This is a genomic window from Flavobacterium sp. AJR (assembly GCF_002156885.1).
Lineage (GTDB): Bacteria > Bacteroidota > Bacteroidia > Flavobacteriales > Flavobacteriaceae > Flavobacterium.
The window spans coordinates 1-46102 of record NZ_NCWQ01000020.1; the positions used below are offsets into that span (position 1 = coordinate 1).

At 33.0% G+C, this 46102-nt stretch carries 49 protein-coding genes; 10 read left to right on the forward strand and 39 right to left on the reverse strand.

Features of this window, described 5'->3' with window-relative positions; genetic code table 11:
* Positions 1-465: 465 nt before the first annotated feature.
* The 3 genes from B8T70_RS06675 to B8T70_RS06685 all read left to right on the forward strand — a co-directional run bounded on the left by B8T70_RS06675 (position 466) and on the right by B8T70_RS06685 (position 2559).
* On the forward strand, positions 466-900 hold the full coding sequence (locus tag B8T70_RS06675) for a GNAT family N-acetyltransferase (protein WP_086894341.1): 435 nt from the start codon (positions 466-468) through the stop codon (positions 898-900).
* A gap of 41 nt (positions 901-941) precedes the next feature.
* On the forward strand, positions 942-2015 hold the full coding sequence (locus B8T70_RS06680) for an alanine/ornithine racemase family PLP-dependent enzyme (RefSeq protein ID WP_086894342.1): 1074 nt from the start codon (positions 942-944) through the stop codon (positions 2013-2015).
* Positions 2016-2184: 169 nt separating this feature from the next.
* On the forward strand, positions 2185-2559 hold the full coding sequence (locus B8T70_RS06685) for a DUF2255 family protein (protein ID WP_086894343.1): 375 nt from the start codon (positions 2185-2187) through the stop codon (positions 2557-2559).
* Positions 2560-2659: 100 nt separating this feature from the next.
* Here B8T70_RS06685 and B8T70_RS06690 read toward each other — a convergent pair whose 3' ends face one another.
* A complete protein-coding gene (locus tag B8T70_RS06690) occupies positions 2660-3067 on the reverse strand; it encodes a RidA family protein (RefSeq protein ID WP_086894344.1) in 408 nt (135 codons plus the stop codon).
* Positions 3068-3393: 326 nt separating this feature from the next.
* On the opposite strand from B8T70_RS06690, the gene B8T70_RS06695 reads away from it, so the two are divergent.
* Together B8T70_RS06695 and B8T70_RS06700 are read left to right on the forward strand one after the other, a co-directional pair.
* On the forward strand, positions 3394-4830 hold the full coding sequence (locus B8T70_RS06695) for a S41 family peptidase (protein WP_086894345.1): 1437 nt from the start codon (positions 3394-3396) through the stop codon (positions 4828-4830).
* Positions 4831-5166: 336 nt separating this feature from the next.
* Complete coding sequence (locus B8T70_RS06700) at positions 5167-6483, forward strand: ammonium transporter (protein ID WP_039118927.1); 1317 nt, start codon at positions 5167-5169, stop codon at positions 6481-6483.
* A 92-nt stretch (positions 6484-6575) separates the two neighbouring features.
* Here the strand turns inward: B8T70_RS06700 and B8T70_RS06705 are convergent, their stop codons facing one another.
* The 3 genes from B8T70_RS06705 to B8T70_RS06715 all read right to left on the reverse strand — a co-directional run bounded on the left by B8T70_RS06705 (position 6576) and on the right by B8T70_RS06715 (position 11351).
* Positions 6576-8681 (reverse strand): thioredoxin family protein, encoded by a 2106-nt coding sequence (locus B8T70_RS06705; protein ID WP_086894346.1) that lies wholly within the window; start codon positions 8679-8681, stop codon positions 6576-6578.
* Complete coding sequence (gene tilS / locus B8T70_RS06710) at positions 8681-9988, reverse strand: tRNA lysidine(34) synthetase TilS (RefSeq protein ID WP_086894347.1); 1308 nt, start codon at positions 9986-9988, stop codon at positions 8681-8683. Before tilS ends, B8T70_RS06705 begins: the two co-directional genes overlap by 1 nt.
* Positions 9989-10064: 76 nt before the next feature.
* Complete coding sequence (locus tag B8T70_RS06715) at positions 10065-11351, reverse strand: anthranilate synthase component I family protein (RefSeq protein WP_086894386.1); 1287 nt, start codon at positions 11349-11351, stop codon at positions 10065-10067.
* A gap of 210 nt (positions 11352-11561) precedes the next feature.
* Between B8T70_RS06715 and B8T70_RS06720 the strand changes: the two genes are divergently transcribed.
* Positions 11562-12467 (forward strand): DUF4349 domain-containing protein, encoded by a 906-nt coding sequence (locus B8T70_RS06720; protein WP_086894348.1) that lies wholly within the window; start codon positions 11562-11564, stop codon positions 12465-12467.
* 189 nt (positions 12468-12656) lie between these two features.
* The gene (locus tag B8T70_RS06725) at positions 12657-13034 is read left to right on the forward strand and encodes a hypothetical protein (RefSeq protein WP_039113901.1); all 378 of its coding nucleotides are present in this window, start codon (positions 12657-12659) and stop codon (positions 13032-13034) included.
* A 176-nt stretch (positions 13035-13210) separates the two neighbouring features.
* On the opposite strand, the gene lpdA is transcribed toward B8T70_RS06725, so the two are convergent.
* The 4 genes from lpdA to B8T70_RS06745 form a co-directional block, all read right to left on the reverse strand.
* Positions 13211-14614 (reverse strand): dihydrolipoyl dehydrogenase, encoded by a 1404-nt coding sequence (gene lpdA, locus B8T70_RS06730; RefSeq protein WP_086894349.1) that lies wholly within the window; start codon positions 14612-14614, stop codon positions 13211-13213.
* A 61-nt stretch (positions 14615-14675) separates the two neighbouring features.
* The gene (locus B8T70_RS06735) at positions 14676-14972 is read right to left on the reverse strand and encodes a type II toxin-antitoxin system RelE/ParE family toxin (RefSeq protein ID WP_086894350.1); all 297 of its coding nucleotides are present in this window, start codon (positions 14970-14972) and stop codon (positions 14676-14678) included.
* A complete protein-coding gene (locus tag B8T70_RS06740; RefSeq protein ID WP_086894351.1) occupies positions 14962-15207 on the reverse strand; it encodes a hypothetical protein in 246 nt (81 codons plus the stop codon). The genes B8T70_RS06735 and B8T70_RS06740 overlap by 11 nt, the downstream gene beginning before the upstream one ends.
* A gap of 370 nt (positions 15208-15577) precedes the next feature.
* Complete coding sequence (locus B8T70_RS06745; RefSeq protein WP_086894352.1) at positions 15578-16036, reverse strand: Lrp/AsnC family transcriptional regulator; 459 nt, start codon at positions 16034-16036, stop codon at positions 15578-15580.
* A 482-nt stretch (positions 16037-16518) separates the two neighbouring features.
* Between B8T70_RS06745 and B8T70_RS06750 the strand changes: the two genes are divergently transcribed.
* Positions 16519-17742 (forward strand): aminotransferase class I/II-fold pyridoxal phosphate-dependent enzyme, encoded by a 1224-nt coding sequence (locus B8T70_RS06750; protein WP_086894353.1) that lies wholly within the window; start codon positions 16519-16521, stop codon positions 17740-17742.
* Positions 17743-18096: 354 nt separating this feature from the next.
* On the opposite strand, the gene B8T70_RS06755 is transcribed toward B8T70_RS06750, so the two are convergent.
* From B8T70_RS06755 to B8T70_RS06865, 23 genes are all read right to left on the reverse strand, one after another.
* Complete coding sequence (locus B8T70_RS06755; protein ID WP_086894354.1) at positions 18097-20031, reverse strand: amino acid permease; 1935 nt, start codon at positions 20029-20031, stop codon at positions 18097-18099.
* 208 nt (positions 20032-20239) lie between these two features.
* The gene (locus tag B8T70_RS06760) at positions 20240-21193 is read right to left on the reverse strand and encodes a YARHG domain-containing protein (protein ID WP_086894355.1); all 954 of its coding nucleotides are present in this window, start codon (positions 21191-21193) and stop codon (positions 20240-20242) included.
* Positions 21194-21614: 421 nt separating this feature from the next.
* Positions 21615-22046 carry a phage holin family protein gene (locus B8T70_RS06765; RefSeq protein ID WP_086894356.1) on the reverse strand — a complete coding sequence of 144 codons (432 nt, stop codon included), beginning with the start codon at positions 22044-22046 and terminating at the stop codon, positions 21615-21617.
* Between the two features lie 7 nt (positions 22047-22053).
* Entirely contained in the window at positions 22054-23421 is a 1368-nt protein-coding gene (locus B8T70_RS24090) for a hypothetical protein (protein ID WP_086894357.1), read from the reverse strand.
* Between the two features lie 73 nt (positions 23422-23494).
* On the reverse strand, positions 23495-25033 hold the full coding sequence (locus B8T70_RS06775; protein WP_086894358.1) for a hypothetical protein: 1539 nt from the start codon (positions 25031-25033) through the stop codon (positions 23495-23497).
* Positions 25034-25249: 216 nt separating this feature from the next.
* Complete coding sequence (locus tag B8T70_RS06780) at positions 25250-27145, reverse strand: hypothetical protein (RefSeq protein ID WP_086894359.1); 1896 nt, start codon at positions 27143-27145, stop codon at positions 25250-25252.
* Between the two features lie 53 nt (positions 27146-27198).
* Positions 27199-28485: a hypothetical protein gene (locus tag B8T70_RS06785; protein ID WP_086894360.1), complete on the reverse strand. Its 1287-nt coding sequence runs from the start codon at positions 28483-28485 to the stop codon at positions 27199-27201.
* 8 nt (positions 28486-28493) lie between these two features.
* A complete protein-coding gene (locus B8T70_RS06790) occupies positions 28494-28973 on the reverse strand; it encodes a hypothetical protein (protein WP_086894361.1) in 480 nt (159 codons plus the stop codon).
* 203 nt (positions 28974-29176) lie between these two features.
* Positions 29177-29986 carry a hypothetical protein gene (locus B8T70_RS06795; protein ID WP_086894362.1) on the reverse strand — a complete coding sequence of 270 codons (810 nt, stop codon included), beginning with the start codon at positions 29984-29986 and terminating at the stop codon, positions 29177-29179.
* Positions 29986-30468, reverse strand: coding sequence for a hypothetical protein (locus B8T70_RS06800; RefSeq protein WP_086894363.1), 483 nt, complete (start codon positions 30466-30468; stop codon positions 29986-29988). Before B8T70_RS06800 ends, B8T70_RS06795 begins: the two co-directional genes overlap by 1 nt.
* A complete protein-coding gene (locus B8T70_RS06805; RefSeq protein WP_086894364.1) occupies positions 30458-31327 on the reverse strand; it encodes a hypothetical protein in 870 nt (289 codons plus the stop codon). Before B8T70_RS06805 ends, B8T70_RS06800 begins: the two co-directional genes overlap by 11 nt.
* A gap of 4 nt (positions 31328-31331) precedes the next feature.
* Entirely contained in the window at positions 31332-31622 is a 291-nt protein-coding gene (locus B8T70_RS06810) for a hypothetical protein (RefSeq protein ID WP_086894365.1), read from the reverse strand.
* Positions 31600-31986, reverse strand: a complete 387-nt coding sequence (locus tag B8T70_RS06815) for a hypothetical protein (protein ID WP_086894366.1) — start codon at positions 31984-31986, stop codon at positions 31600-31602. Before B8T70_RS06815 ends, B8T70_RS06810 begins: the two co-directional genes overlap by 23 nt.
* Positions 31987-31989: 3 nt before the next feature.
* Entirely contained in the window at positions 31990-32205 is a 216-nt protein-coding gene (locus B8T70_RS06820; RefSeq protein WP_086894367.1) for a hypothetical protein, read from the reverse strand.
* On the reverse strand, positions 32205-32696 hold the full coding sequence (locus tag B8T70_RS06825) for a hypothetical protein (RefSeq protein ID WP_086894368.1): 492 nt from the start codon (positions 32694-32696) through the stop codon (positions 32205-32207). Before B8T70_RS06825 ends, B8T70_RS06820 begins: the two co-directional genes overlap by 1 nt.
* The gene (locus B8T70_RS06830) at positions 32696-33691 is read right to left on the reverse strand and encodes a late control protein (RefSeq protein ID WP_242667434.1); all 996 of its coding nucleotides are present in this window, start codon (positions 33689-33691) and stop codon (positions 32696-32698) included. Before B8T70_RS06830 ends, B8T70_RS06825 begins: the two co-directional genes overlap by 1 nt.
* Positions 33678-34325: a DUF6046 domain-containing protein gene (locus tag B8T70_RS06835; protein ID WP_086894369.1), complete on the reverse strand. Its 648-nt coding sequence runs from the start codon at positions 34323-34325 to the stop codon at positions 33678-33680. The genes B8T70_RS06830 and B8T70_RS06835 overlap by 14 nt, the downstream gene beginning before the upstream one ends.
* Positions 34325-35824 (reverse strand): hypothetical protein, encoded by a 1500-nt coding sequence (locus B8T70_RS06840; protein ID WP_086894370.1) that lies wholly within the window; start codon positions 35822-35824, stop codon positions 34325-34327. The genes B8T70_RS06835 and B8T70_RS06840 overlap by 1 nt, the downstream gene beginning before the upstream one ends.
* A 199-nt stretch (positions 35825-36023) precedes the next feature.
* Positions 36024-36575, reverse strand: coding sequence for a hypothetical protein (locus B8T70_RS06845; protein ID WP_086894371.1), 552 nt, complete (start codon positions 36573-36575; stop codon positions 36024-36026).
* A 61-nt stretch (positions 36576-36636) separates the two neighbouring features.
* Entirely contained in the window at positions 36637-37053 is a 417-nt protein-coding gene (locus B8T70_RS06850) for a hypothetical protein (RefSeq protein ID WP_086894372.1), read from the reverse strand.
* Positions 37054-37055: 2 nt separating this feature from the next.
* Positions 37056-38231, reverse strand: a complete 1176-nt coding sequence (locus B8T70_RS06855) for a DUF2586 family protein (RefSeq protein ID WP_086894373.1) — start codon at positions 38229-38231, stop codon at positions 37056-37058.
* Positions 38228-38719, reverse strand: coding sequence for a hypothetical protein (locus B8T70_RS06860; RefSeq protein WP_086894374.1), 492 nt, complete (start codon positions 38717-38719; stop codon positions 38228-38230). Before B8T70_RS06860 ends, B8T70_RS06855 begins: the two co-directional genes overlap by 4 nt.
* Positions 38712-39122 (reverse strand): N-acetylmuramoyl-L-alanine amidase, encoded by a 411-nt coding sequence (locus B8T70_RS06865; RefSeq protein WP_086894375.1) that lies wholly within the window; start codon positions 39120-39122, stop codon positions 38712-38714. The genes B8T70_RS06860 and B8T70_RS06865 overlap by 8 nt, the downstream gene beginning before the upstream one ends.
* A 232-nt stretch (positions 39123-39354) precedes the next feature.
* Between B8T70_RS06865 and B8T70_RS06870 the strand changes: the two genes are divergently transcribed.
* Positions 39355-39642, forward strand: a complete 288-nt coding sequence (locus B8T70_RS06870) for an oxidase (protein WP_086894376.1) — start codon at positions 39355-39357, stop codon at positions 39640-39642.
* 121 nt (positions 39643-39763) lie between these two features.
* Positions 39764-40240 (forward strand): hypothetical protein, encoded by a 477-nt coding sequence (locus tag B8T70_RS06875; RefSeq protein ID WP_086894377.1) that lies wholly within the window; start codon positions 39764-39766, stop codon positions 40238-40240.
* 188 nt (positions 40241-40428) lie between these two features.
* Here B8T70_RS06875 and B8T70_RS06880 read toward each other — a convergent pair whose 3' ends face one another.
* The 8 genes from B8T70_RS06880 to B8T70_RS06915 form a co-directional block, all read right to left on the reverse strand.
* On the reverse strand, positions 40429-40653 hold the full coding sequence (locus tag B8T70_RS06880; RefSeq protein ID WP_086894378.1) for a hypothetical protein: 225 nt from the start codon (positions 40651-40653) through the stop codon (positions 40429-40431).
* Between the two features lie 142 nt (positions 40654-40795).
* The gene (locus B8T70_RS06885) at positions 40796-40999 is read right to left on the reverse strand and encodes a hypothetical protein (protein WP_086894379.1); all 204 of its coding nucleotides are present in this window, start codon (positions 40997-40999) and stop codon (positions 40796-40798) included.
* Positions 41000-41010: 11 nt separating this feature from the next.
* Complete coding sequence (locus B8T70_RS06890) at positions 41011-41211, reverse strand: hypothetical protein (protein WP_086894380.1); 201 nt, start codon at positions 41209-41211, stop codon at positions 41011-41013.
* A gap of 168 nt (positions 41212-41379) precedes the next feature.
* Positions 41380-41658: a hypothetical protein gene (locus B8T70_RS06895; protein WP_086894381.1), complete on the reverse strand. Its 279-nt coding sequence runs from the start codon at positions 41656-41658 to the stop codon at positions 41380-41382.
* A gap of 44 nt (positions 41659-41702) precedes the next feature.
* A complete protein-coding gene (locus tag B8T70_RS06900) occupies positions 41703-42329 on the reverse strand; it encodes a bifunctional adenosylcobinamide kinase/adenosylcobinamide-phosphate guanylyltransferase (protein ID WP_086894382.1) in 627 nt (208 codons plus the stop codon).
* Positions 42330-43208 (reverse strand): ATP-binding protein, encoded by an 879-nt coding sequence (locus tag B8T70_RS06905; protein ID WP_086894383.1) that lies wholly within the window; start codon positions 43206-43208, stop codon positions 42330-42332.
* A gap of 17 nt (positions 43209-43225) precedes the next feature.
* On the reverse strand, positions 43226-45259 hold the full coding sequence (locus tag B8T70_RS06910; protein ID WP_086894384.1) for a hypothetical protein: 2034 nt from the start codon (positions 45257-45259) through the stop codon (positions 43226-43228).
* A gap of 72 nt (positions 45260-45331) precedes the next feature.
* Positions 45332-45541: a hypothetical protein gene (locus tag B8T70_RS06915; RefSeq protein ID WP_086894385.1), complete on the reverse strand. Its 210-nt coding sequence runs from the start codon at positions 45539-45541 to the stop codon at positions 45332-45334.
* Positions 45542-46102: the final 561 nt, after the last annotated feature.

Below are 46102 nucleotides of genomic sequence, written 5' to 3' on the forward strand. Positions count from 1 at the left end.
TGCCACAGATTAAAAGGATTAAAAGATTTCAAAAAAAACAACCACAAATTTCACTAATTTCCACAAATTCATTTCTTACTTAAAAAGCGTTTTTACCACGAACTTAAAAATTTAAGAGGATTCTTAAACTTTGCGGTCTTTGCGTAATCCTTTGCGAACTCTGCTGTTAATTTCCTCTCTCAGATTACATTTTTTTCTCTTATAAATCAACAAAATCGACCCGCTTACTATTTGTCCAAAACAAAATAAGCGGGTTCTTTTTGCCCATTTTCGGTTATTTTTCCTTAAATTGCGAAAATATCTATCACGTTTTTAGTCAAAAAACGTATTTGCACATTTTATCAAATGCGATTTTACCAATCAGGAATCTGACTAAAAAACATACCAATTTGCAATTCATATTGCATCTTTTGCCTATCGAAAAAATTTCATAATCGGGCACAATAATCTAAAAAGAATAACAAAATGGAATTCAAAATAATTACTCCTGAACAAGGAGAGGATAAAACATTTACTAATGAAATAATTGCTAAATTTCTTCATACTCATCTGGAACAATATGGCGATACAATCGAAGATATATTAAAAGCTATCGCATATGTAATGAACCCTGCAAAAGGCGGAAAAATTGTTCTTGCAATAGAAGAAGAAAACATTGTGGGAGCTTGTGTCCTAAACCATACAGGAATGAAAGATTATATTCCCGAAAATATATTGGTATATATAGCAGTCGACAAAAGCCAAAGAGGAAAAGGTTACGGAAAAAAACTAATGCAAAAAGTAATTGATACTGCCAAAGGAAATATTGCATTGCATGTTGAGCCAGATAATCCAGCTAAAATTCTATACGAGAAACTAGGCTTTACAAATAAATACCTAGAAATGCGTTTAATTAAATAAACCTCAACTAGTATTTCAATTTAAAAAAAGAAAAGAACGCAATGGCATTCATCAAATTATACCGCAAAAAACTAGAGGAGAATTATACTTTTCTGAACAACATTTTTATTTCCAAAAATATTAAGTGGGGTGTTGTATCTAAGCTTTTATGCGGTAATAAAATATATCTTAAAGAAATAATTGCTTTGGGTGTTACCGAAATTCATGATTCGAGGGTTAGTAATCTAAGAAAAATTAAATCATTAGACCCAAATATTCAAACCGTATATATTAAACCTCCTGCAAAGCGAAGTATCGCAAGCATTGTAAAATATGCCGATGTTAGTTTTAACACTGAGATTTATACGATACAAATGCTTTCTAGCGAAGCGCAGAAACAAAATAAAATCCATAAAATCATTATTATGATTGAAATGGGTGATTTACGCGAGGGCGTAATGGGCGAAGATTTAGTTGAATTTTACGGGCAGGTTTTTAGTCTGCCTAATATTGAAGTTCTTGGTATTGGTACAAACCTTAATTGCTTGAGTGGCGTAATGCCTACTCAGGACAAACTGATTCAGTTAAGTTTATACAAACAACTTATCGAGGCAAAATTTAATATTAGCATCCCGTGGGTTTCTGGCGGAACTTCAGTCGCATTGCCTTTGATCATAAAGAATGCAAGACCTATGGAGGTTAACCATTTTAGAATTGGTGAAGCATTATTCTTTGGGAAAGATTTGTTTACTGGAGAAACTATCGAGGGAATGCACAACGATGTTTTCAAGCTTTATACGGAGATTATCGAAATAACCGAAAAACCAGATATCCCAACAGGTGAATTAGGCGAAAATGTAGCAGGAAATACTTTTTCTATGAATGATACCGAAGATTTTGGCGGCACTTCTTTACGTGCAATTCTGGATATTGGTTTACTCGATATGCAACCTCAATATTTAGAATCTGATGATGCCGAAATAAGCATTGTCGATGCCAGCTCGGATATGTTAGTAATTGATATTTCTAAGTCTAAAAAGAAATACAAAATTGGTGACTTAGTATCGTTTAACATTAGATACATGGGCGCACTGTATCTTTTAAACTCCGATTATATCGAAAAAACTATAGAATAGATAATTCTTTGTAAAATAATTATCTATAAAATTATATAATAGCAATCGCAATTTAATAATATTATAATGCTATCCCTAAATAACTCGATTCTATCAAATGGTGCAAAATATTCGTTAGTAAATACTTTTATTTACAATCTTATATAAAATATAATTTTAGCACAACAATATGAAAAACTTTGATACTGAAACAATCGATTTTATTGAGAACAACAATCTTATTGGAATAAAAGCGGGAAATGAAAGACTAAACTTCCTTAATATTTGGATGGTTACCGTTGATAATAGAATATTTGCAAGATCATGGGGTTTTGCTGAAAGAAGTTGGTACAATACATTCCTAAAAGATGCTGATGGAGAAATAAAATGCAGAGAAAGAGTTATCAAAATATCTGCTGTTATACCAAAAGATATCGCCTTGCTCAACAAAAAAATAAACGAAGCCTACTTAAAAAAGTACGATTCAGGTAATAATTCTTTTTACGCTCACGGAATAATTAAAGAGGAACATATTGCAAAAACTATGGAATTTATAGTTTTGTAAATATCAATTATGAGTATAATAATGAATACTATCTAATTAAAACAAATAAAAAACGAGATGATTACCATCTCGTTTTTTATTTATTTCTGCCCCAGTATCTCTATTTTGCAGCCCAGATTTCGATTTCTAATTTAATCTCTGGTAATCCCAAAGCTGTAATATATCCAATAGTCATTGACGGATATACTTCTCCAAAAAAAGCATTCCATACAGCATAAAAAGCATCCCAATCTATTTCTTGAGTTGCCCAGATATTTACCTTGATAACATCATTGGCTACCAATTCCTGACTTTCCAAAACAGCTTTTATATTCTGAAAAGTATTAACTACTTGTTCGTTAAAATTATCTGGCAAATTTCCTTCTTTACTTGTACCTATCTGACCAGAAAAAGTATAAATATCTGCATTACCTGATATTTTCGTAACATGAGAATAATTACCAACTGGAGCTGATAATGTACTTGGATTTGACCTTGTTACTGCTTTTATCTTATTGTTTTCACTCATTTTTGTTTCTAATAATGATTAAATTTTGACAACTTTTGTTTCTCAAATAATTTCGAGCTTAACAAATTTAAAAGATGCAATTATAAATCTACTTCCCATTTTGAAATATTTAACTTGTTACATTGCCATAAAAATCAATACTTCGCATTGATTCATCACTAATAAAAAAGTCCTATTCTTTATTATAACTTCAATTATATTAAAAAAACAGAGTAACTTATTATTTATAAATGATTTACAATAAAATTATATATTAGCATGTATATTTCCGTAACCATTTATTATTTAAGCATCAAAGCATTTCAATCAATCAAACCTAACTAATCATGAAAAACAAATTCCCCCCTTCAAAAAGCAAGATTTCCTATTTTAATCACAGACATATTTCTCTTCTAATACTGTTCTTTGTTTTCACATTAAATGCAAGCGCTCAACAAAAAATAATTACGGAGAAATTCAAGAAAGAAACTGTTTTAAAAATCGATTCTTTATTACAAGTAAATTATATATTTCCCGATAAAGCCAAATTAATTGGGAATCATTTAAAAGCCGCATATAAAGAAGGTAAATTTAAAAAATATGACTTATTAGACTCTTTTGCAGTAGCATTAACAAAAGAAGTACGATTTATTAATAATGATAAGCATCTTGGAATTTGGCCTAAATTTATTCCTCCTGTTGAGGAGAAAAAAGATTTAAATAAAGATTCTTATGAAATTTACCTGCACAATTATACCGACAATCGCAAACTAGCAAATGGCTTTAGAGAAGCCAAACTAATTGATAGCAATGTAGGATATATTAAATATAATAATTTCATACACGAAACCGATCAAACAATCGATTCTTATATGCGCTTACTAGAAAATGCCGATGCTATTATTATTGATTTAAGAAATAATGGAGGCGGTAGCCCAAAAACTGTTCAGTATTTATGTAGTTATTTTTTCAAAGATCCTATATTACTAAACACTTTATATTTTAGAAAAGATAATTTTACTGAGGAATTTTGGGTAAAAGAAGTAAACGGAAAAAAATTGATTGATGTTCCTTTGTTCATTATTACTAGTCCAAAAACTTTTTCGGGAGCCGAAGAATTCAGCTATAATATGCAAACCCAAAAAAGAGCAACACTAGTTGGAGAAACAACTGGTGGAGGAGCTAATCCTGGCGAACCCTATGAAATTAACAGTCGATTAGAAATATTCGTTCCTACCGGAACTGGAATAAACCCAATTACAAAAACAAACTGGGAAGGTATTGGTGTAATTCCAGAATATAAAACTACTCCAGATATGGCTTATGATAAAGCTGTAGAACTGGCACAAAAAACTGCTTTTGATTACAGAAATAAAAAGGCTGCTGAATCTAAAAATCTTTATTTGGAACTACAAAAAACTGTTGATCAACAAACGAAACCTCTTAACGAAAGTGATTATGCTAAAATGGATCAGCAAATATTTAATGCTGTAAAAAAATTAACTGAATCGAACTTATACAAAGAAGATGATATTGATGCATTAGCTTCACAATACACAAAGACAAAGCCTTTTATTACCGAATCCATCTTAAAAAGCAATACCGAGTTGTATCCAAAATCGCCTATTGCCTTTTTAAAATACGGTGATCTTCTGGAACAAAACGGAAAGAAAAGTAACGCCATAATAGCTTTAAAAAAATCTGTAGAAATTGCTACAGAAATTAAAGCTCCTTATCTGGAAGGATTAACAAAACGCTATGAAAGTGTTTTAAAAGGGAAATAGTTTTTATACCGTAATACAAAGGGACTAAATGTACACTGCATTTAGTCCCTTTTTTATTTAGAATACCTTACATAAAATAATAAACTCTTAGAATCAGATAATGTTTTTTGATGTCATAAAACAAAACTGACAATTTTAATTAAAACTTAATCTTCAAACTCAGCATTCATAAATTTCGCCATTCATAAAATTCAATTTTAGCATAGTTTTTAATTACTACCATCAAAATTAAGGGGGTCAAAATGAAAATTTAACAAAAATCAAACATCAAATACTATTTTTTAATGGGGTATTAAATCATTTTATACTTTTATCGAAATTTAAAACTAACCAACTATGCGAAAAATTATTTTAACTGTGATTCTAATCACGATTTTGGTATTAACCTTTCTCTCTAATTTTATCCTGTCCGATAGCCCTACCCCAACCGAAGCTGTAAAGTTTGATACTGGCGATACTGCCTGGATGATTGTTGCAACGGCATTTGTATTACTAATGACTCCAGGATTAGGTTTCTTTTACGGAGGTATGGTTGGCAAGAAAAACGTAATTAGCACCATGCTACAAAGTTTTATGGCAATGGTAATTGTAACCATTTTATGGGTAGTCGTTGCCTTCGGGTTAGCCTTTGGTCCAACAATAGGAGGAATTATAGGCGATCCAACTTCTAATTTATTTTTTCAAGGTGTAGGCACCAATACCGCATGGAGTCTTGCCCCTACTATTCCGTTTATGCTATTTGCATTATTTCAGGCAAAATTTGCCATTATAACTCCTGCATTAATTACAGGTGCATTTGCAGAACGTGTTCGTTTTTGGGCATATTTATTATTCATGGTTTTATTTATACTAGTTATATACTCTCCTTTGGCACATATGACATGGCATCCAGAAGGTATTTTCTTTAAGATGGGAGTACTTGACTTTGCTGGAGGAACAGTTGTACATATGAGCGCAGGTTGGGCCGCATTAGCCGGAGCTATATTTTTAGGAAAAAGAAAAGTACAAAAAGTAAATCCAGCTCGTATTACATATGTGTTACTAGGAACTGCATTATTATGGTTTGGATGGTTTGGCTTTAATGCAGGTTCAGCCTTAGGAGCAAATGGTTTAGCTGTTCAGGCATTAGGTACAACTACAGTTGCAGCCGCAGCCGCAGCAATGGCTTGGGTATTTCTTGATAAAATTTTAGGACATAAACTATCAGCACTTGGAGCTTGTATCGGGGCAGTTGTAGGTCTTGTAGCTATTACGCCTGCTGCTGGTTTCGTAAGTATTCCTCACGCAATCTTTATCGGAGCATTTGCTGCCATTGTAAGTAATCTTGTAGTAGCTAAATTTCCTAAAGGAGAAATTGATGATGCGCTAGATGTTTTTGCTTGTCACGGTGTTGGTGGTATGGTAGGAATGTTATTAACTGGTGTTTTTGCTTCTAAAGCCATAAACCCACTTGTTGGAGATAATCAAGGTCTTATTTTTGGAACCTCAACATTATTCACAAACCAATTAATAGCAATGGTAATTGTATCCATTTTTGCTTTTGTAGGTTCTTATATCCTTTTCTTTATTGTAAATAAAATTACGCCTCTAAGAGTTACTGAAGAAAAAGAAGAACTAGGATTAGACATTTCTCAACACGGAGAATTTTTATAAAAAAAATGCCTTAAAAATTATTTTAAAGCATCTTTATATACCGAGTAACATAAAAACAAAAAGACCAATCTTAGATTGGTCTTTTTTATTATTTACTTAAATTTTGAAATTCCTTCTTTTAGCCATTTCAAATATTCATCTGCTCCAACATAACTAATTGTTGGTTTAGAAGTATTTAAATTCTTACCCTCTAAATCGGTTATGATATATAAAGGTTGTGTATTGGTTTTATATTTAGAAATCATAAAATCAGTCCATTTATCACCTACAGTAATAATCTTATCTCCTGTAGCTGCTACGTATTGTTCTTCCGCAGGCAATTCGCGTTTATCATCAACATATAAAGAAATAAGTACCACATCATTTTTTAAAATTGGTAATATTCTTTCGTCAGACCAAACATTGTTTTCCATTTTTCTACAATTCACACAAGCATAACCTGTAAAATCTAGCATAATTGGTTTATTGATTGATTTAGCAAAAGCTACTCCATCTTCATAATCATGAAAAACCATGATTCCGTGTGGGCCTAATTCTGCTCCATCAGGTAATCCTTTATCCGAACCAAGACCTGAATTACTTGACCCTCCTACTCCAAACGGACTTTCGCTATATTGTGGTGGTGGTGGAAAAGCACTAATTAATTTTAATGGCGCTCCCCAAAGTCCAGGAATTAAGTACACAGTAAACACAAGTGTAAGTAATCCTAAATATAAACGTCCAACTGATATATGTGCCAAAGGGCTATCGTGTGGCAATGTAATTTTGCCGAATAAGTATAATGTTAAAGCTCCAAAAATCGCAATCCATATTGCTATAAAAACCTCTCTTTCAAGAAAATGTAATTGTAAAACTAAATCGGCATTTGATAAAAATTTGAATGCTAAAGCTAATTCCAGGAATCCTAAAACAACTTTTACAGTGTTTAACCATCCACCCGATTTTGGCAATGAATTTAACCATCCCGGGAACATTGCAAATAACATAAATGGTAAGGCTAAAGCCAATGAGAAACCAAACATTCCAATAACCGGAGCAATTCCACCGTTTGAAGCAGCTTCAACTAATAAAGTTCCAACGATTGGTCCTGTACAAGAAAATGATACAATTGCCAAAGCCAAAGCCATGAATAATATTCCGATTAATCCTCCTCTATCTGCTTGTTGATCTGCTTTATTTGCCCATGAATTTGGCAACATAATTTCAAAAGCTCCCAAAAATGAAGTTGCAAAAACAACTAATATAACAAAGAAGATTAAATTAAACCAAACATCTGTAGACAAAGCATTTAGCGCATCTGCACCAAAAATCCAAGTTACTAACCAACCTAGTGCAACATAAATTACAATAATAGAAATTCCATAAATAATAGCATTTCTAATTCCTTTTGCTCTACTCTTGCTTTGTTTTGTAAAGAAACTAACCGTCATAGGAATCATTGGGAATACACATGGCGTAAGCAATGCTGCAAAACCAGATAAAAATGCAATAAAGAATATAGACCACAAACTTCTTTGCGGAGCTGGTGCAGATGTGTCTGAAGTAGATGAATCTACATCAATATTATCTTTTGTTGTTTCTAAAGCCTTAGTACCTACACTATTTTTTGTAGTATCAACCGCCAAAGCATCTACAGGATCTACTACAACCTCATCTGCTTTTACAATAGCAGTTGCTGCAGCATCAGCATTCATTTTAAAACTAGCTGGAATTGCAATAGAAAACTTCTTATTTAAATTGATACAAACTTCTTTACAAACCTGAAAATCAAATTCAATATCGATTGCTTTTACGCTAGGATTTGTAATTGTTATCTCTTGTTCGATATGCGCTTTTCCTTCAAAGAAAGTTTCATTAACACCAAAAACATCATTAAATGCTGTTCTGGTTTTTCCTTCTTTGGCTTTGCCAACTAAGTTATAGTTTCCTTTTTGATTTTTAAATGAAATCTCTAATGGAAGCGGACCTCCATCTGGTGTAAATTGCGAATACAAATGCCAGTCTTTTTCAATAACTCCATCAAAAATCAATACAAAATTGTTTCCAGATTTCTTTTCAATTTTAGATGTCCACTTTACTGGTTCTAAGATTTGTGCATTTCCTTTTGCAAAAGCAAAAAAGAAAAGCAACAAAAACACAATCGAATTATTCCAGATTTTTTTTGATAGTAAAGCTTGCGGGTAATAGTTTGATTTCATTATTGTAATTCTATTTTAAGTATCTTATTTGTAGTATTTTCTATTTTAAAACGCTCATCTTGTCTGATTCCTACCACCCAAACAATTTGATTATCCGAACACAAAATCCATGTGTTTTCTTTTTCAATCAGGGATAATTTTTCATCTTTAAAAAGTTTACTCACTTTTTTAGATTTTCCATTCATTCCAAATGGATGAAAAACATCACCTTCATTCCACTTTCGTAAAAGCAAAGGAAACTTTATTTTATCGGCGTCCACAAATATAGCTTTATTTGAATCTATAGTTATGTGACCTACGTTACAAAGCCTCAATTTTAAGGGAAAATTAACTTCTTTATCGTTGATTTCTATGTAAAATTCCTCTTGTTGAATTTCAGGAATTGGGCTTAAAATTAATGTTGTTCTGTCTTTCAGTAATCGATATTCTGAAGAAAAAATTTGCTTTCCCGACTGGCTTTCAACTAATTCATAAATATCTTCCCAAGCCGAAAATTCATATTCTTTAAGCCATTGGTATAAATACGATTTATAATTTGCTAATCGTTTTAACTGTTCTAAATCGAAATGAATTTCATCACCAATTTCTTTTGCAACTTGCTGATAAATCATAATCGAAGCATCTTCGACCATAATTTGTGCTTCTTGCAAGAACTCTTGTGTTTTCTGGAAAGCAGCTAAGAAATTAGGATTTATTTCTTTTAAAACTGGAACTAAATCGTGACGAATTTTATTTCGTAAATATTTATTAGATGCATTACTACTATCCTCTCGCCATTCGATAGCATTATCCTCGGCATATTGTTTTATTTCTTCTCTCGAAAATGGTAAAAGCGGACGAATAAGGGGTTCATTTTGCTCTGGAATTCCAATTAATCCATCTAATCCTGTTCCTCTACTTAAATTAATTATAAAGGTTTCCAGATTATCATCGGCATGATGTGCCGTTAAAATATAATCATAACCTTCGGTATCTAAAAGTTCATAAAACCAATTATATCGTAGTTCCCGCGCTGCAACCTGAGTCGAAAGTTTGTAATCTTTGGCAAAAGCTTCGGTATCAAACTGCGTGATAAAAAATTGGCGTTTTAAATTATCAGCAGCATTGCTCACAAATTCCTGATCGCCAAAACTTTCTAATCCTCGTAACTGAAAGTTACAATGCGCAATTGCAAAATCATAATCTAGCTGAGCAAATAAATGTGCCATAACCATACTATCCAAACCTCCGCTTGTAGCTAGTAGTAATTTCTTTTTCTCCAGAAAAGGAAATGTTTGTGTAATATGATTTTTAAATTTTTGAAGCATATTTTAATTTACGTCTTTTATTATGATTTGGTTTTGCAAATCAACTGGTTAAAAATACAAAAAATAGATTTGTTTATTATTGTAATACTTGTTGCATGGCTTTTGCCTTGAGCAAACATTCTTCGTATTCTTTTTCGGGAACTGATTGTGATGTAATTGCACTACCTACTGAAAAGGAAACATATTCTTTTTCCTGATTGTATAAAATGCTTCGGATAACGACATTAAAATCAAAATCTCCCTCTGGCGTAAAATAACCTACTGCCCCACTATACAATCCTCGTTTGGTTTCTTCTAGTTTATCGATGATATTCATTACCGAAATCTTTGGTGCTCCAGTCATACTCCCCATTGGGAAAGTTGTTTTTAAAACATCGATTGGTGAATATTGAGCATCTAGTTTTGAAGTAATCGTCGAAATCATTTGATGCACTTGCAAAAAAGAATAAATCTTGCACAACTCTACCACTTCTACCGAGCCTTTTTGAGCGGTATGCGATAAATCATTTCGAACTAAATCGGTAATCATGATATTTTCGGTACGTTCTTTTGGATCTGCTTCTAACTGCTTTTTAGAATTTTCGTCTTCTATCTTATCTTCAAAACGTTTTGAAGTTCCTTTTATAGGTTGCGAAATTATCGTATCTCCTATTTTACGAATATATCTTTCTGGCGAAGCCGATAGTAAAAACTGTTTATTATTTTTAAAAAAAACAGTTAATGGTGCTTGTGATATTTCATTAAGTTTTTCGAACTTTTCTAATGGATTTATCGTTGCATTTTCTGCGTAAAACTCCATGCAAAAATTAGCTTCATAAATATCTCCACGATGAATATGCTCTAGAACCGAATTGACTTTGGCAATATAATCCTGTTTAGAAATTCGTTGATTGATCAGAAGATTCATTTGGCTTTTTATATCCAACCTTTCACTTTTTACAATTTCATCATAATCTTCTTCGACCTCATCATCACACATTGATAAATATTGAATTTCGAGTTGATCTCCTTTCAATAAAAATATTTTTTTAGGTTGAAAGAAAAATAAATCAGGAAATTCTAATCCATCAAAATTTGTCGATTGTAATTCTTCAATATCGTTTTTTAGGTCGTAGGTAAGATAACCAAAAAGCCAATCTCTGGTCGTTTGTTGGTATTGTTTTAAATCTTCGAATGCGTTATGAAAATCGGTTTTTATAGATGTAAAAGCATCGACAGCCAGCAAACAATCGAAACTTGAATATTCTTGTGGATACAAATTACTATCCATAAAAACAACTTCTCGGTGTTGTTGTGCCCAAACTAAAAGTTGCTGTTTAAAGGCCGCAGGATTCGAAATATGCTTGTGAATTGAAACTCTCAAAAAATTATTTTTTTTATCCGTCAAAATTACGACAAAAAAATTCCTTCGATAAAGTAATCTCAAAAAATATTGGCACGCTTTTTATTACACCACTTTATATTCATTTTATAAAATTGATACGAATATTGAGACAAAACTATTTTTATCCTTTTATAAAAAACACTCTATTAAGTAACCTAATTTATTAATCTATAATTATATCATTTACCCATGAAAACAATTGCAAAATTTGGCATGACTACAGTAGTAATCATCGCACTATTATTTTCCTGCAAAAAAGCAGATACATCTCTCGAAGACTCTGCTGCAGAATCAGCTGCTAGTACAGCTGATACAATTTCGTCATCCGCAGCTGTCGAAAAAAAAGATAGCGATCGTAAATTTATTCGAACCGCCGACATAAAATTTAAGGTCAAAAATGTAGCAAAATCAACTTATGCAATTGAAAACGCAACAACAAAATTTGGAGGTTTTGTTACTTATACTAATTTACAAAGTACAGTACAAGACGAAATACAAACCAAAATAAGTCAAGATAGTACTTTGCAAACCACTAAATATTCGGTAGTAAACGATATTACTATTCGTGTTCCCAACACTCAACTCGATACGGTAATAAAAACCATTGCCAAGCAAATAGATTTTCTGGATTACCGTGTTATCAAAGCCGATGACGTTTCTTTAAAACTGCTTTCGAACCAACTTACTCAAAACAGAAGTGCTGAAAACAGCAAAAGAATCGAGAATGCTATTAATACTAAAGGCAAGAAAATAAATGATGTTATGGAAGCAGAGAATACGCTTGCTGCACAAAAGGAACAAAATGATTCTAGCAAAATCGAAAAACTATCTTTAAAAGATCAGATAAATTTTAGCACCATTACTTTGCAATTGTACCAAAATCAATCTTTAAAACAAGAAGTAGTTGCTAGCATCAAAGACAATAACTCTTATAAACCAAATATTGGTATCGAAATTATTGATGCTTTAAAAAGTGGTTGGTACTTACTACAAGGTATAATTGTCTTTTTTATAAATATTTGGCCATTTATTTTAATTGGTACTGGTGGATTTTTCGTTTATAGAAAATATGTTAAAAAACAGTCTAAAATATAAGAATTCATGTGTTTATTTATAGCGTAAAAATCATTATATTTGACATAACATTAAACAAATCCCAAAGCATCATTAAATAGTTTATACAATTCATAATAATTTAATAATTAAACCCGTTTTTTAATTATTAAAATGAGATTATTTTATATCAAAAATTTTATTTTTTAACCTATAAAAATCATCTATATCATGAAAATCGCCACTATTATTATCCGAACTTTAATTGGTCTTTTATTGCTTTTTGCATCAATCAGCTTTTTCTTCCACCTTATGCCGGCAGAACCTGCAGCAAACGATAATTTTAAAGCTTTTAATTCGGGACTGGTTGCATCAACGTATTTAATGCCATTAGCAAAATCAATAGAATTAATTTGTGGGATTGCTTTTGTAACTGGTCGTTTTGTAACGCTTGCTAACATTTTAATCCTGCCTATTACCATAAACATCTTATTTATTAATTATTTTATGTCTCCAGAAAACTTACCTATTGCAGCTTTGTTATTTCTAGGTAATATATTTTTGATTTATAGATATTGGGATAATTATAAAACTGTTTTTACAGCGTAATAAAGACGCACTTTATTAGACGCATGCGGTGCGTCTCTACAGAACGGTGCATCTCTACAGAACGACCGTGCGTTACCGAAAATTCATAAAAAAACCCGACAATTAATTGTCGGGTTTTTATTTTTGGTATAATTTGTTATGCTAAAAACGCATTGTAGTGCATCTCTACAACGTTTTTATACGTGTAATGCTCTATTATCTGTTGCTGCTAATGCTGCTTCTTTTATTGCTTCTGCAAATGTTGGATGTGCATGACTCATTCTTGAAATATCTTCAGCAGATGCTTTAAATTCCATTGCTGTTACAGCTTCTGCGATTAAATCGGCAGTACGTGCTCCAATCATGTGTACTCCAAGAACCTCATCAGTTTTAGCATCGGCAAGAATTTTAACGAATCCGTCTAAATCTCCACTTGCTCTTGCACGTCCTAATGCTTTAAAAGGAAAACTTCCTACTTTGTACTCTACTCCCGAAGCTTTTAATTGCTCTTCTGTTTGTCCAACAGCTGCAACTTCTGGCCAAGTATAAACTACTCCTGGGATTAGGTTATAATCGATATGTGGTTTTTGTCCTGCTAAGATTTCAGCAACCATTGTTCCTTCTTCTTCCGCTTTGTGAGCTAACATTGCTCCACGAACTACATCTCCAATTGCATAGATATTTGGAACGTTTGTTTGTAAATGATCATTTACTTCAACTTGTCCTCTGTCTGAAATTTTTACTCCAGCTTTATCAGCATTCAATCCGTCTGTGTATGGACGACGCCCTACAGAAACTAATGAATAATCTCCTTCTAGAGTGATTGTTTCTCCTTTTGCATTTTCAGCCTGAACTACAACAACATCGCCGTTTCTTTCTACTGATTTTACTTTATGAGAAACGTAGAATTTCATTCCTTGTTTTTTCAATACTTTAGTTAATTCTTTAGACAATGAACCATCCATTCCTGGAATAATTCTGTCCATGAATTCTACTACTGAAACTTGTGCTCCTAAACGTAAGTAAACTTGCCCAAGCTCGATTCCGATAACTCCACCACCAATAATAACAAGGTGTTTAGGAACTTCTTTTAATGCTAATGCTTCTGTAGAAGTAATAATTCTTTCTTTATCGATCTTGATAAATGGTAAAGATGAAGGTTTAGAACCTGTTGCGATAACAGTATATTTAGCTTCGATTGTTTCTGATGTTCCATCTTCTTTTGCAACTGCAATATGTGTAGCATCTACAAATGAACCTAAACCATTAAAAACGGTAATTTTATTTTTATCCATTAAATAATTAATCCCACCAACAGTTTGGTCTACAACCGCTTGTTTGCGAGCAATCATTTTCTCTAAATTGATTTTTACATCCCCAGAAACTTCAATTCCGTGATCTGCAAAATGTTTAATTTCAGCATAATGATGTGAAGATGACAATAATGCTTTTGAAGGGATACATCCTACATTTAAGCATGTTCCTCCAAGCGAATTGTACTTTTCGATTATAGCTGTTTTGAAACCTAATTGTGCGCAACGAATTGCCGAAACATATCCGCCGGGACCTGAACCTATAATGACTACGTCAAATGAACTCATAGTATTTTGATTTTTTATTTTTTAGCGATACAAAATTAAGGAATTAAGTTTTGTTTGAAGTTTAAAGTTTGAGTTTTTTCTCAGGATTTCTAGAAGTATGGAAAACCGAGTATATTATAACTTCTTTTCCTATGATTTCATAAATGATAACAAATGGAAACTTCGACAATGTCAATTCACGAAAACTAGGTTCTTTCTTAATTTCAAATAATTGCGGGTTTATTTTAAGGATTTTCAAATATCCTTTTAAGTAAATCAAAAAATGCTTTCCTAAGCCTTTACTTTTACTTTCGTAAAATTTAATAGACTCATCAATTTCATTTTCTGCTAATGGTAGAATTATAAGATTAAAAGCCATACTTAGTATTTAATCTCTTTTCTACTTCTTCCCAACTACTACCTAGGCTTTTTTCAGAAAGATATTTTTCACGTTCTTCCGATACTCTGTTGTAATGTTCATTGGGTATTATTGAATTTATCTCTTCTTGATTAATAGCGTCAAAAACTCCTTCCAAAACTTCTAATTTTGAATCGTCTTCTATAAATTTCCCAAAATCAAGTATAAGCTTGTGTCTTAATTCTTTAATTTCCATTTTTATTTATTTAATTCAAATTTAAGCTTTTATACCTGATTACTATATGATGTTTTTCTATTTAACATTTTTAATAACCATTACTTATTTGTGATTTGTCGCTTTGTCTCAACGTATTGAGTAAATGCTCTAAATCATGTTTTTGTTGTTTTTTGTCTCCTTGAGCGTCCCGATCCCGAAACTTCCGGACGGGAGAAAGGCGATGTGGGCTTCGACTCCGCTCAACCTGACAGTTTTTTGGTGTTTCTCGCGAAGACGCTAAGTCGCAAAGCTAAACCTTTGATTCTTTGTACCTCTGAATCTATGTAACTTCAAAAAACCTTTGAACCTTTATTGCTCTGAACCTTTGAACCTAAAAAAACTTAGAGCCTCAAAAAGAAATCACTGTTGTGTTTTTTACTTCGCTAATCATAAAGGTGCTTTGTGTACTGCCTATATGTTGTAGGTTTGTGAGTTTGGTTACTAGAAATTCCCGGTAGGCTTCCATGTCTTTTACGAGTACTTTTAGAATGTAATCATAATCTCCACTTACGTGATGGCATTCGAGTACTTCTTTTAGCTGTACTACTTCGTTTTCAAATTTGGTTAGGAATTCTTTGGTATGCTGAATGAGTTTGAGGTGACAGAAGACTACAAATCCTTTTTCTATTTTGGATTTATCGACTAGCGCTACATATTTATGAATGATTCCTTCTCGTTCTAGTTTCTTGATTCGCTCATAAACTGCTGTTACAGATAGATCTAGTTTTAAGGATAACTCTTTGGTTGTTTTTTTACTATCGGTTTGGAGTAATAGTAGTAGTTTTTTATCGGTGGAATCTAATATCATAGTTGGTTGTTTTTTTAGTCTGAAAAATAATCTGTTTTGATCTTATTTCAAAAGTAAATTTAGACAATAAATCTAACTAAATATCTATTTATAGTTTAATAATCTAAATATAACAACTATGATTGATTATTATTCTGATATACTTTTATTTTGAATAAGATTTATGGTGTACTCGGGTTTCATAGCCCCGATAGTAGCGACATCCTTTTTCTTGATATCCTGACGGAGGAAGGGTTTCAAGAAAAAGATATAGCGGATAGCGGGAATAGCTTCTTAAATACAGGTAAAAACTAAAGCTCTTGTTTTTTTTTAATTTATTGATTTTTAATTAATTATATGTTTTTAAACAGATTAAATGTATCTTTATATATGTTTAAACCTACACAAAACATACTAATTATCAATTACAAAGAAAAACTGCTCACAAGTTTTTATTATTTCAATTCCCTAAATCTATTATTTAAAACTTAAAACAAAAACCTATGGAAAATTTCAGCCCAGCAAACTGTATTCAGGATTTACAATATTTCGGAGAATTCGGAGGTGTAAACCCGTCTATTTCAGATTCTTCTACCTATACTTTTCTTTCGGCAAAAACAATGTCTGATACTTTTGAAGGAAATATAGAAGGATGTTATTTATATTCCCGCCATTCATCGCCTAGTAATTTATACTTAGACCAAGCTCTTGCTGCTATGGAGGGGACTGAAACTGCAAATGTTTCGGCTTCGGGAATGGGTGCAATTACACCTACATTAATGCAATTGTGCAGTGCGGGAGATCATATTCTTTCGAGTCGTACTATATACGGTGGAACGTATGCTTTCTTAAAAAATTTAATTCCGAGATTTGGAGTAAAAACGACTTTTGTAGATATAACAAAGTTAGACGTTGTAGAAGCTGCAATTACTCCTGCAACTAAGGTTATTTACTGTGAAACGGTAAGTAATCCTTTATTAGAAGTTGCGGATATTAGAGGTTTGTCTCGCCTTGCAAAAAAATACAACCTGAAATTAGTTGTCGATAATACGTTTTCGCCTTTGTCGGTTTCGCCTGCCAAACTAGGTGCCGATATTGTGATTCATAGTTTGACAAAATATATAAATGGTAGCAGTGATACTGTTGGTGGGGTAACTTGTGCCTCTAAAGAATTCATTAACAGTTTAAAAAATGTAAATAGTGGTGCAAGCATGCTTTTAGGCCCTACAATGGACAGTTTACGTTCGGCTAGTGTGATGAAAAACCTGAGAACTTTGCACATTCGAATCAAACAACACAGTCATAACGCGCATGTTCTGGCGGATAAATTTGAACAAGACGGTCTTAAAACGGTTTACCCTGGTTTAAGAAGTCACCCTAGTCATGAATTATACAAAACGATGATTAATCCTGAATATGGTTACGGTGGTATGCTTACAATAGATGTTGGTTCTCTGGCTAAAGCCAATGAATTAATGGAGTTGATGCAGCAACGTAATCTGGGATATTTGGCGGTAAGTTTAGGTTTTTACAAAACTTTATTTAGCGCTCCAGGAACCTCAACTTCTAGTGAAATTCCGCTAGATGAACAAGCTACGATGGGTTTAACAGATGGCTTAATTCGTTTCTCGATTGGATTGGATAACGACATCGAGAGAACTTACCAAATGATGAAAGCCTGTATGATAGAGCTTGAGGTTTTAGAAACACAAAACATTTCTTTATAAATAAATTTGCTTAATTTTTAAATTTTGTTTGGATCCGCTGGAGAAATTCTCTTAGCGGATTTTTTTATTTTATAATTAGACTTGCTTAGATTGTTAGACTGCTTAGATTATTGGACTTACTTAGACATCTTGGATTATTGGATTGTTGTTACTTTTTACTGGTACTGAAAATAAAAATCCGTTCTGAATTATACTCAGAACGGATTTTTATTTTAGACTTCTTAGATTGTTAGACTGACTTAGATTTTTTAGATTGTATTGACTTTATTTGAATAGAACAAAATGCAAAAGCCGTTTTGAAAGTATCAGAACGGCTTTTACATTTAACTTTTAACTTTTTACTAAAAGTAAAACTTACTGTTTCTCAACAAAATTCAGTTTACTATTTTTTCGGCTAAAGCCAAAGTATATACAAAGTCCTATTAGCAACCAAACTGTAAAATAAATCCAGTTCCAAACGCTTAATTCGGCCATCATGTATAAGCAGCAAATTAATCCTAATAAAGGAATTAAAGATAAATTTTGTTTAAAAGCCCAAACGGTTAATCCAACCAAAACAATTAAGAAAATCCACATTGGAATTTTATGTTTGAATAAACTTAAACCACTTTCATATTTTATAGAATCTGCAACTGGTAATCCTGCAATTACACTTGCATACTTAGTTTCATCTTTTTGATATTGATTTAATATTTGCTCTAAATCTGGTTTTTCAGTCGTAGCATTTTTAGCATCAATTGTTACTAAATAATCATATACTTTTTTAGTATGGCTTTTATCTAGTGAGGTAATAATATCTGCCGATTCATTAATCTGAGTTTCATTATTAATAAAACTCATTGTTGCTTTTTTGTTGTATCCAAAAGAAAATACCAATCCGATTATTAATAAAAGAGGCATTATAAATTTGGAATTTATATATGGTGTTTTAAATTTCCCTCTTGGAATATTTGGCTTGTTTTGTAATACCAAAACTCCTGCGCAAACTAATACAAAGGCAAACAATGTTCCGATACTACACAAATCTGTAACCATTGTAAGGTTTAAAAATAAAGCTGGAACTGCTACTACAAATCCTGTTACGATGGTAGCGTAAGATGGTGTTTTAAATTTTGGGTGCACTTTAGAGAAACGTTTTGGCAATAATCCGTCACGGCTCATACTCATCCAGATACGTGGTTGCCCCATTTGGAAAACCAATAAAACGCTCGCCATTGCTACTACTGCACTTACTGCAATAATTCCCGACATCCATTTTAGGTCTAATTTTTCGAATACAAAAGCAAGTGGATCTCCTACATTAAGTTGGTTATAACTCACCATTCCGGTAAGTACTAATGCTATTGCGATATATAAAATGGTACAAATTATAATTGCCCACATCATACCTCGTGGTAAATCTCGCTGTGGATCTTTACATTCTTCGGCAGTTGTAGAGATGGCATCAAAACCTATATAAGCAAAGAATACTGCTGAAACTCCTTTAAGAACTCCTGTTACTCCATTTGGTGCAAACGGATCCCAATTGGCAGTATCTACGTAAAAAACTCCTACTGCGATTACTAAAAGTACAACACATAATTTTACTACTACCATGATATTACTCGCATTACGAGATTCTTTCATTCCTCGGTATATTAATGCTGTAATTAGGATAATAATTAATAAAGCTGGAAGATCTGCTACAAAATGGAATGAACCCAATACTGGCGAAGTTGTCCATGCTGTATATGCTGATTGTAAGGCTGGTTCTAAATTCTCGAATGCTTTACCGCTGTGCATTAATGCTGTGGCATCATTAAAGCCATTAGAAGCCGTTAAATAATCCATCTGAACCCATTGGGGTAAATGTATTCCTCCGCTGGCGAGTAATCCTGTAAAATAATCACTCCACGATATGGCGACGGTTATGTTCCCGACTGAGTATTCCATTATCAATGCCCAACCGATAACCCATGCTATAATTTCGCCAAAGGCAACGTATGAATAGGTATATGCACTTCCTGAAACTGGAACCATCGAAGCAAATTCGGCATAAGCAAAAGCAGCAAAACTACAAGCAATGGCTGTAAAAAGAAACAAGAAAATAACGGCAGGACCTCCATCGGCACTGGCTTTACCTATTGTACTAAAAATACCTGCTCCTACAATTGCAGCGATTCCAAAAGCGGTTAAGTCACGGGCTGTTAAATGTTTCCCCAATGTATTATGTCCATCGGCATTATTTTTCTCAACTTGACTTAAAATATCTTGTACTGTTTTTTTTCGAAATAGACTTGAAAACGACATAGGTGTATTTGCTATTAATAATTAATTTCTTTCTGACTTTTTGCTTTTATTTTACAAATAATGCAAAAATTATCGTGATTTCAAATATATAAAACGATTTTGTTTTGCAACACTTTTGATTGACTTTTATTATTAACTATTATAGTTAAAAAAATGCGTTGTAGTAAAAATCTACTAATCCATTTTTATAGTTTAAGATTTACTTTTCTTATTCCTGAATAAAAGTCATTTTTTTTGCCATCTTTTTTTGCCATCCGTAAGGTAAAATCGAATGCCCGTTTTCGACCATTGAATTCATCTGTTCTATAATTTTATCTTGTATTTTCTTAGGAATCCTATAAAATTCGGCATCTAAACTAAAGTTCCTTTCATCATCCAAAATTCCGTTTTGAATTCTAATCGCAATCTTTTTGCCTTTATAATATAATAAGATTTTTATTCTCCCGTCATCATATCCATTATATCCGTTTGTACCATAAATTACCATTGGCTCTATAATTCCATCATTATCAAAATCTTCTACATAAATATACTTTGTCCAGAACCAAATGCTTTCTTCTTCTTTCTGTTTGAAATCATTTGTCTCGAAAGTTTTTATCCAACGGTTATTTTCAATTTTAAAATTGAATGCTTTAACGGTATTATTAAAATTATCTCCATCAGCCGGTTCTTTATATTTATCTTCTGTCAGGACTAGATAATACTCGCCAGTTTTGTCTTTATAATTATAAACCTTCCAGATATTAAAGTTTATCCCTAATTCTTTTCTTTTCTCTTTTGTGAAGATTTCATTTATTTTTTCTTTTGAAAGTGTTTTATATTTGCTGTTTTGCTCATTCATAAGAAACTCTGAAATCTCCCCGATTCGTTGTGTCAAGATTGCTATATTTTTTATTTCGATATCCGAATAAACGATGCTCTTATTATCGCTCACTGGTTTATACCAACTATACCTCTTGAAAATATTAGCATATTCTGGATTTGAAAATACATATCCTTTTCTTGCATAAATTTCGTTCTTTAATAGCTTCAAAGAATAAATATCTTCATTTTTTAGTTTGCTTTCATCAATAAGTTCTGATGAGCATTTGGAACAATCTATCTTATTTTGTGCTTTTACCGAAAGGGTAATTAGTAAAATTATAAAGAGGTAAAACTTCATTTATATCCTGTTTGATTAGTTATTGTTTTTTGCAAGCAATTACACAAACTTACATGAATTATTGTAAGGTTACAAATTACACTAATTTCTACTAATTTTTGTTTCATGCAGATTCTACAGATTTACATTATCATAGATTGTACAAATTATTTCACGCAGATTCTGCAGATTAAGGTAGATTTAATTTAAAACTTTTAATATGTGCAGATTTGCTTAAATCTGCCGAATCTGCGTGAAACATTTTTTTAAAAATATTATAAACGCAAAATCAAAATTTCCATGTTCTTAAATCAAAATTTCCATTTTAAAATAAAAATGAGCATTATTATAACAAAAAAACACCCAAGACTATCGAGAGCAATAAAGCCTCCGATGGTCTTGGGTAATTTTTGCAAATAGATAATACTTTTCTACAAATTCTTTAGGCTTCATCTTTATACTTTTTTGCAAGTTTGAAAATCAAAATATTATGTAATGGCGTTAAAAAATAAACACAGAAATCAGAAGGTTCACCATCCTTGGTGTTAATTTCAATTAGATTTTCGATAATAGATTTCAGCTCGATATAACTAGTTCCAATGACTAAACCGTTTAAAGAGTATTTAAACACTCCGAGAAAATCACCATCAGTATCTGCAAAACTAGTTATATTAACAATAACCAAAACAGAAAAAATAAATGTGCAGTAGGTAGTTGCTTTATCAATTGAATTACGAAACCCCTTTGACGTAGTAGCTTCACCATTATTTGAAGCCTTTCTAATTCCTGATAAGAGATCTAAAAAAATCATAAGCATTAATCCAAAAATCAATATTGAATGTGGATAAACGATTTGGGATAAAATCTGATTCATAATGTATTTATTTTATTTTGTATTGAAATTGTACTATAATGGTAAAAATACCCGTAGTTGCTGGATTAATTATAACAGTAGCTTTAGATTCTTGAGATACCAACTGAATATATCCATTAGAATAAGACTCTCCGTTTATTGTTGTAACTCCACCTCCATAAGGAAATTCTCCATTAATTTTATCTACTGGTAAAGAAAAGTTAATAGCAGTTAAGGTAGCTGCTTTAATAACTGTTACCTGCATAGTAAACTGCCCGTTAACAATATTACCTACCTTAGTATAGGTTCCTCCACCACTTAAGACAACTGAAGCTGAGATATTCAACGGGCTTGTTAATGTGGGTAAAAAATTACCACCAAGAGGAGAATTAGCTTGCACAAAGGCAGTTGTAGCAATCTGCGTTGTATTTGTTCCTGATACTGCTGTAGGAGCTGTGGGAATACCAGTAAAGCTTGGACTTACCAAAGGAGCATAGATATTAGAATCCACACTACCATCTGCTTTTAAAAATTGATTAGGCGTACCTCCCGATTTTATGAATGATGGTGAAGTAATTTTTCCTAAATGATCAATTTTACCTGTGAGTGTTCCATTTTTCATGAGATTCAACAAGTCACCAGTTGAATCATTGTTTGAATTAAGTTTAACCCCCACGCCTGAAGAAAAATTATCTGAAGAAAATCCTATACCATCTCTTAAGTTATAAGAATAAATACCTATTCCTGTCGAAAGATTATCTGAACGAATACCAGTTCCGTTCGAATTATTCATCGATAAAGCCCCAAGTCCAGTAGACGTGTTGGTAATCCAAATCCCATAAGCCGAAGCGTTATTATCAACTTTTAATACACCTCCATAACTAGTTCCGTTATTGGTAAGTTTTATTCCGTTTGTTTGATCTACACCTGTGTTCGTAAAACTTAACACTCCTGTCTTAGTTTCATTTCCTGTTTTATGTAAAGCAGTGGGGGTAGTAGGTAAATCTGCTGTTCCACCTAAATCTCCTGCTAGTTTTAATTTTCCTTTTACTGTTGTTGTAGCATCAGGTGTTATCGTAAAGCCTTCTAGTTTTGCTTTTTCTTCTGGAGATAATAAACCTGCATTTACCGTAGTTGCTAATGGAACTAAGGCATCGTTACCAGAACTTGAAAATACAGTACCTCCGGTTGGAGTTGCAGAATAATCTAAATCAACAACTCCTCCTCCAAACTCACTCCTAGGAACAGATTTCACTTCATTATGCACGCTATGAACTAAAACATTATCTGTTGGTTCACCTCCGGTTACTGTGTTTAACTTTAAAGTTTTATTTATTTTATATGTATCTGTTGATGCTTGGATTTCATCAGATAGTATTTTTGTAATCTCTTTCATTTTTAAATCGTCTTAGAGTTAAGTCTTTTTTCTTAGCTCTTAATTAATGGTACTTGTAATTTTTAATTATTAACTATGAATACACTCTTATTTCAACCATAGAATTTACTAATTGTCCATCTGTTGAAACTAATGTATCTGTTTTTTGAGTGCTTATAGCTGCTATATTAAGTGTAGTTCCTGATGCTACCGAAGAACCCGATGTTGTCACTGAAGCACTCATAGTCGTCTTGCCCACAATAAAAGTTCCAGCGAGAGTTCCATGATATACCCCTGCGCTGCTTCTAGACCAAACAATTGTATTACCTAAAGTATTTTCTAATACTGTCGCTACAGGAGCATTTGTTCCTGTTTGTGTCAAAAGTGCCACATATAACTTATAGGCCGCTTTGGTCTGAAATTTATTGTCTACATATTCTTTATCAACTAACCATCTTGGATTAGAAGCATTTAACAAACTAAAGTCAGACTTGTATTCTAGCCCTAATGAATTCACATTAAATATCTCAATGTCATTTACTCCGAATATAATTGGTTTTTCATTTAAACTTGTAATAATTGGTTGAGCATTGCCTCCCCATCTGATGATTCCTGTATTTACTTTATCATAACCTAATATAGTCCCACCGTGCGAATATTTTACTCCATAATAACTAAATCCTAGAGAACTAGGATATGTTTCCCAATCACTTCCTTCTAAATCGATATTTGCCTGATCGGCAATTTCAGAACCCCTGGCATCTATATTGGCGCCACTATGTCCACCATATACATATAGCTGGGCTTCGACAGGAATACTTCCTGTAAAATTACCAATAGCCAATTTAGGTTGTGTTACTGAAGTTGGACTATCTGGATTTTCTATAAGTAACATACGTTTGCCTTCCTTACTTCTTATAAGCAAAGTACCACTGCCTAAACTACCATTAGTAATATCCCATCCATACTTATTTAAAGGTTCTCTAAATGACAAAGTAGGTCTGTACCCATTTATCTCTAGTTTGCTCGAAGCATCATCCCATAATAGTTTCGAACTATCAGACAACGTATTAGACGAAGAAGTAAAAGGTATCCTGCCAGGAGTTAATGATGTTATATTAGCCTTTGCATCTAAATCTGATGTAGCTGCTAAAACATAAGCTCCTTTTTCTTTTGCTGGTAAACTCCAAACTGCTGTTCCATTGGCTGTAGGATCAGCAAATTCTAGTCGGGTCTCAGCGCCTGTAGATTTATTCAGTTTTGAAAGATAAATTTCTCCGTTAACCGATCCATTTTTTGTATTATAAATTCCCGTCGTAGTACCTAACAAAGCTTCATTAGTACTATTAAATGCCGTTAATAACAACCCTGAACTTCTAGACAATGTTGAGTCTATCAATTCTGCCTTAGCATAATTTGCTCCATTTGCAATTGTACTCTGAGTTACTACTTCTTGCAAAGTATCCGGTTTTCCTCCTCCAAACTCACTTCGGGGAATAGATTTCACTTCATTATCCACTCCATGAACCAAAACATTATCTGTTGGTTCTCCTTCGTTTAATGTGTTTAACTTTAAAGCCTTATTTATTTTATAAGTATCAGCTAATGATTCTGTTTTTGCAATCTCTTTCATTTATTCAAATTGTTTAGAGTTAATTCTGTAATTATTTTTAAGAATATTATTTTATCATTACTACTAATACTTATATCAAAACATTCTACCAAAAAGGAATACTTAATGTTAGTGTATCTTTTAATTTATTACTAATCTTTCTTATAAGGATTAAAATCTATTGAGGAAAAACGACACCACTATAGTTCAGCATTCTTTTTGGTTTTAAAATCATTTTTATAAAACTGAAACTACTGTTTTAATCCAACCGTTAGCAATTTTCTCATAAATTACTTTTTCCGATGGTATATTTAGTGCCATAACTCTAAATCCTGCTGTTGCTGTTGGGTAAGCAGTATTTAAATCTGTAGATGTTAACAAAGTAGTCGTTGGATTTATAACAGTTCTTGAGGCTACATACGCAGCAATATCATTTGTAGTTGCAAGGGTTTGGGTTCCTCCTACCTCTATGTTTCCTGGTAATTGAAATGTATAGTTACTAGTTAAATTATCTGATTTAATTGTAGCCATTCCGCCTATAGGATTCGTTTTAAAACTTATTCCACCACTTGTGAGAGCAAATCCTCCATACCCAAATGATGAAGCTAAATTTCTAACCGGATATATTCCTTCCTCATCAAAAACATATCCTCCGCCGCCAAATTCTAATCTTATGGAGTTTCTTTTAAAAGTCATATCGTGATATGGTCCTCCATCATAAAACTGACTTCTGAGCTGAAAGTGATGATCTTGACCTGAAGTTGTACTGACTTTTCCTGCGTTTAATACATCTTGAAAAGTCGATGCTACTGGAGTACCAGTAACAGTAATATTCCCAGTACCTACAATGCTTTGACCATTGATTGTTTTAAAATCACCGGTTGCAGACACTGCAATATTCCCAGTACCAATAATGCTTTGACCGTTGATTGTTTTAAATTCACCAGTTGCAGACAATACAATATCTCCACTACCTACAATGCTTTTTCCATTGATTGTTTTAAAAGAATCTTCGTAAGTAACAGCACCTCCTAATGGATTAAATCTTACTTGAGTAGTTTGATTTATAGGACCATCCAACATGAATGATACATTATGTCTTCCTTCTGAAAAAGCGAAATGATAAGGATTTGCATTAAAACCTCTATCTCCTTGATAAGTATAAAGATTCCATTCACCTGCATCTAATCCTATTTCATTAATTTCGCTTTCGGTAGGACTTATAGGAATTGTTCGGGAAAGATTAACATTGTTTTTATTAATTAAAACCTTAGTTTCTCCATCATCTCTTAAAAAACCTTTCTCTGTAATTGTAATACTATTTTTATCAATTAAAGTTTCTGTTACAGTAGGTTTTATAGCAGTATTCCTAGAAAGATTAGCATCGTTTTTACTAATCAAAGTAATTATTCCCCCATCTCCTCCTCCTTCTTCGTAAAAACCTTTTTCTGTAATTGCAATACTATTTTTATCAATTAAAGTTTTTAATTCGGTAGGTCCTAAATCATTAACTCCATTTTCTAAAATAATGATACCTTCTTTAGTAATTGAGGTTTTAATATCAGTTGCAGTAGTATTAAATATAACTTCTTTATCAGTTATAGTAGAGCCAATCGCTGCCGCTTTATCTAAACTAATATCTTGTGTTGTTGCTAAAATATAATCACCAGCCACATCTGGAGCAGGCACATATATATTTGATATAACCTTAGGCTCATTTATTTTCAATTCTGTTTTTATAGTTCCATCTGGGTTAGATTGAATCATTCTTATCTTTCCCTTTTCAGTAACATAACTCCCTACAGAAGTTGAAGTAGATGATGCTACAATTGCCCCCATATTTACTCCGTCAGTTTTTCCTACTATAAAAGCTCCTTTTTTTGAAGTATCTACAGGATCTTCTACAGAAGCAACTGCCGTACCTCCCATATCTACAGTACTCTTAGTAACTACATCCTGAAAATTCTGTGAACTTCCACCAAACTCACTTCTGGGAACAGATTTTATTTCGTTGTTCACATCGTGAACCAATACGTTATCTACTGTTTCTCCTTTATTTATGGTATTTAGCTTTAATGCTTTATTTATTTTATAAGTATCTGTTGATGATTCTTTTTTTGTAATCTCTTTCATTTATTTTAATTGTTTGGAGTTAAGCTGTTGCAATGACGTTTAAAACAAAGCAATTAGTTAACCTGTATAGAAAACACTATAGAGGAATAGTATGTATTTGCAGAAACATTCCCATTAAAGGCAATCGTTTGATTAACCGTATTGTTATAAGTGCCCTCAAACACCTTACATACAGAGCCTGGAGAGCCAGAATTTGAAGATAAAGTTATATTTGATATACCTATTAATCTACCATCTACAGGAGAATTAATTCTAAAAGAATTAGGTAGAGCAACATCAAAACTTAGTCCCTGAACTAGAGATGTAACAGCCAAAGAATAATTAAGTGTAATTGTAACTATATTCCCCACCTTAACCCAATAAGATTTAGAATAAGTTAGAGTATGAACTCCAAGATTTGGACTTTCTGGAATAAAAGTTCCTGACGATCCGGATAATGCCTCTAATGTTGATACACTACCATCTGCCATTAAATATTGAGTAGGTAATCCGCCAAACTTTATAAACTTCCCTCCCATGACATCACCATTTTGAAGTACAGAAAACCTCTCCGTTAAATTATCTTGATATGAAACGAATTTGGCGCCTGTAACACCTATTGGGTTTACAGATAAATGACCTATTCCGTTGGTAGGAACTGACGTATATATACCTACTTTACCATTGGCAGATGATATCTCCATGGAATTATTACCTGTTACAGGCAGAATATCTACTTGTTTACCAAGCCCATTATTAAACAACTTTCGACCTTGGATAGATTGAAATCCTGATATCTTTACATTTTGTGCATCAGCAATATTTACTGCATCTACAGTTGCATATTTAGTTCCTGTTCCATCATAATTCAATGTATTCTGTTTATTAGCTACATTTTCAGGAACAAATCCTATTACAGATTGCTTTCCGTCCAAAGCAGTTTGTAATCCTGTTACTGTAGCTATAGCTTGTGAGCCCGTTTGATTTGCTCTATTTAGCAAATAAGCGTCAGTTTGATTTGCTGTTGCTCCAGTTGCTATACCATCGAGTTTAGTTTTTTCGGTTGGAGAAAATAAACCAGCGTTTGCTGTAGTTGCCAATGGAACTGTTGCAGGAGTTCCTGAACTTGGTAAAACGGTTCCATTAGTTGGTGAAGGTAAATAGCTCAAATCGACAATACCGCCAAACTCACTTCTTGGAACATACTTTACAATCTTATCAGTACCTCTTACTAATACACTATCAGATTTAGCGCCTTCATTGACAGTATTTAGTTGTAATGGTTTCTCTATAGAATATGTTTTTTGAGCAGTAACTGTAAATGATACCACTAACAATAAAAACAAAAATATTTTTTTCATCTTTTAAATTAAATTATTGTGTACACATCAAAACTTTCTATTTGAGTAATATCTCCACCCAAATAATTTCCTGTTATCCAACTCGCATCAACATATCCTATAACCATATCTTTTGCCTCTAGCACATAAGCATTTGCAGGATTAGAATTATCAGGATGTTTGAACACAAAAAGTTTACCTGTTGGGACAAAACCCATTTTTCCAAATAGTTCAGCGTGTGCATTTGGATCCGTTGTATGTTCCTCAAATAAAGTTTTATCTAATTTTGCTTTGAACAAATTTTCGTGTGCCAGGGCATCTCCAATATGCGCATCAAACTGTGATTTCTCCGCTTTAGCATTTAACGTTGTCGACAAGTTTGCAATACTACTTTGTGGTATTTGCTCGTCTTTATGCCAAAACGATTGCCATGATGCCCAAAATTGGGCTTGTGTAGGTTTTAAACCTGTTTTAAACCAACTTAAAATGGTATTTATATCTGTTGCCATATTTTTTTATTCTATTTAATAAATATTTTGGATGTTATGATGAGATAAAATGCTCTGCTCTTTATGATAAAAAACAGAGCATTTATTCTAGATTATTTGATTATGGAATTTGTTTGTTTTTTACATCAAACTCATTCCTATGATGCCCGAAACAGGGCTTGTATAAGTTTTAAACCAACTTAAAATAGTATTTATGTCTACCATTATCCAACGTACTCAATAAACATGACTACTCTGTATGGATTCATGATTGAGAAAGCAACTCCATATCCTGCAGAGTCTGTAGTTCTCGCCATTTGCCAACCTGCATTATCATTATCTGAACGATTTGAACCATATTTACCTGAAATAGGAACAGTACCTCCAGCTTCTGAGTAATAAATATCATAATAACCGTGAGTATGTGCTGGCATTTCGCTTTCATAAAGCTGCTTGGTTTTAGCACCACCAATTTTACCCATCGTGTTAAATTCAGCTTGAGAAGCATCAAACCCAACAGGCATACGTCCACGCCAATTAACTACTTCTGCCCAGCCAGCAGGTATTTGGTTTGCGGGTTTATTCCACAATACCATCCCTCCTCCTGATTGAAAAACTGCATTTTTTCTTTCTAAAGCTTCAAGTCTAGAAACTAAATCGCTAGGAATTGCTTTGGTCTCAATTGGTTTTTTAAAACTTGCCCACGACCATGATGTAGCTGCTGTACCAAAAGTGGCATAACGAACGCTGTACACATTTTTTGCACTACCATTTTCAAATTCTTTACTAATAGGTTCCTCAATTATGATAACATTTGCTGCAACATAACCTCCTCTAAAGGGTATAACTTCATTGTTTATTACAACAACTCCATCTGCTACACTAGATCCTGTAATGCCACAACCGGAAAGAATAGATAGATCTCCCGCTATATTACCTAAATGATTGAAGATTTCGTAAGCCGTTTGTAACTCCTGAAGTCTTTCTGTTTTTAGTGGAAAACCACCTGCCTGGTTATAATTTATTTTATTCATTACTTGCTTATTACTTTACTGCGTATACCGCCTGCTTTATAAAATTTCACATGAGCTTCTATGCCCTCTAATCTTGTTTTGTAGATTTGTTCTGGTACTGAGACTATAAAGTCTAATCCTGTATCAGCTGTTTCTACTTCGGTTCTTAACCAAATTGTTTCGGGCTCCGTTTCCAGATTTACATATTTATCAAACCCTTCTCCTTCTGTATATATATAAGTTGTAGTATACAGATTTCCCTTCTTTATCTCAATACGTTTTTGTTCTTCATCAAATTTTAAATTCAATGATTTTCGTAAATGGCAAACTTGTCCTGTGTGATAAAGTCTAAAAATGTTTTCATTTCGAGCTATAATCCAATCATCATAGATTGCAGTTATAGGTTTCATTAGTATCTGAACAAAAGCCATAAAAGCCGGTTTTCGCAAAAAAGTGGGCAATAACTGTATTGCCAGCATATTAAAATTTACTTTATACCACATACTCTATACCTTTAAAATCAGTAATTTTAAAATAACCACTATAAGGTATTGTCGAAATAAAAATATTCTGTGGTTTACCGTAATCACCCGTTTCAGGATTAATCCAGGCACTAGTAGCACCTACAACTGTTGCATCCAGAACTCCTTCAACCGATTGTAATTTATCAACCAAAGCCGATAAACGTAAATCCCCATCAAACGGAAGTTCTTTCATAAATTCCTGAATTGCATTTATTACGGGGTATTCCCCATCTTTAATTCTCATTCCAGTGCTATTCAACAACATCGCGTCACGCTTAATTTGAATAGATAAATTCAAAAGATCTGGTTTATAATTTAGCACTGTAACCCTAACTCCCGCAACTTTTATTTCGTTTATATAAGCATCGAAAGCTTCTTTTTGCAGGTCATTTATAGGAGCTAAAACTTTGTCACTATCTTCACCTGCAATTTTTATAATCACACGACTACTTTCGGGAGCTTCATTTACTGCTGCATACTTCACAATCTTCGAAGCTTCTATTTTTGAGACTTCAGCTTCGTTTCCATCCTTATCTTTATTATTGAAATAATCTTCGTCTTTTACTAAATCAAATCCATATTGAAAACGTAATGCCATAGTACGATACCAAGGCAGCGTTCCTGATTTTTGATTTGCAAGTTTTTCATCAACCTCTTTTTTATGTTGATCAAAGAAAACTTCCAACATCCATATAGCCGTAGCTACAATAAAAGTGAATAATCTTGCTATAGATGTTTTACTTGTGGATGTTATTGATGTGAGTTGTCCCGAAAGAATTTGATTTGCACCAACGGCCTCAATCATTTTTGCTTGTATTTCTGATATACTTCTTGCCATTTTTTTATCTTACTATAAATGTTTCTTCTATTATCATTTCGCCAATACCTTCGTCGTTTGCAGAGATTGGTCCCGAATAATTAAATGCCGGAACATGTTTCTTACTTGTATAAAACCCTACAATGTCCGAGTCTTTTATAACATCGGCAGGTACTTCTAAAATTCTTTTAGGCTGTAATTCTTCGGTTATACTCCAATCGTTTGCAACAGCCATTGCTACAACACTTTCGATTGTACCGCAATGATGTAGGGTAAAATCTATTAACGATTGGTTATGTAATACTGTTTCTTGCATTGGTACGTAATGTTCTGTTTTCTTTTTTTAATTCGGTAATCTCCTGTTGCTGTAATTTGATTTTTCTATCCTTCAGCTTGAGTTCTTCTTCCAGGAGTAAAACTTTTCTGTTCATCATATCTTCAAACTCTTTATACCGGGTTTCATATCGGTTTTTTAAGTCGTCAAGAATTTCTTTATAATGTCCGGATAGTTTAATATCATTTTCAATAGCCGTAGTATCAGCATATTGTTTAGCCTGCAAAACCTCAACTTTTAGCTTTTCTACTTCTTGCTTATATTTGCTTTTGGCAAACAAAAAAGTAAAATAACCAGTACCTCCAGCTGTTATTAATCCGGTTAATGCAATTGTAATTTCATTCATTTATTAACTAATTGTATGAATTATTGTTCCAGTAACGCTTCCGTTTGGAGCAACAAGTCCGGCTTGATATTCGATTTTAGCATTTTTAATTTCTTCAATAATTGCTGTGGCCAACTTTAATGAAATCCTGTCCAGACTTGCTTCGTGATCAGATTTTTCTTGTTGCTCATCATCAAATGCAGTACGGATTTTGTTTTTTAATCTATCTACGCTTAACATTATTTATCTTTTAAAAATTGATTAAACCTATCTTCAAGAGCCGTAAAATCGGCTAAGTTTATTAAGCTTATCGTTGGTCCGTTATTAGTTGTGAATTTTAAATTCTTAATTGCTGTTATCAAATCAGCCATCAATTTCTTTAAATTTTCATTTTCCTTTTTAAACAAAAAACCATCTTTGTCTACCTGAAATTGAACTTTATCAATTGCAAGACTTAAGCTTTCTATTTCCGAATAAACCTCAACATACAATCGATGTAAATCTTCATTAATCGGACTTACGATAACGGAGCTATCTTTTTTTGGAAACAAATAAAATTTTTGATTGCTCTCGTTTATTATCGAAGCCAATTGTACATCGGCATATTCCAGTTTTCCGTCTGATATCTTACATGTTCCTTTTTCTTTATCAACAGAAATAACATGCGCAATGAAGGTGTCGACATCTCGTTTTTTTATTTTTCTAAAAGCGTCCTGCAAATCTTTTTCCATTACAATCTATTTCTTATGCTTACTTTTCTTCTTGCTCCACTCATCCCAAAAGTGGTCACTACTTTATTAATAAAGTAACTTCCTTCTCTGTCTGTGTGTTCTTTGTCTATTAAAACAGCTTTCATGCCTCGTGTGGCATAGGGAATCAAAAAACTAGTTACATCCCCATTATAACCATCAAATCGTAATTTTTCGAGCTCAGCTTTTACCAGTTCTTTTAATTGTGCTTTGTCTGAAGCTATCGAGGTTGTATAAGTTCTTTGTTCCCCATCTTTATCTCCTTCCTCAACAATAGTTCGCTCATTGGTTTTGGGATCTATATAAGTATATTTCACCATGATTTTTCGGTCTTCTTTGGTTTTGTATTCCAAATTATTTTCGACCAAATTGTAGTTTAAATCATAACTAGCTACTTCGCCAATATTCGTTAACTCTTTCAAGCCACAATGCAACTTACCTTCATCATTTATAAAAGAGGTAAAACCAAACTCTTGTTTTAATTTTTCCAAAGCTTGAGCTCCATTTTCATTAATGATCCACTTCTCCAGATCAAAACCCAGAACAGGATAACTAAGTTCGATACCTGTATCTTTTACTATTTCTTTTAAAATATCTTCTAGTGTGACTTTTTTATCCCAGCTATTACTTACATTCTTTCTACGAAGTTTCCACATCGCATCTTCACAGTGAATTTCCAGAGGTATTTTCGGACTGATTTTTTTTATATATCCCACAAATTCCACTTTCGAAATTTTACCTTCATAACCCAAAGTAATTGTTACCTTGTCTCCAACTTGTAATGCTTTTTCGGTAAACTTCTGTGCTCCATTTTGCTTTATTTTAAATTGGGTTGGCAATTTTATAATTGCTGTATCACTCAATTCATCAACAGATTTGGTTATTTCGATTTCATTAACAGCATTAAAGACATAACTGGATTCTTCTGCGCCTCCATTGACTTTGGTAAACACAACTTTACTTTCAAGTAGAAACATTTTCTTGTGTATTTATTAATTCGTTTTTTGTCTTATTCTTTTCGTCTAAATCAGCATAAAAATCCTGATCACTAATTGCCGAAATCGTATATTTTTGCATTCCTCCTTGCCCCATCATATCCTCAAACTGAATATCTTTGATTACAATTTTCCCAATGCCAAATAGTGTAAAAAATGGATTGCTTTTTATCTCAAGCGCTTCATTTATTTCTACCATATTTCTTAATGTGCTTACTTGCTGAGAAGGATATGAATTAGGATTTTCATCATCAAAACAAATTCCTTTTATAGAAATCGTATAATCTTCGGTATTGATATATTCTTTTACAGTTCCTTTACGATACTTTCCTACTGTGGCAGTTTCAACAATTGTTTTGCTTAATCCCAACGAAATTAAAGGCTCATTTGGCAATTCATAATCAACACCTTTATAAGTAAGTGTAAGAGTCAGAAAATATTTCCCTCCCGAAAAATTAGAAGCATTGATAGAGTTTAGGTCTATTTTCTTTCCGTTCTTTTTTATTTTCAGTTTTCCACCTTTTGTACTAACATCAAACAAGAAACCCGGATATCCTGGACCAACATAATCTAGAAATGCTCTAGCTGTAATTTCTTTTATATTAAATTCTGCCATTATACTGCTGTTTGCATTTGGTTAACACTATTCACGGCTCTTAAAAGCATTTCTTGTACTTTTTCGCCCAAATTACTTATCCCTTTTTCGGATGACTCCACGTAAATTTTAGTGTCGTCTTGTAGTTTTTGTATGTTTATTATAATATTAGTTCCTTTAGCTCCTCCAGACACAATTGAATCAGACGAACCTATATTATTATCTTTAGCTCCTTTTAACATTTTGGCTTTTCCAGGATTTACTTTAGTATCTGTTATAGCATTTGTTTTTGCACCTGCCCCGCCAAACGTATCTTTTATCTTTTTAAAATCTCTTGAAATTCCTGCAGTATCTACATTAATTTTAACCTGGCTAAATTCATTTCTCGCTTTAGCGAAAGAGTTATCTGCTTTGGCTTTACCAGCAGTAATCGAGTTTTCACGCATTTTAATGTCTCCATTAATCTGAGCAATCATCTTTAGGTTCTCAGAGCTATCGCCCATACCTACTGCTTCTTTAAATTTGTACCAGCCAATTTTTATTTTGTCGATACCAATCATAAAATTTTGTATCAACGTATTAAATTTGGCTTGTGCAGTCTCTGTAAAACCATCCCATAAAAATTTAGCACCACTAACCACATGTCTCCAGCTCTCGCCCCAACCGCTTGTGTATTTAATTATCATTCCGATAACTAATGCAAGCGCCATAATTCCGACTATAATCCAGGTAATAGGAGAAGCTGCCATTATCGCATTAAAAACAACCATAACACCACTATAAATAGCTACAGCATTAGACAATAACAACCATGCTCCTGTAAGAATCAGAATTTCGGTTGCAAAAGGTTTTAATGTATCAATGATAAACTTCAATCCGGTTGTTAGCCAACTCACTACTAGCAAAACACCAGTCATTACGAGTCCAAAACCATCTAATATTGCTCCTACTTCGACAAAACTAAAAGCCGATTTTATAAAATCTCTCAATGATAAAACTACTGGTTCCATCATTTTCCAGAGAATACTAAACCAGGTTGCTATATTGGGCAATTGAGATGTTAAGAAGCTTAGTCCTTCATTCATCGTAGTAAGGATGGTCATAAATAAACCAGAAGCGTCACCACCTAGCGAAACCAAAAAAGTATTCCAAGCGGTCGTAAACACATCTAAATTTGCTTTAAGCTTAATAAACTCATCACTTATCCCTCCTTTTACACCATTAAGCTTTTCATATTCTACTCGGGCATCAAAAACTTTTTTCCCAAATTCAAAAATGGCCTCAGGCGAAAAAGCTCCTTTTATTTTACCTCCAATCTCCATTAACTTGGTCTTAAAAAAACCCATCGAAGTGGCACTTTCTTTGACTTTTTCATTAAAATTATGTACAGAGTTATCTACCTGATTAAACGAGTTATTCATGATATCTATCTGATTTATCGTAATTCCAAGGGATTGGGCCACGTTCAAAATTGGGCCGTTTGCATTTTGTATGCTTGTAATATAGTCGTAGGGGCTCATGATGGTATTTGTGAGGTTTCTTTTTCTTTGGTTCTGATAAAATGTAAATTCTGAATTTCTTCTGCCCAATCTTCATCACTCAGTTTATGAGGTTTAGGAATGTGCATATAGAATTTTAAATACGCATCAAATAATCGTATGTCGATATTCTCTGCAATTGAAAAGGAAGAGGTATCATCGGTATCGATGATAGCCCCTTTTAAAGCTTTTTTAGCGTTGCCACTTTTTTATTTTGGAGTTTTTCTATTGCCTGGTAAAGCGGGAATCTAATCGAAGCATTTTCTCTATCATTAAAGACATCATCTTTCTTGATACAAATCATTTCGAATAATTTTTCCTGAGTAACAAATGGTTTTGCAGAAGGGTTTTTCTTTTCGGCAGTTTTAATATCCTGACGTGTAATTACTCTAACGGTGCATTTTTCTTCACCAATTACAATAACCGAGTTGTTTCCTTCTGAAGTTATTTCGGCATCATCAAAATTGAAAAAATTGGCAAGCTCTTTACGTGCTGCAAAGAAGTAATCATCATTTGTCTTGATTTCTTCATCTCCGCCAATAAATAATTCGTTTAACATGACCTCTCCAAAGGTCATTTCGCCATCTTTTTGCATAGCACTAAAAGCATGCTTAAAAGTTGTCATTTTCGGTTCGCGTAAATAAGCTACTTTATCCTCTACAGGAAGCTCATAAATTTGACCGTATTTTTCTTTCCACTCATTAATTTGTTCTTGTTTTATTTGCTGTTTCATTGTTTGTTTTATTTAACCAACCAAAACATTTAAACTGTTTTGGTTGGTTGGATTAGGATTATTATTGTTGTGCTTTTACACCTAAAAAGACAATTGGCAATTCGACTACCATGTTTTTGTCTCCTTGTTTCATGCTTTTCTTAGTTTCGGTAAATTCGCAACCAGTTAAAACATCAATTACCGTTTTTCCTCCATCAGATGGAACGTAAGAAACGATAACATCAAAAGTTAAGTCAAGGATATCAGCGTTTGGAGCACTTAAAACCATTGCTTCCAATTCGCTTTGCCAAATAGTAATTTTTCCTTCGTAAGATTTATTACCACGTGTTACTTTGTGAGGGTTGTTACCACGACCTCTTAAAGTTTCCTTTTCCTGTTTTACAGTGTATTCAACTTCTGTAATTCCTTCTATAATTCTGCCTCCAATTGAGATGGAAACATCTGACCAAGCGTATTGCTTGCTGCTAAATGTGCTCATATTTATTCTAAATTTGTTGTAAATCCGATGTTTACAGTTATATAATCGCTATAACCTACTGGCAATAATTGTAAGGCAATATTCAAGTTGTTAGTCACCAATACATTTTGGTTTTCGTCGATATATGCCTTTACACCAGATAATTTTCCGTTTTGAACCATTAAACCATCGATTTGTCTTTCGATAGCATTTTGCCATGATTTAATCGTAACCGGGTGAATTTTTCCAGCATCTGTAACCGGAATTTCGTCTGATAATTCATCAACCAAAGTATCGTAAGCAATAAGTACTGCTTCGTCCATTACTAAACCTCTTGATAAAGTATTGAAATCATCTGTAGATCCAGTTAAGGTTGCATCGCTTGTAAAATAATAACCAGAACGGTTAGCAAAACTGCGTAAAAAGATATATCCTTTGTTATGGATAGCATTCCAGGAAGTATCAAGGCTTTCTGCTTTAGATCCATCAGTAAAATAAGCGGTAAAATCTTCTACCGGACCATCTTTTACACGAGAGATTTTTCTTTGAGAAGGAATACTTGCAATTCTTCCTAAAGCCAAACCTACAGAAGCTTCTTTAGAACCATCTGTGTTTGCCAACAAAATAGATACTTTGTTAAAACTTGCAGTGGTGTAATCTTTTAAGTCGGCAACAATTCCAGAGAATTTATTTCCCGAGATAATTGTACGAACCGGGAAATACCTGTCTGCATAATCTTGATTTAACGCTTGCGCTTTTGCAACAGCAAGAGCAACATCGGCGTCTAATCCGTTTGTGATTGTTTCGGCAGTTCCTGATTTTTTAAGAAGTCCTAAAACTCTAATTTTTCCAGATGCATCAGCCAAAAGCTTTTTTGCATAAGGTTTTGTCAAATCGGCCATATCTTCCATTGTAATGGTCGATAAAACAAGCATGAACCAAAGTTCTGCTCCTTTTTTGGCTTCGTCGTAAAATGCTTTGATATGCTTGTAAGCAAAAGCATTTGCACCTGTCTCTTCGATACCAAGATTTACTGCTTCATCAAGCGAGAAAATCTGATACGAACTACCTACAGCAACTTTTCCAGTTCCTGTAACTGTAACTCCAGTTAATACCAATCCTGGTACTTTTTGAATGTCTGATTGTAACAACCCTAGACCCTTGCTAGAGATGTTGAATTTTATATTTGGTAAACTCATACTATTTTAAAAAATTTAATTATATAACAAAATGCAAATCCGAGTAAAAAAGCAATTCCGATATGGATAAAAGAATATCCAGTTTTTTGCTTGCTTTCTATAGTGTTGTTTTTAATAACATTTGAACTCTCTTTTTTGAACTCATTTTTTATCTTGGCCACTATTGCAAGACTATCACAGGTTGCGGATATCGAAATTGTATCATGTACAATTTTTAATTTAACCTTTGCCTGAGCGTTTTTCTGAACGTAAAAAATGGGTTGTGAATCTGTTTTCAATTGGCTCTTTGCAACCAATTCAGATAAAGGGATTCTTAGTTCCGTTTCTGCTCTCGGAGCATAAACTGTAGTATCTTTATAGATGACTACTTTTTCAGATGTTATTTGAGTCTGATTTTCGGTTTTTTGAGTTTCCTGTCGCGTCGTACGACAGGAAATCAACAAACAACTAAAAATAAACACTGATAACAAAAGTGTTTTTTTATACATGTTGATATTCTTTTTTAGCGTCAAAACTTGGGCATGCTTTCTTTACATTCGGAAAATCTCTGTGTCCCTGAATAATAGCTTTCGGAAATTTTTGTTTCAATTCCGTAAGCAATTTTAACAAAGAAGCTTTCTGGGCAAGCGTTCGATTATCTTTAGGAACAACCTTTTCGTCGATTCCACCTACATAAGATATGTTGATGCTTTCATGGTTAAATCCTTGTACACCATTCGAAACCTGTTCTATTGGCAATAAAGAAACTACTTCCCCATCTGGCTTTATAATAAAGTGGTAACCTGGCATTCTCCAACCCAATTGATTTTTCCAGTAGTTCTGTATGCTACTTATTGATGTGTTTTGAGAGGTTGCTGTGCAATGCACGGCTAAGTACTTTATTAGTCTCACTTTGTTTTTTTTATTCTCGTTTCGTTACCCTCCTTTTGGTTTTACTTAAACAAGTAACTCGTATTAAAAAGTAATTTTCCGATTGATTTCTGAGGCAAAGTTGTGGGCTTTTCTGCTGCAAAAAAAATAGTCTTCCAATCCTTGTATCAGACAAATACAAAGTTTGGGGAGATTTTATACAAGCTTTGGAACGTAAATTTTATGGTACGTATCTAAAGCCGAATTTTGCTTTATGAATGATATAATAGTAGACACAAACGGGGATTTAGGCTTCCAGAACGGAGACCTATTGATTGGTTTTTCAGAAAACCTGCATCAAGAACATATCTTGATTGCCAACAAAGGCGAGTATCGTGAATTTCCTGAACTGGGAGTAGGTATTTTGCAAATGTTAAACGACGACAATTACATGAACGTTTTAATTGAAGCCAAAAAAAATCTGGAATACGATGGTATGAAGATTAATAATATTGAGCTCAATGACGATGGGAACTTAAATGTCGATGGACAATATAAATAGACTTTAAAGAAAAGTCTGTTTTAAAGAAATTAATAAAAAGCTGCTATACATCAGCTTCAAATTGTTATGCCTATACTTCAAGTGTATTTGGCAAACTAATCACGTAAAAACAAAATTTTAAATGACACCACGTAACGAATTATTTGTAAAAATAAAACAAGCCTTAAAGACAATTCCAGAATTGGGATTGGTCGATTTGCAACGCAAACAAATTTCTAATCCTGTCTCTGGCGATCCTGTTTATTGGACCGCTGCTTTTATCGAAATAAATAGTATTGCCTGGCAAAATATGCCCGAAAGTAATCAGGAAGGAGATTGTGTTGTAGAAGTACTTTTGTATTGTAAAAATGGCTGGATCGACCATCTTAATATAACAGTCGAAAATCCGGATGAATTAGCCGAGTTTAATTTAATCCATAAAGTATCCGAAAAACTTCAGCATTTAAAAGGAAGTTTATTTGCTCCATTATTACAAGTTAATGAAGAAGTTGATAATGCTGTAGATGGTTTTATGAGTTACAAACTATCATTTAACACTACTATTTGCAGAGAAATAAATCCGTTATTTTCAAACAAAAAACTAAGCATTATTTCTTAGGCATAAAAAAACCTCCTGAAAAGGAGGTTCTTTGGACGCTAATATTATAAATCAAATTTTGAACACTAATTACACTAATTTGCACTAATCTTAATAGTTAACTTAGTTTGTGTAATTAATTCCACAAACTAATTAGGGACAATTCGTATTTAAAGCATTTTTGTGTTTAAACGCCATTTAAATGCTGTTTAAAACATTTTTAATTGGCTGTTTTTATTTGAATCTTTGAGGTTGTCGTTGTAAATACCTTCGTAGTTTACAATAGCATCAACGGTTCTTGTAGATAAAAAATATTTTTTCGCAACTTCCTCAACTACAGCATCAATCCTCCATTTAGGGTTCTTTGCCATTAATGAATAAAAGTGCTTACGTACTAAATTATTTCTTTCGAGAAGTCTTTCCTTGCGTGTCATATTACAAAGATAAACAGACAATTTTAATTCTGCAAGGCGATTTTTTTTGACTCTCTAAATGGCTTTATTAGCCTATTTATTACATATTTTTGTAATATTGAAGTCTATTACTTATTTATGTAATTATTTAAATAATCTGCTTTTATTCTTCTTGTAATTGCTTAATCATAAAGAGTAATCCTGCCAGAACTAGATAAGTTAGGATTAATCCAAACGGAATTAAAATTGGTGACGAAACCAACCACCAACTCCAAGTAATTACATCGGTTATTTTTAAGATAGTGAAAACAATTGTTATTATTGTTAAAAAACCAATGATGTCTAATTTTGCTTTTCTATTGCTCATACTTTTTTTATTTAATCGTTATACGTTGCTTTGATATGTTTTTTTAATCGGGGATTCTGGATGACAATTTTGGTATATTGACTAAAAGCCAACCGTTCTTTTTCGGATAAATCAGATTTGGAAATCCAATTATTTAAAGTGTCTTTATAAACCAAATGCCCATTTACTTCATACGATTCGTGATCGGTTATTGGTTTGATTGTTACGCTCATATTTTCTTTGTTTATACATAGTTTTAAGTTTAAATCTTAACCATTCGATATAGGTTTTAATCGGTTTTAGGTTTGTACCGATGAGCAATATCACTAATAAGATTATTGTATTATTCATAGCTTTTGGTTTTGTAAAAAGGGCTAAAAAATCTTCTTGCTATTTTCTCTTTATGATAATCTGGATTGTTCAAAAGCGAGCCAGTTGGTATCTTTTATTTTTTGGAGTGTAAACTGAATCTTGGCTTCAATTACTGGAGGACATTTATAATCTCTAACTTCATCTTCGGATATTTCGTCCAATAAAAAAGAGAATCTACTCAATAAAGCACCTCGCTCCTGGTTGATGCAAATACGCTGAAACTTGCTAAAAGTGGCGTGTTTTTCGGAACAATAAAGAAGGACATTGTACAAAATGTCTAAACGGGTTGTGATTTCGTTTGCTGTCATATTAGTTTTGATTTAAATTTTTGGGTAATTATTATTTTTGAATTTTATTTTTTGATATCACTTCCATGATATAACATGGCTGTTTTTTCGTTTATCGCCATTATTCCTCCAGGACATCTTCCGGCCACAAAAGCCGTTAATCCTTCTATTCGGATATAAATCTTAGCCAATTTTTTGGCTAGTTTTGCTGTAGCAGTATAAGGCTCTTTTTTCTCTTCGTGTGCCAGAAATATCATTGTTGTGTTTGGAAACTCCGAAGTAAAACGCCTAAAAGCACCATTTTTCAGTTCGTCATTATAAATCGTCATATTATCAAACAGCACAATTTTGGGCGCTTGGCGTTTAGATAATCTTTCTTTCACCACTTCTATTTCGGTATATTCAGAGAACTTTATTTTTCTCGAAGCAGGATCTATTTTGGCACGTTGTGCATTGGCTTGGAATTCTTTTCCAGTTCCTTCCTCGGCAGATATATACCAAACATTTTCATACTTGGTTAAAAATTCGGCCAGTTTAAGTGCAAAGAGCGTTTTTCCGTTTTTTTCAGCTCCGTATATAATCCAAACACCGCCTTTTTCGGGTTTGCCAAATACGTCGCCCCAGATTCCTTCAAAATCAAACTCGTCGAACTTCTTTTCAAATAATGTTTTGGGAGATATTGCTCGTGCCATTTATGCGCCTATTTTTATGAGAGTTTCTAAATATCTAAGTGTAGTTTCTTTTCCGATGCATTTATTAACCAATGTTTTGGTTTTGCTACGATCTTCTATATTGGCATTGGCAACATCACCTATTAATTGGGTATAAAAAATAGTTCTGTCTACTTTTCCATTAGGAACCAACTTGATAAATTCGTCTGAGAATCGACTGAATATTTCGGCAAAACCTACTTTCTTATTGCTGATTCCTTTCTGAATTTTTGCTCTCAATCCATCGGCACCAATCATGTACCAGCCACATGCTCCATCAGTTCCATTCCATAATTCTTTAAGTTCCAGAAATGCATTATATTCTAAATCTCCAGCTTCATCAAGAACAATCAAGGGTTTTTCGAGTGTTGTGACGTAGTATTTTAAATTGGCTTTTACATCTACATATTTCCCTTGGTTGTCTATGCCAACAGTTTTAGCAAGAAGCCTGATAAATTGTTGTTTGCTTTTGGCTTGAGAGCAATCGACATAGAAAGTATTTTTCATTTTTTTGATAATATGCTTGGTGCAAAATGTTTTACCAATCCCGCAATCATCAACCAATACCATCGATTTGCTTAGAGCCGCACAAAAATTGAGATTATCTTCTATTTCTGTATAAACCGATGTTCTGGCTACTTTCCAATTGTCTTCAAATACTTTTACCTGAAGCTCTCTTCCTAAAGTAATCCAGGTTGTATCGGATAAAATTCTTTCGATTTCTCCGTTTTTTAATCGGGAATAAATGGAAGCTTTTATTCCTTTTGACTTAGAAAAATCAGCATCAGATCCTCCATAATTTTGACGAGCTTCAATGAGTGCCAGTCTTACTTTTTGTTTAAATTCGTTTGTTAGGTTCATTGTTTTACTTTTTATTATTACATAAAATTTCTTTTCCAGCTTGGTATTGCATTTCCTTGCGGTACAATTGCAAAATCATCTTCGGCTTCATCATCAAATATTTCAACCGGCTGTTCTTCTTTCGCTTCAAAGCGCTTAATGTTCGAAAACTTAAAATTGGAATTAATCGTTCTTGGCGTATTATCTATAAGGTTAATTCTTTCTATTTTATCTCTTTGGCGTTTTGCAAAAGCTTCTACCGATGCCACATAAGAACTTTGTAAAGCTCTCGCCAGATAGTCTGCATCTGTTCTTTCTATAGATGCTCGATTGTAGCGTGGCATTTCCATTATTTCGCAAATCAATCGGTCATTTAAATACACAAAAGCCTTTATAACCTGTCCGTCATTACCATCAAGCCAGTAGACATTAACCTCTTTGCTTTCAATAATCTTCATTACATCAACCAAAGCTTCGCCTGTCAAAATCTTTCCATCTTCGGCGATTGCTCTTCTTTTTCCCTGAAGTGTTACATAACCTAACTTGCACGATGTTTCGGTTTTATAACCAATAATTGGTAAAATTGCTTCCCAGTTCGTCGGTTTTAAATCAGGATGTTGTTTGTTCAGGAAATAATCAAAACGACTCATTGTAGCATGTTCAGGATGCGGCATATTATTCCATTGTTCTATTTCCAGCATTCTTTCATTAATCAATTGGTTGTACGGAATAATTTTATTTTCTCCCGGACCAGCCTGATTGGATTCTTTTTTAGCATGCGGACGTCCAATCCATCCAAAAGCTTCTTTCTCGACATCATATCGTACTTTACCAAACATCCTTTCAATATATTTTCCACTTGCTTTGTTGGCAATAATTCGAGTACTCTGAAACATGGCACCAGGACGAAGCAGGGTATTTCTGAAACTACTATTTAATGAGCTCTCACATTCTAGTTCATTCGGCAAAGGCAAATTCCACTCCGTATAATTCCGAACCATTTGTCGGTAAAAATCAACGATAATACCCTCTTTCGTTTTCCCGTAAACCACTGTAGTAAAGCATTGAGAAGCAATATCACAACCAATATAAAACCAGGCTCTCTTTCCTTTTTCATACCAAAATGGTGGGTTTCTGTCATCAATAGATAAAATTGAACCCGAATAAACTGGCAAATCCATTTGGTGCGGAGTCGTATATTGACTCATATATTTTTGTCTGTCACCACTTCTGGATAAATGCGTCGCAATTCTGTTTTCCCATTTATTGATATAATTAATAATCGTGGTATTCGATAGTTTTTTATAGTCTTTCGGATCAAACATTTCTCCCGTTTCTTCATTAAAAACTTCGGCATAACCATTTAAAAAAGCTTCATAATTCCGTGCTATTTCTGTTGGCGTTGGTTTATGCATCTGGTTTTTAAACAAACCATTAAAAATCATTTCCGTTTTATCATCCACTTTTCTGGCATTGTTTATTTTTCCGCCATTAGGATCTTTTATAATCGGATAATACAAATCGTCTTTACAGGCTTTCAAAAGTTTTTTAAATTGCTTTTCGCTCGCTGGCAAATTGTGATTTACTTCGTGTTTAATCTTTAATGTATTATTGAAGTTCTCCACATCTTTTACCAATATTGCAATGATTCCTCGTATCGAACCTCTTAGCTTTATCCTTTCCTGTATGCGAGCCTGCTCTAGCTTTATTGCAGCATTCATGACACTTGCATTAATAATGTATCGTTCTTGTTCATCAGCCTCTAATGCATTTCCTGCTCTCTTAAACTTGGCATAATATCGAACGGCTGCAGCATCAAAATCAAAAAAAACTTCCAACGGATTATCAATTCTTCTCGGATCTCCTAAGGCGTCCTGAATTGTTGTTTTTAAACTATCAAAATCTATCAATAACTTTCGGCCATTTCCTCCTACTTGTAAACGCTTTATGCCAAAAGGTTTCTGCTTGTAACGATTAAGTTCTGATTGCAAACTTTTTAAACAATTCCAATACTCCGGAACCAATTCTTCGTGTTCTACTGCAACCTTGTTATTTGTCCACAGATATGGCATAATTGCATTTTTTTAGAAAATTTTACTTTTGTTTATTCCTGGGAGTCGAAACTAAAATCGATTTGTAGTTTGTTATTTTGTATTGAATTGCTCAATGGTTTCTTTCAGTTCTTTTTCTAGCGTTTTATAATCAACCCTTATTTTATCTGCCGTAATACTATTACGATGTCCCGATAAACATTGTCGAATAAAAAAAGGCGTAAAACCATGTTTATCAACCAATGCCTTAATTATTTGCTGGTTGTAAGTGTACCTTTTGTTTTTTTTAGTTTCTTTGTCCATTGCGTTGTTTGTTTTTTATGATGTAGCAAAGATAAAGCAAAACAAAAGCATTACGCAAGTAATTTGAAATAAATAATTTCATTTTACTTTCATATAAAACAAAACATACTGTAAATTATAGGTTTAAGAATTAAATCCTTATAAAACATCAAAAAATAGAAAGATGTATAATCAGTATAATAAAGAGCACCACGCACCTTAAACAAGCAGAAACAATACAAGTTTTTATTTATAAAGAACAAATCACAGCTGCAAATATTTAAAAATCAACCAATTAGACACAATTAAACAATTATAAAAGATGTTATTAAACGTCTTGAGTTTGATAATTTTCAGCAAAAAACTGCTCAAACTAGCAATTAAAACCTCATAAAAACATTCAAGAAAACACTGTTTTGAATACCCAAATGCAGACCCAGCCTAAAAATTAGAAGATTTAAATCAAAATCAAATCTGACTTTATTCCATAAAAAAAGCCGTAAATAAACTCGCATGAGCTTTATTTACGGCTTTTATACCTTTTTAAATCTATATATCCTTAAGCGGAACAAACTGCCATTT

What these genes read in the sequence shown, in the direction of transcription:
- B8T70_RS06675 (WP_086894341.1), top strand. Translation starts at nt 466, where the DNA reads ATGGAATTCAAAATAATTACTCCTGAACAAGGAGAGGATAAAACATTT.
- B8T70_RS06680 (WP_086894342.1), top strand. Translation starts at nt 942, where the DNA reads ATGGCATTCATCAAATTATACCGCAAAAAACTAGAGGAGAATTATACT.
- B8T70_RS06685 (WP_086894343.1), top strand. Translation starts at nt 2,185, where the DNA reads ATGAAAAACTTTGATACTGAAACAATCGATTTTATTGAGAACAACAAT.
- B8T70_RS06690 (WP_086894344.1), bottom strand. Translation starts at nt 3,067, where the DNA reads ATGAGTGAAAACAATAAGATAAAAGCAGTAACAAGGTCAAATCCAAGT.
- B8T70_RS06695 (WP_086894345.1), top strand. Translation starts at nt 3,394, where the DNA reads ATGAAAAACAAATTCCCCCCTTCAAAAAGCAAGATTTCCTATTTTAAT.
- B8T70_RS06700 (WP_039118927.1), top strand. Translation starts at nt 5,167, where the DNA reads ATGCGAAAAATTATTTTAACTGTGATTCTAATCACGATTTTGGTATTA.
- B8T70_RS06705 (WP_086894346.1), bottom strand. Translation starts at nt 8,681, where the DNA reads ATGAAATCAAACTATTACCCGCAAGCTTTACTATCAAAAAAAATCTGG.
- tilS (WP_086894347.1), bottom strand. Translation starts at nt 9,988, where the DNA reads ATGCTTCAAAAATTTAAAAATCATATTACACAAACATTTCCTTTTCTG.
- B8T70_RS06720 (WP_086894348.1), top strand. Translation starts at nt 11,562, where the DNA reads ATGAAAACAATTGCAAAATTTGGCATGACTACAGTAGTAATCATCGCA.
- B8T70_RS06725 (WP_039113901.1), top strand. Translation starts at nt 12,657, where the DNA reads ATGAAAATCGCCACTATTATTATCCGAACTTTAATTGGTCTTTTATTG.
- lpdA (WP_086894349.1), bottom strand. Translation starts at nt 14,614, where the DNA reads ATGAGTTCATTTGACGTAGTCATTATAGGTTCAGGTCCCGGCGGATAT.
- B8T70_RS06735 (WP_086894350.1), bottom strand. Translation starts at nt 14,972, where the DNA reads ATGGCTTTTAATCTTATAATTCTACCATTAGCAGAAAATGAAATTGAT.
- B8T70_RS06740 (WP_086894351.1), bottom strand. Translation starts at nt 15,207, where the DNA reads ATGGAAATTAAAGAATTAAGACACAAGCTTATACTTGATTTTGGGAAA.
- B8T70_RS06745 (WP_086894352.1), bottom strand. Translation starts at nt 16,036, where the DNA reads ATGATATTAGATTCCACCGATAAAAAACTACTACTATTACTCCAAACC.
- B8T70_RS06750 (WP_086894353.1), top strand. Translation starts at nt 16,519, where the DNA reads ATGGAAAATTTCAGCCCAGCAAACTGTATTCAGGATTTACAATATTTC.
- B8T70_RS06755 (WP_086894354.1), bottom strand. Translation starts at nt 20,031, where the DNA reads ATGTCGTTTTCAAGTCTATTTCGAAAAAAAACAGTACAAGATATTTTA.
- B8T70_RS06760 (WP_086894355.1), bottom strand. Translation starts at nt 21,193, where the DNA reads ATGAAGTTTTACCTCTTTATAATTTTACTAATTACCCTTTCGGTAAAA.
- B8T70_RS06765 (WP_086894356.1), bottom strand. Translation starts at nt 22,046, where the DNA reads ATGAATCAGATTTTATCCCAAATCGTTTATCCACATTCAATATTGATT.
- B8T70_RS24090 (WP_086894357.1), bottom strand. Translation starts at nt 23,421, where the DNA reads ATGAAAGAGATTACAAAAATACTATCTGATGAAATCCAAGCATCAACA.
- B8T70_RS06775 (WP_086894358.1), bottom strand. Translation starts at nt 25,033, where the DNA reads ATGAAAGAGATTGCAAAAACAGAATCATTAGCTGATACTTATAAAATA.
- B8T70_RS06780 (WP_086894359.1), bottom strand. Translation starts at nt 27,145, where the DNA reads ATGAAAGAGATTACAAAAAAAGAATCATCAACAGATACTTATAAAATA.
- B8T70_RS06785 (WP_086894360.1), bottom strand. Translation starts at nt 28,485, where the DNA reads ATGAAAAAAATATTTTTGTTTTTATTGTTAGTGGTATCATTTACAGTT.
- B8T70_RS06790 (WP_086894361.1), bottom strand. Translation starts at nt 28,973, where the DNA reads ATGGCAACAGATATAAATACCATTTTAAGTTGGTTTAAAACAGGTTTA.
- B8T70_RS06795 (WP_086894362.1), bottom strand. Translation starts at nt 29,986, where the DNA reads ATGAATAAAATAAATTATAACCAGGCAGGTGGTTTTCCACTAAAAACA.
- B8T70_RS06800 (WP_086894363.1), bottom strand. Translation starts at nt 30,468, where the DNA reads ATGTGGTATAAAGTAAATTTTAATATGCTGGCAATACAGTTATTGCCC.
- B8T70_RS06805 (WP_086894364.1), bottom strand. Translation starts at nt 31,327, where the DNA reads ATGGCAAGAAGTATATCAGAAATACAAGCAAAAATGATTGAGGCCGTT.
- B8T70_RS06810 (WP_086894365.1), bottom strand. Translation starts at nt 31,622, where the DNA reads ATGCAAGAAACAGTATTACATAACCAATCGTTAATAGATTTTACCCTA.
- B8T70_RS06815 (WP_086894366.1), bottom strand. Translation starts at nt 31,986, where the DNA reads ATGAATGAAATTACAATTGCATTAACCGGATTAATAACAGCTGGAGGT.
- B8T70_RS06820 (WP_086894367.1), bottom strand. Translation starts at nt 32,205, where the DNA reads ATGTTAAGCGTAGATAGATTAAAAAACAAAATCCGTACTGCATTTGAT.
- B8T70_RS06825 (WP_086894368.1), bottom strand. Translation starts at nt 32,696, where the DNA reads ATGGAAAAAGATTTGCAGGACGCTTTTAGAAAAATAAAAAAACGAGAT.
- B8T70_RS06830 (WP_242667434.1), bottom strand. Translation starts at nt 33,691, where the DNA reads ATGTTTCTACTTGAAAGTAAAGTTGTGTTTACCAAAGTCAATGGAGGC.
- B8T70_RS06835 (WP_086894369.1), bottom strand. Translation starts at nt 34,325, where the DNA reads ATGGCAGAATTTAATATAAAAGAAATTACAGCTAGAGCATTTCTAGAT.
- B8T70_RS06840 (WP_086894370.1), bottom strand. Translation starts at nt 35,824, where the DNA reads ATGAGCCCCTACGACTATATTACAAGCATACAAAATGCAAACGGCCCA.
- B8T70_RS06845 (WP_086894371.1), bottom strand. Translation starts at nt 36,575, where the DNA reads ATGAAACAGCAAATAAAACAAGAACAAATTAATGAGTGGAAAGAAAAA.
- B8T70_RS06850 (WP_086894372.1), bottom strand. Translation starts at nt 37,053, where the DNA reads ATGAGCACATTTAGCAGCAAGCAATACGCTTGGTCAGATGTTTCCATC.
- B8T70_RS06855 (WP_086894373.1), bottom strand. Translation starts at nt 38,231, where the DNA reads ATGAGTTTACCAAATATAAAATTCAACATCTCTAGCAAGGGTCTAGGG.
- B8T70_RS06860 (WP_086894374.1), bottom strand. Translation starts at nt 38,719, where the DNA reads ATGTATAAAAAAACACTTTTGTTATCAGTGTTTATTTTTAGTTGTTTG.
- B8T70_RS06870 (WP_086894376.1), top strand. Translation starts at nt 39,355, where the DNA reads ATGAATGATATAATAGTAGACACAAACGGGGATTTAGGCTTCCAGAAC.
- B8T70_RS06875 (WP_086894377.1), top strand. Translation starts at nt 39,764, where the DNA reads ATGACACCACGTAACGAATTATTTGTAAAAATAAAACAAGCCTTAAAG.
- B8T70_RS06880 (WP_086894378.1), bottom strand. Translation starts at nt 40,653, where the DNA reads ATGACACGCAAGGAAAGACTTCTCGAAAGAAATAATTTAGTACGTAAG.
- B8T70_RS06885 (WP_086894379.1), bottom strand. Translation starts at nt 40,999, where the DNA reads ATGAGCAATAGAAAAGCAAAATTAGACATCATTGGTTTTTTAACAATA.
- B8T70_RS06890 (WP_086894380.1), bottom strand. Translation starts at nt 41,211, where the DNA reads ATGAGCGTAACAATCAAACCAATAACCGATCACGAATCGTATGAAGTA.
- B8T70_RS06895 (WP_086894381.1), bottom strand. Translation starts at nt 41,658, where the DNA reads ATGACAGCAAACGAAATCACAACCCGTTTAGACATTTTGTACAATGTC.
- B8T70_RS06900 (WP_086894382.1), bottom strand. Translation starts at nt 42,329, where the DNA reads ATGGCACGAGCAATATCTCCCAAAACATTATTTGAAAAGAAGTTCGAC.
- B8T70_RS06905 (WP_086894383.1), bottom strand. Translation starts at nt 43,208, where the DNA reads ATGAACCTAACAAACGAATTTAAACAAAAAGTAAGACTGGCACTCATT.
- B8T70_RS06910 (WP_086894384.1), bottom strand. Translation starts at nt 45,259, where the DNA reads ATGCCATATCTGTGGACAAATAACAAGGTTGCAGTAGAACACGAAGAA.
- B8T70_RS06915 (WP_086894385.1), bottom strand. Translation starts at nt 45,541, where the DNA reads ATGGACAAAGAAACTAAAAAAAACAAAAGGTACACTTACAACCAGCAA.